General features: G+C 69.5%; 55 protein-coding genes and 1 riboswitch (2 of these 56 cut by a window edge). Of the genes, 32 read left to right on the top strand and 23 right to left on the bottom strand.

Annotation, left to right across the window (positions count from 1 at the left end; all coding sequences use genetic code 11):
* Positions 1-403, top strand: the 3' portion of a protein-coding gene (locus tag EGT67_RS03495; protein ID WP_127914609.1) for a helix-turn-helix domain-containing protein. Its footprint begins 8 nt before the window's first position; 403 of the gene's 411 nt are visible here — the last part of the coding sequence; its start codon lies beyond the left edge, outside the window; it ends in the stop codon at positions 401-403.
* A 2-nt stretch (positions 404-405) separates the two neighbouring features.
* Here the strand turns inward: EGT67_RS03495 and EGT67_RS03490 are convergent, their stop codons facing one another.
* The 4 genes from EGT67_RS03490 to EGT67_RS03475 all read right to left on the bottom strand — a co-directional run bounded on the left by EGT67_RS03490 (position 406) and on the right by EGT67_RS03475 (position 4,238).
* The gene (locus EGT67_RS03490) at positions 406-1,494 is read right to left on the bottom strand and encodes an alpha/beta fold hydrolase (RefSeq protein WP_127914608.1); all 1,089 of its coding nucleotides are present in this window, start codon (positions 1,492-1,494) and stop codon (positions 406-408) included.
* Positions 1,495-1,598: 104 nt separating this feature from the next.
* Complete coding sequence (locus EGT67_RS03485) at positions 1,599-1,952, bottom strand: hypothetical protein (RefSeq protein ID WP_127914607.1); 354 nt, start codon at positions 1,950-1,952, stop codon at positions 1,599-1,601.
* An 80-nt stretch (positions 1,953-2,032) separates the two neighbouring features.
* Positions 2,033-3,715, bottom strand: a complete 1,683-nt coding sequence (locus tag EGT67_RS03480) for a PHA/PHB synthase family protein (protein WP_127914606.1) — start codon at positions 3,713-3,715, stop codon at positions 2,033-2,035.
* Positions 3,705-4,238 carry a MaoC family dehydratase gene (locus EGT67_RS03475; protein WP_127914605.1) on the bottom strand — a complete coding sequence of 178 codons (534 nt, stop codon included), beginning with the start codon at positions 4,236-4,238 and terminating at the stop codon, positions 3,705-3,707. The genes EGT67_RS03480 and EGT67_RS03475 overlap by 11 nt, the downstream gene beginning before the upstream one ends.
* A 555-nt stretch (positions 4,239-4,793) precedes the next feature.
* On the opposite strand from EGT67_RS03475, the gene EGT67_RS03470 reads away from it, so the two are divergent.
* The 8 genes from EGT67_RS03470 (at position 4,794) to EGT67_RS03435 (ending at position 15,733) form a co-directional block, all read left to right on the top strand.
* Positions 4,794-5,786: an AraC family transcriptional regulator gene (locus EGT67_RS03470; RefSeq protein WP_127914604.1), complete on the top strand. Its 993-nt coding sequence runs from the start codon at positions 4,794-4,796 to the stop codon at positions 5,784-5,786.
* Positions 5,787-5,905: 119 nt separating this feature from the next.
* Positions 5,906-7,087, top strand: coding sequence for a methyl acetate hydrolase AcmB (gene acmB / locus EGT67_RS03465; protein ID WP_127914603.1), 1,182 nt, complete (start codon positions 5,906-5,908; stop codon positions 7,085-7,087).
* A 152-nt stretch (positions 7,088-7,239) separates the two neighbouring features.
* Complete coding sequence (locus tag EGT67_RS03460; RefSeq protein WP_127914769.1) at positions 7,240-10,521, top strand: error-prone DNA polymerase; 3,282 nt, start codon at positions 7,240-7,242, stop codon at positions 10,519-10,521.
* Between the two features lie 64 nt (positions 10,522-10,585).
* The gene (locus EGT67_RS03455) at positions 10,586-12,229 is read left to right on the top strand and encodes an FAD-dependent oxidoreductase (RefSeq protein ID WP_206612280.1); all 1,644 of its coding nucleotides are present in this window, start codon (positions 10,586-10,588) and stop codon (positions 12,227-12,229) included.
* Positions 12,230-12,258: 29 nt separating this feature from the next.
* Positions 12,259-12,567: a rhodanese-like domain-containing protein gene (locus EGT67_RS03450; RefSeq protein ID WP_127914601.1), complete on the top strand. Its 309-nt coding sequence runs from the start codon at positions 12,259-12,261 to the stop codon at positions 12,565-12,567.
* Between the two features lie 202 nt (positions 12,568-12,769).
* Positions 12,770-14,935, top strand: a complete 2,166-nt coding sequence (locus tag EGT67_RS03445) for an MMPL family transporter (protein ID WP_127914600.1) — start codon at positions 12,770-12,772, stop codon at positions 14,933-14,935.
* Between the two features lie 92 nt (positions 14,936-15,027).
* Complete coding sequence (locus EGT67_RS03440) at positions 15,028-15,294, top strand: metal-sensitive transcriptional regulator (RefSeq protein ID WP_114724237.1); 267 nt, start codon at positions 15,028-15,030, stop codon at positions 15,292-15,294.
* A 52-nt stretch (positions 15,295-15,346) separates the two neighbouring features.
* Positions 15,347-15,733, top strand: coding sequence for a DUF302 domain-containing protein (locus EGT67_RS03435; RefSeq protein WP_164877470.1), 387 nt, complete (start codon positions 15,347-15,349; stop codon positions 15,731-15,733).
* A gap of 18 nt (positions 15,734-15,751) precedes the next feature.
* Here EGT67_RS03435 and EGT67_RS03430 read toward each other — a convergent pair whose 3' ends face one another.
* On the bottom strand, positions 15,752-16,816 hold the full coding sequence (locus tag EGT67_RS03430) for a TDT family transporter (RefSeq protein WP_127914598.1): 1,065 nt from the start codon (positions 16,814-16,816) through the stop codon (positions 15,752-15,754).
* A gap of 91 nt (positions 16,817-16,907) precedes the next feature.
* Here EGT67_RS03430 and EGT67_RS03425 point away from each other — a divergent pair, with 91 nt between their 5' ends.
* Positions 16,908-17,801: a LysR family transcriptional regulator gene (locus EGT67_RS03425; RefSeq protein WP_127914597.1), complete on the top strand. Its 894-nt coding sequence runs from the start codon at positions 16,908-16,910 to the stop codon at positions 17,799-17,801.
* Between the two features lie 46 nt (positions 17,802-17,847).
* Here EGT67_RS03425 and EGT67_RS03420 read toward each other — a convergent pair whose 3' ends face one another.
* Positions 17,848-18,312 carry a tRNA (cytidine(34)-2'-O)-methyltransferase gene (locus tag EGT67_RS03420; RefSeq protein ID WP_127914596.1) on the bottom strand — a complete coding sequence of 155 codons (465 nt, stop codon included), beginning with the start codon at positions 18,310-18,312 and terminating at the stop codon, positions 17,848-17,850.
* A gap of 81 nt (positions 18,313-18,393) precedes the next feature.
* Between EGT67_RS03420 and EGT67_RS03415 the strand changes: the two genes are divergently transcribed.
* Positions 18,394-18,846, top strand: coding sequence for a hypothetical protein (locus tag EGT67_RS03415; RefSeq protein WP_127914595.1), 453 nt, complete (start codon positions 18,394-18,396; stop codon positions 18,844-18,846).
* Positions 18,847-18,917: 71 nt separating this feature from the next.
* Positions 18,918-19,535, top strand: coding sequence for a pentapeptide repeat-containing protein (locus EGT67_RS03410; RefSeq protein ID WP_127914594.1), 618 nt, complete (start codon positions 18,918-18,920; stop codon positions 19,533-19,535).
* Positions 19,536-19,557: 22 nt separating this feature from the next.
* Here the strand turns inward: EGT67_RS03410 and EGT67_RS03405 are convergent, their stop codons facing one another.
* Complete coding sequence (locus tag EGT67_RS03405; protein WP_127914593.1) at positions 19,558-20,064, bottom strand: GNAT family N-acetyltransferase; 507 nt, start codon at positions 20,062-20,064, stop codon at positions 19,558-19,560.
* Between the two features lie 31 nt (positions 20,065-20,095).
* On the opposite strand from EGT67_RS03405, the gene EGT67_RS03400 reads away from it, so the two are divergent.
* Entirely contained in the window at positions 20,096-20,965 is an 870-nt protein-coding gene (locus EGT67_RS03400; protein ID WP_206612269.1) for a bifunctional methylenetetrahydrofolate dehydrogenase/methenyltetrahydrofolate cyclohydrolase, read from the top strand.
* A 9-nt stretch (positions 20,966-20,974) separates the two neighbouring features.
* Positions 20,975-21,250 carry a DUF3017 domain-containing protein gene (locus EGT67_RS03395; protein WP_127914591.1) on the top strand — a complete coding sequence of 92 codons (276 nt, stop codon included), beginning with the start codon at positions 20,975-20,977 and terminating at the stop codon, positions 21,248-21,250.
* Positions 21,251-21,302: 52 nt separating this feature from the next.
* Here the strand turns inward: EGT67_RS03395 and metX are convergent, their stop codons facing one another.
* Positions 21,303-22,448, bottom strand: coding sequence for a homoserine O-acetyltransferase MetX (metX, locus tag EGT67_RS03390; RefSeq protein ID WP_164877469.1), 1,146 nt, complete (start codon positions 22,446-22,448; stop codon positions 21,303-21,305).
* Entirely contained in the window at positions 22,445-23,746 is a 1,302-nt protein-coding gene (locus EGT67_RS03385; protein WP_127914590.1) for a bifunctional o-acetylhomoserine/o-acetylserine sulfhydrylase, read from the bottom strand. Before EGT67_RS03385 ends, metX begins: the two co-directional genes overlap by 4 nt.
* A 149-nt stretch (positions 23,747-23,895) precedes the next feature.
* A riboswitch (SAM riboswitch) is annotated at positions 23,896-24,011 on the bottom strand.
* A 216-nt stretch (positions 24,012-24,227) separates the two neighbouring features.
* Here EGT67_RS03385 and EGT67_RS03380 point away from each other — a divergent pair.
* From EGT67_RS03380 to yhjD, 9 genes are all read left to right on the top strand, one after another.
* Positions 24,228-25,622, top strand: a complete 1,395-nt coding sequence (locus tag EGT67_RS03380) for an amino acid permease (protein WP_241565860.1) — start codon at positions 24,228-24,230, stop codon at positions 25,620-25,622.
* A gap of 76 nt (positions 25,623-25,698) precedes the next feature.
* The gene (gene hutH, locus EGT67_RS03375) at positions 25,699-27,285 is read left to right on the top strand and encodes a histidine ammonia-lyase (protein WP_127914589.1); all 1,587 of its coding nucleotides are present in this window, start codon (positions 25,699-25,701) and stop codon (positions 27,283-27,285) included.
* Between the two features lie 273 nt (positions 27,286-27,558).
* The gene (locus tag EGT67_RS03370; protein WP_127914588.1) at positions 27,559-28,776 is read left to right on the top strand and encodes an NADP-dependent isocitrate dehydrogenase; all 1,218 of its coding nucleotides are present in this window, start codon (positions 27,559-27,561) and stop codon (positions 28,774-28,776) included.
* A gap of 180 nt (positions 28,777-28,956) precedes the next feature.
* Positions 28,957-30,087: an MFS transporter gene (locus EGT67_RS03365; RefSeq protein WP_164877479.1), complete on the top strand. Its 1,131-nt coding sequence runs from the start codon at positions 28,957-28,959 to the stop codon at positions 30,085-30,087.
* 42 nt (positions 30,088-30,129) lie between these two features.
* The gene (locus EGT67_RS03360) at positions 30,130-30,933 is read left to right on the top strand and encodes an exodeoxyribonuclease III (protein ID WP_127914586.1); all 804 of its coding nucleotides are present in this window, start codon (positions 30,130-30,132) and stop codon (positions 30,931-30,933) included.
* Positions 30,933-31,451: a guanyl-specific ribonuclease gene (locus EGT67_RS03355; protein WP_127914585.1), complete on the top strand. Its 519-nt coding sequence runs from the start codon at positions 30,933-30,935 to the stop codon at positions 31,449-31,451. The genes EGT67_RS03360 and EGT67_RS03355 overlap by 1 nt, the downstream gene beginning before the upstream one ends.
* Positions 31,451-31,891, top strand: a complete 441-nt coding sequence (locus tag EGT67_RS03350) for a barstar family protein (RefSeq protein WP_127914584.1) — start codon at positions 31,451-31,453, stop codon at positions 31,889-31,891. The genes EGT67_RS03355 and EGT67_RS03350 overlap by 1 nt, the downstream gene beginning before the upstream one ends.
* A 14-nt stretch (positions 31,892-31,905) precedes the next feature.
* On the top strand, positions 31,906-32,949 hold the full coding sequence (gene trpS / locus EGT67_RS03345) for a tryptophan--tRNA ligase (RefSeq protein WP_127914583.1): 1,044 nt from the start codon (positions 31,906-31,908) through the stop codon (positions 32,947-32,949).
* A 7-nt stretch (positions 32,950-32,956) separates the two neighbouring features.
* Positions 32,957-33,982, top strand: a complete 1,026-nt coding sequence (gene yhjD / locus EGT67_RS03340; protein WP_127914582.1) for an inner membrane protein YhjD — start codon at positions 32,957-32,959, stop codon at positions 33,980-33,982.
* A 13-nt stretch (positions 33,983-33,995) separates the two neighbouring features.
* Here yhjD and EGT67_RS03335 read toward each other — a convergent pair whose 3' ends face one another.
* The 5 genes from EGT67_RS03335 to sdhC all read right to left on the bottom strand — a co-directional run bounded on the left by EGT67_RS03335 (position 33,996) and on the right by sdhC (position 38,917).
* Positions 33,996-35,330 (bottom strand): D-alanyl-D-alanine carboxypeptidase family protein, encoded by a 1,335-nt coding sequence (locus tag EGT67_RS03335; protein WP_127914581.1) that lies wholly within the window; start codon positions 35,328-35,330, stop codon positions 33,996-33,998.
* Between the two features lie 194 nt (positions 35,331-35,524).
* A complete protein-coding gene (locus tag EGT67_RS03330; RefSeq protein WP_127914580.1) occupies positions 35,525-36,301 on the bottom strand; it encodes a succinate dehydrogenase iron-sulfur subunit in 777 nt (258 codons plus the stop codon).
* The gene (sdhA, locus tag EGT67_RS03325; protein ID WP_127914579.1) at positions 36,301-38,052 is read right to left on the bottom strand and encodes a succinate dehydrogenase flavoprotein subunit; all 1,752 of its coding nucleotides are present in this window, start codon (positions 38,050-38,052) and stop codon (positions 36,301-36,303) included. The genes EGT67_RS03330 and sdhA overlap by 1 nt, the downstream gene beginning before the upstream one ends.
* Before the next feature lie 15 nt (positions 38,053-38,067).
* Positions 38,068-38,511 (bottom strand): succinate dehydrogenase hydrophobic membrane anchor subunit, encoded by a 444-nt coding sequence (locus EGT67_RS03320; RefSeq protein ID WP_127914578.1) that lies wholly within the window; start codon positions 38,509-38,511, stop codon positions 38,068-38,070.
* 1 nt (position 38,512) lies between these two features.
* Entirely contained in the window at positions 38,513-38,917 is a 405-nt protein-coding gene (gene sdhC, locus EGT67_RS03315) for a succinate dehydrogenase, cytochrome b556 subunit (RefSeq protein ID WP_127914577.1), read from the bottom strand.
* A 253-nt stretch (positions 38,918-39,170) separates the two neighbouring features.
* Between sdhC and EGT67_RS03310 the strand changes: the two genes are divergently transcribed.
* Positions 39,171-39,539 carry a cytidine deaminase gene (locus EGT67_RS03310; protein ID WP_127914576.1) on the top strand — a complete coding sequence of 123 codons (369 nt, stop codon included), beginning with the start codon at positions 39,171-39,173 and terminating at the stop codon, positions 39,537-39,539.
* 36 nt (positions 39,540-39,575) lie between these two features.
* Positions 39,576-40,664 carry an adenosine deaminase gene (locus EGT67_RS03305; RefSeq protein WP_127914575.1) on the top strand — a complete coding sequence of 363 codons (1,089 nt, stop codon included), beginning with the start codon at positions 39,576-39,578 and terminating at the stop codon, positions 40,662-40,664.
* 1 nt (position 40,665) lies between these two features.
* Here EGT67_RS03305 and EGT67_RS03300 read toward each other — a convergent pair whose 3' ends face one another.
* Genes EGT67_RS03300 through EGT67_RS03280 form a run of 5 tightly spaced genes read right to left on the bottom strand, consistent with a single transcriptional unit; the run spans position 40,666 to position 44,087 of the window.
* Complete coding sequence (locus EGT67_RS03300; RefSeq protein ID WP_127914574.1) at positions 40,666-41,901, bottom strand: primosomal protein; 1,236 nt, start codon at positions 41,899-41,901, stop codon at positions 40,666-40,668.
* A 48-nt stretch (positions 41,902-41,949) separates the two neighbouring features.
* Entirely contained in the window at positions 41,950-42,255 is a 306-nt protein-coding gene (locus EGT67_RS03295) for a YbaB/EbfC family nucleoid-associated protein (protein ID WP_127914573.1), read from the bottom strand.
* Positions 42,252-42,596 carry a hypothetical protein gene (locus tag EGT67_RS03290; RefSeq protein WP_127914572.1) on the bottom strand — a complete coding sequence of 115 codons (345 nt, stop codon included), beginning with the start codon at positions 42,594-42,596 and terminating at the stop codon, positions 42,252-42,254. The genes EGT67_RS03295 and EGT67_RS03290 overlap by 4 nt, the downstream gene beginning before the upstream one ends.
* A gap of 10 nt (positions 42,597-42,606) precedes the next feature.
* Entirely contained in the window at positions 42,607-43,773 is a 1,167-nt protein-coding gene (locus tag EGT67_RS03285) for a C40 family peptidase (protein ID WP_127914571.1), read from the bottom strand.
* Positions 43,770-44,087, bottom strand: coding sequence for a type VII secretion target (locus EGT67_RS03280; protein ID WP_127914570.1), 318 nt, complete (start codon positions 44,085-44,087; stop codon positions 43,770-43,772). Before EGT67_RS03280 ends, EGT67_RS03285 begins: the two co-directional genes overlap by 4 nt.
* A gap of 116 nt (positions 44,088-44,203) precedes the next feature.
* Between EGT67_RS03280 and upp the strand changes: the two genes are divergently transcribed.
* A complete protein-coding gene (gene upp / locus EGT67_RS03275; protein ID WP_127914569.1) occupies positions 44,204-44,827 on the top strand; it encodes a uracil phosphoribosyltransferase in 624 nt (207 codons plus the stop codon).
* Here the strand turns inward: upp and EGT67_RS03270 are convergent.
* Both EGT67_RS03270 and EGT67_RS03265 read right to left on the bottom strand, forming a co-directional pair.
* Complete coding sequence (locus EGT67_RS03270; protein WP_127914568.1) at positions 44,824-46,302, bottom strand: phospho-sugar mutase; 1,479 nt, start codon at positions 46,300-46,302, stop codon at positions 44,824-44,826. The two genes, upp and EGT67_RS03270, sit on opposite strands and share 4 nt — an antisense overlap.
* The gene (locus tag EGT67_RS03265; protein WP_127914567.1) at positions 46,299-47,084 is read right to left on the bottom strand and encodes a purine-nucleoside phosphorylase; all 786 of its coding nucleotides are present in this window, start codon (positions 47,082-47,084) and stop codon (positions 46,299-46,301) included. The genes EGT67_RS03270 and EGT67_RS03265 overlap by 4 nt, the downstream gene beginning before the upstream one ends.
* A gap of 54 nt (positions 47,085-47,138) precedes the next feature.
* On the opposite strand from EGT67_RS03265, the gene EGT67_RS03260 reads away from it, so the two are divergent.
* The 3 genes from EGT67_RS03260 (at position 47,139) to EGT67_RS03250 (ending at position 50,210) form a co-directional block, all read left to right on the top strand.
* The gene (locus EGT67_RS03260) at positions 47,139-47,837 is read left to right on the top strand and encodes an enoyl-CoA hydratase/isomerase family protein (protein ID WP_127914566.1); all 699 of its coding nucleotides are present in this window, start codon (positions 47,139-47,141) and stop codon (positions 47,835-47,837) included.
* Between the two features lie 88 nt (positions 47,838-47,925).
* A complete protein-coding gene (locus EGT67_RS03255; RefSeq protein WP_127914565.1) occupies positions 47,926-49,062 on the top strand; it encodes a M20 family metallopeptidase in 1,137 nt (378 codons plus the stop codon).
* Positions 49,059-50,210 carry a M20 family metallopeptidase gene (locus EGT67_RS03250; RefSeq protein WP_127914564.1) on the top strand — a complete coding sequence of 384 codons (1,152 nt, stop codon included), beginning with the start codon at positions 49,059-49,061 and terminating at the stop codon, positions 50,208-50,210. The genes EGT67_RS03255 and EGT67_RS03250 overlap by 4 nt, the downstream gene beginning before the upstream one ends.
* A 32-nt stretch (positions 50,211-50,242) precedes the next feature.
* Here the strand turns inward: EGT67_RS03250 and EGT67_RS03245 are convergent, their stop codons facing one another.
* A complete protein-coding gene (locus tag EGT67_RS03245; RefSeq protein ID WP_127914563.1) occupies positions 50,243-50,716 on the bottom strand; it encodes a gamma-glutamylcyclotransferase family protein in 474 nt (157 codons plus the stop codon).
* A gap of 187 nt (positions 50,717-50,903) precedes the next feature.
* On the opposite strand from EGT67_RS03245, the gene EGT67_RS03240 reads away from it, so the two are divergent.
* Complete coding sequence (locus tag EGT67_RS03240; protein WP_127914562.1) at positions 50,904-52,307, top strand: NAD(P)H-quinone dehydrogenase; 1,404 nt, start codon at positions 50,904-50,906, stop codon at positions 52,305-52,307.
* A gap of 188 nt (positions 52,308-52,495) precedes the next feature.
* Positions 52,496-53,722, top strand: coding sequence for an aminotransferase-like domain-containing protein (locus EGT67_RS03235; protein ID WP_127914561.1), 1,227 nt, complete (start codon positions 52,496-52,498; stop codon positions 53,720-53,722).
* 70 nt (positions 53,723-53,792) lie between these two features.
* Here the strand turns inward: EGT67_RS03235 and glpK are convergent, their stop codons facing one another.
* On the bottom strand, positions 53,793-55,298 hold the full coding sequence (gene glpK / locus EGT67_RS03230) for a glycerol kinase GlpK (RefSeq protein ID WP_127914560.1): 1,506 nt from the start codon (positions 55,296-55,298) through the stop codon (positions 53,793-53,795).
* An 81-nt stretch (positions 55,299-55,379) separates the two neighbouring features.
* Between glpK and EGT67_RS03225 the strand changes: the two genes are divergently transcribed.
* Positions 55,380-56,440, top strand: the 5' portion of a protein-coding gene (locus tag EGT67_RS03225) for a glycerol-3-phosphate dehydrogenase/oxidase (RefSeq protein WP_127914559.1). Its footprint extends 694 nt past the window's final position; 1,061 of the gene's 1,755 nt are visible here — the first part of the coding sequence; its start codon is at positions 55,380-55,382; its stop codon lies beyond the right edge, outside the window.

Raw genomic sequence — 56,440 nt, 5'->3', positions numbered from 1 at the left:
CGACGTCCGGCCCCCGACCCTCGGCGAGATCATCCGGCAGCAGCGCGAACTCGCGGCAGTCCCCATGCGGAAGTTCGCCGAGATGGTCGGGATCTCGAATCCTTATCTGTCACAGATCGAGCGGGACCTGCGAGCACCGAGTGAGCAGGTGCTGGAGGCGATCGCCGAGCACCTGCACATGTCGGCGGACATGTTGACCGCGCAGGCCCGACGGGCCGACGCCGAGGACGTGCCCGAGGTGGTGGCCGCGATCCGGCGTGACACGGATCTGACCAAGGCCCAGCGGTCCGCGCTCGAGGAGATGTACGAGACGTTCCGCGACGTCACGATCGCGAAGCGGAGGCGGGGCCGGTCGTCGTCGGAGGACCGGACGGCGTCGGGCGGGAAGGGCGCGCACGGCTGAGGTCAGCGGCGGGACTTGGCCGCCACGTCGCGCAGGAGCGGAAGCCATGCCCGCTCGAGGACGGCGGGATCGAGGACCATGTCGAGGTGGCCCGCATCGACCGTCCGGCGGGTGACGAGGTCCGGCGCGGTCGACACGTGGTCCGCCAGCGGCCACACCTGCCGGGCGGGAACGATTCGGTCGCGGGTGCCGGCGAGCAGGTACAGCGGACACGTGATGGCGCCGAGGTCGACCACGACGCCGTCGACCCGCAGCTCGCCGCGGACGAGTTCGTTGCGCTCGTACAGGTGTCGTGCGACCCATCGGTAGAGATCCGCGGGGACCACTTGCGGCGAGTCCAGCCAGCTCTCGGCCGCGACGTACGCGTCGACTCGGCGTCGGTCGTGGATGTGCGCCCACAGGTCGGACAGGCGGGCCCACTCGTCGGGCCACTCGACGAATCGGAGTGCCGCGCCCCGAACGGCGGCGGGTGGGCGGAACCGGGGCCCGCGATACGACGGGACGAGCCAGGACGCGGGTGCCCCCAGCGTGAAGTCGATCGGTGCCGCGGCGACAGTGAGCGTGTCGACGCGGTGCGGGTGCAGCGCCGCGTACACGGTGGCCAGCCAGCCGCTCTGCGAGTAGGCGACCAGGTTCGCGGTGCCGCCGAGTTCCGTGATCGCGTCCGTGATCACCTCGGTCAGGTCGGCGATGCCGACGCTCGGTGGCTGCGGCCCGGTCGGCGTCCACTCCAGGCAGTGGGCCGCGCCCAACCCGGCCCGGTCGACGGTCCGCATCAGGCTGCATCCGGGGGCGAGATCGACGACGGTCGAGGCATGCCCCGACAGCGGGGGCAGCACCAGGGTCGGGGTCGTCGACCCGGTGGGGGAGAACTGACGCAACCGGGCCAGCGGCCAGGTCCGCCGGACGGCGTTCGGATGGGCGAACGTGGTGGGGCGGCGACGGGTCGCGGCCCGGCAGAAGGCGACGCCGTCGAGGGCGACGTCGAGCGGGGTGGCGTCGCGCCGAGCCGCCGATCGCAGGTACCCCGCCCAGCCGGTGGAGACCGAGGACAGGAGTCGTACGGGGATTTCCGCTGCGGCCCTGAACATGTCGCGGTTCGTGTACACGATGGCCCTTCTCTGCCGCGCAGGTGCGAAGCGTCGGGCCCCGGCCGGGTCGGGGTGGCCGGCCGGGGCCCGACATGTGTCGCGATCTACTGGAGGACCTCTCGTGCGGCCGTGGTGGCGGCCGTGCTGATGCCCCGCACGAGGGAGGTCTGCGCGTCCACGACGGCGGAGACCCAGTCGAGCTTGGCGGTCGTCGCGATCGACTTGTTGAAGTCGAGGACCGAGGACAGGGCCTTCTCGTAGGCGTCGAGGGTGAGGGTGCCGCTCAGCTTCGCGGCGTCGACGAACTTCTCGTTGAGGCTCTGCACACGATCGAGGTTCTCGTCGAAGGACTTGGTGACGGACTCGATGCCGTCCGTGAGGGTGTTCTTCGCGGTGGTGCGCGCGGTGGCGGCGGTGTTCGCGGTGGTGTTCGCGGCGGTGGTGGATTGTGCGGCCATGGGTGGCTCCTCAGGGGTGACGGGATTGCTGTTAGCAAGTTAGCATTGTGATTGCTAACACGCTAGGCGTGAGGCGTGGATCAGTTGAAAACGTATGTGCCGGGCGCGGTTCCGATGACAGGATGCATCTTGCTGCCCATCGGCGGCGGTGCCTGCAGTTCGCCGGACCGCTGCTGCGACCAGGCCGCCCAGTCCTCCCACCACGAGCCGGATCGGCGCTGCGCCGCCTCCTTCCACGTGGACGGGTCCGCCGGCAGTCCGCTCGTCGTCGAGCCCTGGGGTTCCCCGCAGGCCTCGATCCAGGTCTTCTTTCCCGGTGGGTTGACGATGCCGGCGATGTGCCCGCCGTTCGACAGGACGAATCGCACGTCGCCGCCGAACAGCACGGCGCCCGCGTACGACGACTGCCACGGCACGATGTGGTCGTCCAGCGCGCCGACGATGTACACGTCGCTGTCGACGTCCTTCAGCGAGATCGTCTGTCCGGCGATCGTGAAACGCCCCAGGGCCAACTGGTTTTCGCCGTAGAGCGAGTGCAAGTAGGTGCTGTGCATCGCCGCGGGCATGCGGGTCGAGTCCTCGTTCCATGCGAGCAGGTCGAACGACTGCGGTTCCTCGCCCAGCATCCAGCGGCTCACCCAGTACCGGAAGATGAGGTCGTTCGCCCGCAGCAGGTCGAAGGTCTGGGCCATGTCCGTACCGGACAGGTACCCGGCCCGTCGCATCACGATGTCGATCTTCGCGAGGGTCTCGGGATCGGTCAGCAGGCCGAGGTCGCCCGGGCTGCTGTAGTCGAGCAGGGTGTTCGCCAGCGTGAGCGTGCCCAGACGGTGGTCACCGGCCGCGGCCAGGTAGCCGGCCGCGATCGACGCCATCGCGCCGCCGAGGCACAGCCCGACCAGGTCGATCTTCGACGCCCCGGTGATCTCCTCGACGACGTCCATCGCCGCCGTGACACCGTCGGTGAGGTAGTCGTCGAAGCCCACCCCGCTCATCGACTCGTCCGGGTTGCGGTAGGAGATGAGAAAGACGGTGCGGCCGTGCCGGACGGCCCACTCGACGAAGCTGCGTCCCGGGCCGATGTCCATGATGTAGAACTTGTTGATCCACGGCGGGCACGCCAGGAGCGGCGTCGCGTGCACCTGCTCGGTCTGCGGTGCGTACTGAATGAGCTCGATCAGGTCGTTCCGGAAGACCACCTGACCCGGTGTGGCGGCCATGTTCTCGCCCAGCGTGAATGCGGTGTCGTCGGTTCGCTTCGGGCGGCCGCCGCGCTTGACCACGTCCTCGACCAGGTACGACGTGCCGCGGGCCAGGCTCTTTCCGCCCGTCGCGATCGCACGGGTGAGCACCTCGGGGTTGGTGACGGGGTTGTTCGTGGGGGCGGCGACGTCGAGCAGCAGATGCGCCAACTGGCGTGCCTTGGCGGCCGTGAAGGCGTCCGCGGCGCCCGCATCCACCAGGCTGTCGACGTAGGAGCGCGCGCAGAGGTAGGAACGGAGCACCGCGAAGTACGCGGGGTTGTCCTGCCAGGCGCGGTCCCGGAACCGGGCGTCCCCCGGTGCGGGCGGCGCGGTGCTCGCACCGACCGCCACCCGGACCGCGTCGGGCGGGATCTGTGCCAACCCGACGGCCAGCCTGCCGGTGGCGGCGGCGACGGCCGCCGGGTTGCAGGCCGCGTTCTTGGCGACCGACGCGCCTGCGGCGAACCAGCCGGTGGGGTCGACCCTGGCGGAGAGCTGGCGGATCGCGTTATCGAACACGGTCGCCTCCGGCAGCGTTCGAGGTGGCCTCGGTGGAGTCCTTGGTGCCCAGGTAGCGCAGGATCATCTGCGCGACACAGACCGGGCGTTCGACGCCCACCGCGTCGAAGGTGAGGGTCACGGCGAGCTGGTAGCCGCCCGGGCACGGTTCGACCGATGTCACGTCGGCGACCGCACCCACCGACGAGTCGACCGGAACCGGGGCGGGGAAACGGACCTTGTCGAGCCCGTAATTGATCACCTGGGCGCAGTCGGTCACGTCGAGCAGGTGGAAGAAGAGCTCGACGGCGAGGGACAGGGTCAGATAGCCGTGCGCGATCGTCGAGCCGAACGGGCCGGTCGCGGCCCGCTCCGGGTCGACGTGGATCCACTGGTGGTCGTGGGTGGCGTCGGCGAACAACGAGATCTGCTCCTGCGTGATCAGGACGCGATGCGATGTGCCGAGGCTCTTGCCGGCGAGGGCGGGGAGTTCGGCCATGGTGATGCTGCGCGCAGACTGGCTGCTGGTCGTATTGGTGGTCATCTCGTCCCTGTGGTCCGATTCGGTCGCGTGCCCGAATTGTTGAGCATCTGCCATATGTGCATCGATCGCACCCGAAGCCGATTCGCATTCGAATCGGGCGCCGCCTACCGGCCTCGTGCGAATTGGGGAAATTGGATGCGATCGGGCGCAGCCTATATCGCAGATCCATTTCGTGCATCACATCTTCGAAGCGCCTACTGTTTGACGTTTGTCCAGGTGAGGTGCGGATTGTCCGATTCTCGCGCATTTCGGCTCGTCGGACGTCGCCGCCTGGGCGTTATGTCCAAATCCCCTCGATTTTGCATTCGAGCGAGTTTGCGTTCTCCCTACTTTCGGGTAAGGAAATTCGGTCGCGCGACCGAATTTATTGCCTACCGGAAGGTAAGAATCGACGTCACATGAATTCGATTCCTTTTCGTGGATCGTAATTACGTAAACGGGTCGCGCGATCGGGGCGGCCGACATGGAACCGGTGGATTGCGGAGTCTGATCCGCCGTCTGTGCGTCGAGGTCGAGGTCTTCCCGGCTGAGGGCCCAGCTGCCTATGCTCCCGGTGTGCCACTGACCTTCGACCCCCGGACCTGTCGTGAGCGGGCCGCCGGACCCGTCACCGATTGGGACGAGATCAAGCACTGGTCGGACGCGGTGTACATGCCGTACGAGGTCCGGCCGGTCGGCCGCTCGCTCGTACCGTCCTCGAGCATGTTCTCGACGCAGATCGGCGAGATGACGCTCACCCGGTTCAGCTACGGGATTCCGGTCGCGCTGGACGAATTCGAGCCTGAAGCCGGCAACGTCCTGGTGCTCACCACCTTGAACGGACGGACGCGGCACGAGGTGACCCCGAAATCCAGGATCGACCTGACGACCGGACAGACGTTCGTCGTCGACTGCAGTCGGGTCGACTACAGGTTCGATGCCGACGCCGACCACCTCCAGCTCAACCTCACGATCCCGCACCGGCTGTTGGCCGATCTGGCGCTGCGGTGGTGGGGGCGGGCTCCCGACGACCGACTGTGGCGGCACAAGTGTGTCGTCGGCGGTCCGGGTAGCCCGTGGCTGGCTTTGTTGGACTACGTTTCTCGGACCTTGGCGACGGACCGAAATGCGATCGCCCACGGTCGCATCGGGGTGAACCTGCAGGAACTCATCGCGGCGCAGGTGCTCGAGGAATGGGCGTCGAGTGCCGGCGTCGACCCGGCGTCGGCCACCGCGGTGCCCGCGCCGGGCTACGTCAGGCGGGCAGTGCGCTACATCGAGGACAACGCGCGCGACCTTCCGACGGTCGCGGAGGTGGCCCAGGAAGTCGGAGTCAGCGTCCGGGCGTTGTCCGGCGCATTCCGCGAGTATCTCGGGATCACTCCGCGGGACTGTCTCCGCGAGTACCGGCTGGAGGGAGTGCGGCGAGAGCTGTCGTCCCACACGACGACCACGGTCGCCGCCGCCGCAGGTGCGTGGGGGTACGTCAACATGGGTGTCTTCGCTGCGGCGTATCGGCAACGGTTCGCGGAGAACCCGTCCGACACCCTGCGTCGCGGGCGAGGGTGACGCCGATCACGGATACCTGCCGGTTCGAGACGGTCATTGCCGATCGAGGACGTGGGCGCCGCGGAAATGTCCATAGGTTGCTCTCCTGTACGAGGCCATCACTTGGTGGGAGAGATACTGTGGAACAACGTGATTCGAAGCTGAACTCCGTGCTCGACGGCGTGACCGGCGCCGGGGCCGGACAGGTGCCCGGTGTGGTCGCGATGCTGACCGACCGGAACGGGACCGTGTACGAGGGCTCGGCCGGAGTGCGGTCGGTAGGCGATGCACAGCCGATGACGCCCGACACCGTCTTCGCGATGTTCTCGACGACGAAGGCGATCACCGGCACCGCAGTGCTGCAGTGCGTGGAGGAAGGGCTCGTCGACCTCGATGCCCCGGCGTCGAACTACCTTCCGGAGATCGGGAAGCTCGAGGTGATCGACGGTTTCGACACGAATGGGGCGCCGGTGCTGCGGGCGCCCGAACGCGCGATCACGACGCGCATGCTGCTGCTGCACACCGCCGGACTCGGATACTCGTTCTTCGACGAGACCTATCACCGGTTGACGGTCGAGCACGGCCAGCCGAGCGTCATCACCGGCACCAAGGCCGCGCTGACGACGCCGCTGCTGTTCGATCCGGGTGAGCGCTGGCAGTACGGTTCGAACATCGACTGGGCAGGGCTGGTCGTCGAGGCTGTGCGGGGCGAGCGTCTGGGTGACGTGATGTCCGAGCGCATCTTCGCCCCGCTGGGGATGTCGGACACGGCTTTCACGCTCGACGATGCGATGGAGCAGCGGCGGGCGACGATCCATCAGCGGCGGCCCGACGGCGTGCTCGAGCCGCTCGACCTGGTATTGCCGCAGGATCCCGAGGTTCACATGGGTGGTCACGGCCTGTACTCCACGGTGGGCGACTACACCAAGTTCCTCCGCATGTGGCTGAACGACGGTGCAGGCGAACACGGTCGCGTCCTCGCGCCCGAAACGGTGGAGCAGGCCGTCGTGAGCGGATTGGACGGCCAGCGCGTGACGATGCTGCCCGGAGTCGAACCGGAGCTGTCGAACAACGCCGAGTTCTTCCCCGGGCAGCCCAAATCCTGGGCGTACACGTTCATGGTCAACGACGAGCCGGCGCCGACCGGGCGGCCGGCCGGCTCGCTCGCCTGGGCCGGGCTCGCGAACCTCTACTACTGGATCGACCGGCGCAGCGGTCTCGCGGGTATGTGGGCCGCACAGGTTCTGCCCTTCGCCGACCCCGCATCGCTCGGGGGCTACCTCGAGTTCGAAGCGACTGCCTATCGCACTTCGGGGCAGTAAGGCCGCCGCCCGGCAGGGGCACGTTCGTTGACCCTGCCGGGCGCGCGTGACACACTCGAACGTGAGTTCGAAAGATGCGTCTTCCCCTCCGCGTCTTCCCGTGCACGCAGGCCCAGACGCCGATCCGGGTCCTGCGGGAAGGTGGCAGCTGGATGGGTTGGGGAAACGGTCCGCCGACGTGGGCGGAGATGGAACGGGTGCTGTCGGGGCGCCCGCGGCACGAGGGTCGGTTCCCCGGTGACGGCAGTGACAGCCCGGCGTGGTCCCGCAAACGCGGCGCGTACCTGACCGAAGGTGCTGTGCGTCCGGTCGGCGCCACCGTGCCGTACGCGGAACTGCACACCCACTCGGCCTTCAGTTTCCTCGACGGCGCCAGCCCGCCCGAGGAACTCGTCGAGGAGGCGGTGCGCCTCGGGTTGGACGCCATCGCGCTCACCGACCACGACGGGATGTACGGCGTGGTCCGCTTCGCCGAGGCGGCGAAGGAACTGGGCATGCGGACGGTGTTCGGTGCCGAACTGTCCCTGGGCGCCGCGCCGCGCACCGGTATCCCGGACCCCGACGGCACGCACCTGCTGGTGCTGGCCCGCGGGCAGGAGGGCTACCGGCGGCTGTCCCGGCAGATCGCGGCCGCGCACCTCGCCGGTGGGGAGAAGGGCAAGCCGCGTTACGACTACGACGCGCTCGCCGAGGCGGCCGGCGGGTACTGGCAGATCCTCACCGGGTGCCGCAAGGGGCACGTGCGCAGCGCGCTCACCGCGGGCGGGCCCGACGCCGCCGAGGCGGCGCTGCGCGACCTCGTCGACCGGTTCGGGGCCGACCGGGTCACCGTCGAACTCACCCACCGCGGCCTACCCGAGGACGACGAGATCAATGCGGTGCTCGCGGAAATCGCCGCACGCCAAGGTCTTCCCGTCATCGCGTCCACCGCGGCGCACTTCGCCGGGCCGCCCCGGCGGCGGCTCGCGATGGCGATGGCCGCGGTGCGGGCCCGGCAGAGCCTCGACGAGGCCGCGGGCTGGCTCGCGCCCACCGGGGGTGCGCACCTGCGGTCCGGGGCCGAGATGGCACGGCTGTTCGCGCGCTACCCGCAGGCCGTCTCGGGGGCCGCCGAGTTGGGGCTCGAGTGCGCGTTCGACCTGCGGCTCATCGCGCCGAAACTGCCGCCGTTCGACGTCCCGGACGGGCACACCGAGGCGAGTTGGCTGCGCGAGCTGACCATGCAGGGCGCACGCCGTCGGTATGGTCCGCCGTCGTCCAACCCGGCGGCGTACGCGCAGATCGAACACGAACTCGGGATCATCGAACGCCTGACCTTCCCCGGCTACTTCCTCGTGGTCCACGACATCGTCTCGTTCTGCAAGGACAACGACATCCTCTGCCAGGGAAGGGGATCGGCCGCCAACTCGGCCGTCTGCTACGCGATCGGGATCACCAACGTCGACCCGGTGCGCAACCAGTTGCTGTTCGAGCGATTCCTCTCGCCCGAACGCGACGGCCCACCCGACATCGACGTCGACATCGAATCCGACCGTCGCGAGGAGGCGATCCAGCACGTCTACGCCAAGTATGGCCGCGAGTACGCCGCGCAGGTCGCCAACGTCATCACCTACCGCGGCAAGTCGTCGGTGCGGGACATGGCGCGGGCGCTCGGCTTCTCGCAGGGGCAGCAGGACGCGTGGAGCAAACAGGTCAGCCGCTGGACCGGCGTGGGCGGCGAGACGGGGACGGACATCCCGCCGGCGGTGCTGGAGCTGGCCGCGCAGATCGAGGGCTTTCCCCGGCACCTCGGCATCCACTCCGGCGGCATGGTGATCTGCGACCGGCCCATCGCCGACGTGTGCCCGGTGGAGTGGGCGCGCATGGAGAACCGCAGCGTCCTGCAGTGGGACAAGGACGACTGTGCCGCAGTGGGATTGGTGAAGTTCGACCTGCTGGGCCTCGGCATGCTCTCGGCCCTGCATTACATGATCGACCTGGTGGCCGAGCACAAGGGCATCGAGGTGGACCTGGCGAGGCTCGACCTGTCCGAGCGGGCGGTCTACGAGATGCTGCAGCGTGCCGACTCGGTGGGCGTGTTCCAGGTGGAATCGCGGGCCCAGATGGCGACGCTGCCGCGCCTGAAGCCTCGCAACTTCTACGACCTCGTCGTCGAGGTCGCGCTCATCCGGCCCGGGCCGATCCAGGGCGGCTCGGTGCACCCCTACATCCGTCGTCGCAACGGCCGCGAACCCGTCACCTACGACCACCCCTGCCTCGAGAAGGCACTGAAGCGCACGCTGGGGGTGCCGCTGTTCCAGGAACAGCTCATGCAGATGGCCGTCGACGCCGCCGGATTCACCGCCGCCGAGGCCGACCAGTTGCGGCGGGCGATGGGCTCCAAGCGGTCGCCCGAGAAGATGGAGCGCCTGCGCGGACGGCTCTACGACGGCATGCGGGAGTTGCACGGCATCACCGGCGACGTCGCCGACCGGATCTACGACAAGCTGTACGCGTTCGCGAACTTCGGCTTCCCCGAAAGCCATTCGCAGTCCTTCGCGTCGCTGGTCTTCTACTCGTCGTGGTTCAAGCTGCATCACCCGGCGGCCTTCTGCGCGGGACTGCTGCGCGCCCAGCCGATGGGTTTCTACTCGCCTCAGTCCCTCGTCGCCGACGCCCGGCGGCACGGGGTGCGGGTGCACGGGGCCGACGTCAACGCCAGCCTCGCGCACGCCACCCTCGAGGCGCACGGCACCGAGGTGCGGCTGGGGCTGGGTGAGGTGCGGGGCATCGGCGCCGATCTCGCCGAACGCATCGCCCGGGCCCGCGCCGAGGGCGGGCCGTTCCGGTCGATCCTGGATCTGACCGGCCGGATCGAACTGACCACCGCGCAGGTCGAGTCCCTCGCGACGGCCGGGGCTCTGGGCTGCTTCGGTCTGTCCCGGCGCGAGGCCCTGTGGGCGGCCGGCGCGGCATCGGGGGAGCGCCCGGACCGGTTGCCGGGCACGGGGGCATCCACCCGCGCGCCCGCCCTCCCGGGCATGAGCGACCTCGAACTCGCCGCGGCCGATGTGTGGGCCACGGGGGTCTCGCCGGACAGCTACCCGACGGAGTTCCTGCGCCCCCAACTCGACACGCTGGGCGTGCTCCCGGCGTCGCGGCTGCTGGACGTGCCGGACGGGGACCGGGTGCTGGTCGGGGGTGCGGTGACGCACCGGCAGCGGCCCGCGACCGCCGCCGGTGTGACCTTCCTCAACCTCGAGGACGAGACCGGAATGGTCAACGTCGTGTGCTCGGTTGGACTGTGGGCGAAGTACCGCAAGCTCGCCACCAGCGCCCCGGCGTTGCTGGTGCGCGGGCGGGTGCAGAACGCGGAAGGCGCGGTGACCGTCGTCGCCGATCATCTCCAGCTCATGGACCTGCGGATGTCGACCAGGTCTCGGGACTTCCGCTGAGAGCGGCTTCACACCCTGTCGGATACCCCCTGGGGTATAGTCGTCCGCAACATCGAGGAGGTAGATCGTGAAGGTTGTCATCGTCGGAGGTGTCGCCGGCGGAATGTCCGCGGCCACCCGCATGCGTCGTCTGGACGAGTCGGCGGAGATCATCGTGTTCGAGCGCGGCGCGCACGTGTCGTTCGCGAACTGCGGTCTGCCGTACTACGCCGGTGGCGTCATCGAGGACCGCGACGAACTGCTGCTGCAGACGCCCGAGAGCCTCGGGGCGCGCTTCCGGCTCGACGTCCGCGTCCGCAGCGAGGTCGCCGCGATCGACCCCGACGCCCGCACCGTCACCGTCCACGACCTCGCGTCGGGCGACACCTACGTCGAGAGCTACGACGAACTGGTCCTGAGCACCGGCGCAAGCCCAATCGTGCCGCCGCTGCCCGGCGTCGAACGCGCGCTGATCCTGCGCGACGTCGAGGACGTCGACCGTCTCGTCGAGCAGATGTCGTCGGCCCGCAGCGCCGTCATCGTCGGCGCCGGGTTCATCGGCGTCGAACTGGCCGAGAACCTGCGCCACCGCGACCTCGACGTCACCGTTGTCGAACTCGCCGACCAGGTGCTCGCCCCGCTCGATCCCGAGATGGCGGCCCCGGTCGCCGACCGGATGCGCGAGAACGGCGTCCGCCTCGAACTCGGCACCCAGCTGACCGCGATCGGTGACGCCACCGCCGACCTGGCGGACGGGCGCACGCTCCCGGCCGACGTCGTCGTCATGGCGATCGGCGTCCGGCCCGAGAACGCGCTCGCGAAGATGGTCGGCGCCGACCTGGGGGAGCGGGGCGGCGTCGTGGTCGACGACCAGATGCGTACCTCGGTCCCGCACATCTTCGCCGTCGGCGACGCCGTCGAGAAGCGTGACGCGGTCGGCGGCGGCGCCGCGATGATCCCGCTCGCCAACCCGGCCAACCGGCAGGGTCGGCTGGTGGCCGACGTCATCGCGGGCCGTCCGGTGCGGGCCAAGTCGTCGTCGGGCACGGCCGTCGTCGGGGTGTTCGGTCTGATCGTCACCGCGACCGGCTGGAACGAGAAGCGGCTGCGCGCGTCGGGTCGCCCCTACCGGGCCATTCATACGCACCCGCAGTCGCACGCCGGCTATTACCCGGGCGCGCAGCAGATGGCGATCAAGCTGCTCGTCGACCCGGAGACCGACGCCATCCTCGGCGCCCAGGCCGTGGGCGGCGAGGGCGTGGACAAGCGCATCGACGTCGTCGCCACCGCGATGGCCGGTGGGCTGACCGCGTCCGACCTGGCCGATCTCGAGCTGGCCTACGCGCCGCAGTTCGGCTCGGCCAAGGATCCGGTGAACATGCTCGGCTACATCGCCGACAACCTGCGCACCGACTCCACCCGCACGGTCCAGTGGCACGAACTCGATACCCTGGTCGCCGGTGGCGCGTCGCTCGTCGACGTCCGCACCGCCGACGAGTTCGCGGCCGGCGCCGTCCCGGGCGCCGTCAACGTCCCGCTCGACGAGCTCAGGGACCGGGTCGGCGAACTGCCGGCCGGTGACCTGATCGTGCACTGCCAGGTGGGCCAGCGCGGCCACACCGCGGTGCGCCTGCTCGCCGGGCTCGGCCGACCCGCGGCCAACCTCGACGGCGGATACAAGACGTGGGATGCAGGGCAGCGCGCCAAGGCGCCGGCCGGCGTCTCGTGACCCCCCTGAACATTCGGAAGGAACCCCCTATGCGCGAAATTGACGTGACTGAACTCGAAGCGGTGCTGGCCACCGGCGCCCCGCTCGTCGACGTCCGTGAGGCGGACGAGTTCGCCGAGGCGCGGGTGCCCGGCGCCGTCCTGATCCCGCTGAGCGAGTTCGTCGCGCGCGTCGACGAGGTTCCGGCCGACGGCACCGTGTACGTCATCTGCGCGGCCGGTGGCCGCAGCGCCCAGGCCGCGCAGTACCTCGAGGCCCGGGGCGTCGACGCGGTCAACGTCGCCGGCGGCACCATGGCCTGGCTGCAGTCCGGTCGCGCCGTGGAGTCCGGCAACTAGTCCCACCCGAACCCGGTCGAAACCGAGTGGTTCTCGACCGGGTTCTCTTTAACTCTCCCATATACCCCCACCCGTATTTTCATCCCCGCCCCCTTCGCGTTTTGCGCACTTATGGCGCGAATCTCAGCCCGGGAACCGCGACAAGTGCGCAAAACGCGGGACGACCGGAACCCAACATTCACCACACCGAAAGGCATCTCCCATGACCACCACCGGACAGCGGCAGGATTCCCCGCCGCCATCCACCGAGTCCGTCGGCGGCCCACTCGCCCGGCTCGGCGCCGCGATGGCCGACAACTTCAAATGGGTGATCACCGCGTGGCTCGTGCTGGTCGTCGCCCTCGGCGCCGCGGCGCCGTCGGTGTTCAGCTCGCTGGCCGGTGCCGGCTGGCAGGCCAACGGTTCCGAGTCGGTGCAGGTGCGCGAGCTCGCGCAGGAGCACTTCGGCGGCAACGCGTCGTCGGCGATCCAGGTCGTCGTCCACTCGGACGACAAGCCGCTCGACGACCCCGCCGTGCAGCAGGTGCTCGGCGAGGCGACGTCGGTGCTCACCGCCGACGCCCGCATCGGCGAGGTGATCCCGCCGCAGCCCGGCATGACGATCAGCCCCGACGGGCACACCGGGATCCTGGTCGCCGGCGCGAACGCGAACACCGACGACATGGTGCGCGCCGTCGACGACCTCGGCGGTGACCTGAAGGCGCTCTCCGGCGACGGCATCGACGTCTACCCGACCGGTGCGTCGGCGCTGTGGAGCGACTTCAACAAGGCCAACCACGACGCCATGATCAAGGCGGAGATGTTCTCGTGGCCGGTCACGCTCGGCATCATGGTGCTCGCATTCGGCTCCCTCGTCGCCGCCGGACTGCCGCTGCTGCTGACGATGGCCGGTCTGGTCGCGTCCGCCGGTGCGCTGGTGCTGCTCAACGAGATCACGCCGATCTCGGTGTGGGCCATGAACTTCGCGATGATGTTCGCGCTCGCGCTCGGCATCGACTACGCGCTGTTCCTCGTCGTCCGCTTCCGGGACGCGCTGCGCAAGAACGCGAACGCGCGCCTCGCGGTCGCCGAGACCATGGACACCGCCGGCAAGGCCGTGCTGCTGTCCGGGCTGACGGTGCTGGTGAGCCTGTCGGCGGTGCTGCTGGTGCCCGCACCCGCGGTGCGGACGATGGCGGTCGGCATCATGCTCGCGGTCGTGTTCGTGCTCGCCGCGACGCTGACGCTGCTGCCCGCGGTCCTCGGCAAGCTGGGCCGCAAGGTCAACGCCGGTTCGCTGCCGTACGCCAAGAAGCAGCAGGCCGAGACCGACGGCTCGCCGCTGTTCACCAAGTGGGGCAAGCTGCTGGACCGGCACCCGTGGCCGTTCGCGGTCGCGTCCGTCGCGATCCTCGTCGGACTGGCGATCCCGGTGCTCGGCCTGAAGGTCGCGATGCCGTCGATCCAGGTGGTCCCCGAGGACGCGGCCGTGCGTCAGGGCTACGAACTGGTGCAGGAGCAGATGGGCATCGGTGCGCCGGGCGCACTGCAGATCGTGGTTCCGTCCGCGGACGCGCAGGCCGCCGCCGAGACCGCGGCGTCCGTCGACGGCGTGGCCGCGGTGACGCCCGCGATGCCGGCGATGGACGGCTCCGACCTGGTGATGATGCAGGCCCTGCCGACCGTCGACCCGTCGGACCCGGCGCTGGGCGGCACGCTCGACACGCTGCGGGCGGAACTGCCCGACAGCGCCCTGGTCGGTGGCGCGCCGGCGGAGAACCTGGACCTGCAGCAGGCGCTCAACGACTACCTGCCGCTGGTGATCGGCGTGATCCTGGTGCTGGGCTTCCTGCTGCTGCTCGTGGCGCTGCAGGCCCCGCTGGTCTCGCTGATCGGCACCGTCGTGAGCCTGCTCTCGACCGGTGCGGCGTTCGGTGCGTCGAAGCTGATCTTCCAGGACGGGCACCTGTCCGACCTGCTCGGCTTCACCCCGCAGGGCTTTCTCGACGGCTGGGGTCCGGTGTTCTTCTTCGCGATGATCTTCGCGATCGCGATGGACTACACGGTGTTCCTGCTGTCGACGGTCAAGGAGCAGTACGAGACGACCGGCAATGCGCGCGGCGCCCAGATCTCGGGCATGGCGCACTCCGGGCGGGTCATCTTCGCGGCCGCGGCCGTCATGGTGGGCGTGTTCTTCAGCTTCGCGCTGGCCGAACCGCTGCCGCCGAAGGAGATGGGCATCCTGCTGGGCATCGCGGTCCTGCTCGACGCCGTCCTGATCCGCCTGGTGCTGCTGCCGGTGCTGCTGCGGCTGACCGGGAACGCGGCCTGGTGGTCGCCGAACTGGCTGCGCAAGGCCCTGCCGAACATCAAGTTCTCCCACGGCTGATCCCGGGTGGGCTGTGACCGGTAGACCTCGGTCACAGCCCACCGAGGATCGATACCCCTGTGGGTAATCTGGAAGGGAACCGAGGAGGTCTCATGACCGGAGACGAAGAGAGCATCGCCCTGGTGCTCAACCGCCTGCGCCGCGCGCAGGGACAGCTGGCCGGGGTCATTTCGATGATCGAGAACGGCCGCGAGTGCAAGGACGTCGTCACGCAGTTGGCGGCGGTGTCCCGGGCACTCGACCGGGCCGGATTCAAGATCGTCGCAACCGGGCTGCGCGAATGCCTGGCCGGCGACGGCAAGGCCTCCGAGCCGCTCACCGAGGCCGAGCTGGAGAAGCTGTTTCTGGCCCTGGCCTGACACCCGGCGCTCGACCGCCCGGCCACCGAACCCACGACGTGAGGAGTCAGTGATGGATCTGGGAATCTCGACCCGCTTGGACACCGAGTTCGACGACGCGATCGCCAAGACCCGGGCCGCGTTGCAGGAGCAGGGTTTCGGTGTGCTCACCGAGATCGACATGCAGGCGACGCTGAAGACGAAGATCGGCGCCGAGATGGAGCAGTACGTTATCCTCGGTGCCTGCAATCCTCAGCTCGCGCACCGCGCGGTCGGCGTGGATCGGCAGATCGGTCTGCTACTGCCGTGCAACGTCGTCGTCCGCGCCGACGGTGACGGCGTGATCGTCGAGGCCATGAACCCGGCGCTCATGGTGGAGGTGACCGAGGAGCCCGGGCTCGAGTCCGTGGCCGCCGAGGCGACTACCCGGCTGCAGGCCGCGATCGACGCCCTGGCCTGATCGGTCGTCCGACCCGGCTCAGGCCGGAGCCGGGAGCGCCCTGGTCCGAACCCGGTGTGCGGTGTGCACGGCCACCACGCACCAGGCGACGACCAGGGCGCACAGCAGTCCGGCCGAGAGCAGTCGCGGAATCTCGAAGTCGCCCGCGACACCGAAGGCTCCCATGCCGACGGCGCACGCGCCGACCGGGAAGATGAAGCTCCACCAGCTCATGGTGAACGTCAGGCCCTGCCGGAAGGCGCGCACCGTCAGGACGCAGACCGCGGCGATGGTGACGATCATGACGGTCCCCATGAACAGCCCGTAGCTCAGTCCGAACAGGTGCAGTGCATTTGCGGCGTCGTGCCCGACGGCGTGTTCGGCCGCGGTGCCCAGGTTGTTGGCGGCCGCGATCGACTGGCCGACGATGCCGAGCGGAATCCACATGGTCGGCAGCGCCTGCAGCGGCGGCAACCCGCCCTCGCGGAACTGGCGTGCGACCATCGCGACGATGCACAGGGCGAAGACCAGGGCCAGCGTGAACAACGCGTAGCAGCCCGCCAGCATCGCGACCCGGGGCCAGCCCTCGGGCAGATGATTCACCAGCGCGGCACCCGTCGCGGCCGAGACCATCGGCGGCACCACCGGCATCAGCCAGGCCGGCACCGGGGTCCCGCGCTCGCCGACCACCCGCAACCGCATCGCCATCACCGCGCTCGTCACGAGTCCGCCGATGGTGCCGATCGCCCACAGGGCGCCCGCGATACCGAAGGCGGCATCGGCGGGGATCACGGTCGATCCGACCGCTGCGGTGCCGGCGCCGACGGTGAGCACGGCCATCGGCAGCGCGCCGTAGAACGGGAACATCGTGGCGCTGCGGGCGTAGTCCCGGGCATGCTCGGTGTGCCGGACCCAGTGGATGACGAACGCCGTGACCAGCACCGCCAGCAGGACCGTGGCCAGCAGCCAGAACGAGAGCGCGATTCCGCGTCGCCCGGGGAGGTTCACCGGCAGTGAGGATGTGGCGACGGCGATGATTCCCGTGCCCATCACCATGGCGAACCAGTTGGGGGTCAGGTGTGCCAGACGCGGAGCAGTAAGCATGAAACCAACATTGCCGTCCCGGTGTTGTTCCCGGTAGAAGGCTCGGGGTGGACGGGATACAAACGCCGTTTGTGGGGCTAGCCTTGGAGGTATGCCGCTTTCGAACCGTGTTCCCGAACTCGCCGCACTGGACGTGCTGGTCGCGGTGGGTCGGCTCGGGAGCATGGGCGCAGCCGGACGCGAACACGGCCTCAGTCAGCAGGCGGTGAGCGCGCGCGTGCGCTCTGCGGAGCGTCTGCTCGGGCTGCGGGTGTTCGACCGCGGCGCGGGCGGTGTCCAGCCCACCGCCGAGGGCGCGCTGGTCCTCGAATGGGCGTCCGCGATTCTCGACTCCGCCGAGGAACTCGCGTCCGGTGTCGCAGCCCTGCGCGGCGAACGGGACGCCAACCTGACCGTGGCCGCGAGCATGACCATCGCCGAGTACCTCGTCCCCGGATGGACCGTGGCGATGCGGCGCAAATACCCGAACGTCGTGACGTCGGTGCGACTGTTGAACTCCACCGAGGTCGCCGCCCAGGTGCGCGCGGGGGAGGCCGACCTCGGATTCGTCGAGGGGCCCGTCGCCCCCGACGGCCTGCGCGCGGTCGAGGTCGCCCGCGACGAACTCGTCGTCATCGTGCCGCCCGGACACCAGTGGATCGTGCGGGCACCGATCGCAGTGAACGAACTCGCGGCGACACCGCTCATCCAGCGCGAATCCGGATCCGGCACCCGCACGACCCTCGAGCACGCGGTGCCCGGATGCGTCGAACCGCTCCTCGAACTGACCTCGTGCACCGCGGTGAAGGCGGCCGTCGTCGCCGGCAACGCGCCCGCGGTGGTGTCGTCGCTCGCGGTCGAGGCCGACCTGGGCGACGGCCGACTCGCGTCCGTCGAGGTCGACGGGCTGACCATGCCCCGCCGACTGCTCGCGGTGTGGGACGAGACGCGCGGACTGCGCGGCGCCGCCCGGGACTTCCTCGACATCGCCCGCGCGGGCGGCTAGACGCCCCCTTCGCGGGGGCTGTTATTCGCCTCCGGCGCTGGGGCTGTTATTCGCCTCCGGCGAAGCCGTGCTGGCGCCACGCTTCGTACGTGACGACGGCCGCGGCATTCGACAGGTTCAGCGACCGACGGCCCGGGACCATCGGGATCCGCACGTGCGCGGTCACGTGCGGATCCTCCAACACCTCCTGGGACAGCCCGGTCGGTTCGGGCCCGAACAGCAGGACGTCCCCCGGCTGGTAGGCGATGTCCGCGTACGACGTGGACGCGTGCGCCGTGAACGCGAACACCCGGTCCGGTTGCAGCGCGGCCCAGGCCGCGTCGAGGTTCTCGTGCACCGTCACCGACGCCAGGTCGTGGTAGTCGAGTCCCGCCCGGCGGAGCTTGGGTTCGGACAGATCGAATCCGAGCGGTCCGACGAGGTGCAGTTCGCACCCGGTGCCGGCGACCATGCGGATCGCGTTGCCGGTGTTGGGTGGGATGCGGGGCTCGTGGAACATCACTCGGAACACCACGGGAATGTACCAATCCGGGTATGCGGGATCCGTTCGCGAACTCGAGTTGATCTTGAATCTCGAGTACGGTCACGATCCGTGCGTTACCTGCTTGCGACGACGGCCATTGCCGCGACCGCCGTTCTCACCGCCTGCTCGGCCTCCGGCGACGTCTCGGCGGGTGCCGACGACTCGGCGCAGGCGCCGACCATGGTTCAACCGGCCGCCGCCGTCGAGGCGTCGCCGGAGGAGCAGCTCCTGGGGGCGGCCAAGGAACTCGAACTCGGCGTCATCGGCGGCGACGCGGCCACGGCGTGGAAGCACTACTCCCAGCGGTGCCGGAACATCATCGGGGATCTCGACGCGTACGAGAGTCTGATGGAGATCTACTACCAGGGCAGGGATCCGAAGCCGACCGACTGGATCGTCAAGGTCGTCGGGTCCAGCGGTCAGGTGGTCACCGTGGACTCCGACCCCAACGCCCCGGCGAGCGCGCTGAACCCGCGCACCTGGACGTACATCGACGGTCGCTGGCAGTTCGACAACTGCTGACGAACGCGATCGCGGCGCGACGGGAGAACGAGGCGCCCGGGCGGTCGTAATTGTCGGTGTTCGGGGGCAGCATGGGTCACATGACGGGAGAACTCGTGGAGATCGTCGGAGAGGACTTCTCCGACGCGCGCCTGCCGCAACAGACCTGGAGTCGGCAGCACTACACGCGGTGCTCGTTCCGGGACGCCGATCTGAGCGAGCTCCGCACCGAGTTCTCGGTGTTCACCGAGTGCGATTTCACGGGCGCCGACCTCACCGACTCGCACCACTTCTCGAGCGCCTTCCGGTCCTGCACGTTCACCCGGACCACGCTGTGGCACAGCAGCTTCCGTGGTTCCAGCCTGCTCGGGTCGGTGTTCGTCGACTGTCAGATGCGGCCACTGCTGATCGACGAGGTGGACTTCACCCTGGTCTCCATGGGCGGCGCCGACCTGCGCGGCATCGACTTCACCGACTCCGGGTTCCGGGAGGCCAACCTCGTGCGGGCCGACATGCGCGGCGCGATCCTGCGATCGGTCGACCTGCTCGGCGCCCGCGTCGAGGGCCTCCGGCTGGAGGGGGCCGACCTGCGCGGCGCCCACCTCGACCCCGGGCTGTGGACCGCCGCGAAACTCGACCGCACCCAGGTGGAACTCACCCAGGCGGTGGCGTACGCGACCGCGATGGGGCTGGTCGTCGAACCATGGTGACCGCGTCGGGGAATCGGCGGGCTCAGCGGATCAGCTCGCGTGCCAGCAGATCCATCGACAGCCCGTCCCGCCACACCCCGTCGGCGCCTCGGCTGTACTCGCGCATGATCCCGACATCGCGGAACCCCACCTTCCGGTAGCACGCGATCGCGGCCGCATTCGTCGCCTCGGGGTCGATGACGATGCGATGGAAGCCGTGGTCGTCCACGAGGTGGGCGCAGACCACCCGGACCACCTCGGTGCCCAGGCCACGGCCGTGGACCGACGGGTCGAGGAACAGATCGAGCCCCGCGTGCCGGTAATCGGGGTCCGACTCCTGGTACCACTGCACGAAGCCCACCACGCGACCGCGCTCGAGCACCGCGTACGCAACGGTTTCCGGTTCGGGGGAGGGCCAGTCGTCGTCCGGTTCCTTCCACCACCGAGCGACTTCGGGGAGCCGATGGATCTGGCGCAGTCGCCCGTGATGTGCAGGCCGGATGGGAGTCAGCAGGACGCGTGGACCGCGAAGATCCGGAGCCGGTGTCACGCAGCGACCCTAGCCTGGAACAATGGTCGCCGTGACTGCAACGATCCTGGATGGCAAAGCAACCCGCGACGAGATTTTCGAGGACCTCGAGGCCAGGGTGGCAGCCCTGAAGGAGAAGGGCATCACGCCCGGTCTGGGCACCATCCTCGTCGGCGACGACCCGGGCTCGGCCGCGTACGTGCGCGGCAAGCACAACGACTGCGCCAAGGTGGGGATCACCTCGATCCGCCGCGACCTGCCCGCCGACATCACCCAGGAACAGCTCGAGGCCACGATCGACGAGCTCAACGCCAACCCCGAGTGCACCGGCTACATCGTGCAGCTCCCGCTGCCCAAGCACCTCGACGAGAACGCTGCGCTCGAGCGGATCGACCCCGACAAGGACGCCGACGGCCTGCACCCGGTGAACCTGGGCCGCCTCGTCCTCGGAAAGGAAGCTCCGCTGCCGTGCACCCCGCGCGGCATCGTCCACCTGCTGCGCCGCTACGAGGTCCCGATCGCGGGCGCACACGTCGCGGTCGTCGGCCGCGGTGTCACCGTCGGACGCCCGATCGGCCTGCTGCTCACCCGTCGCTCCGAGAACGCGACGGTCACGCTGTGCCACACCGGAACCCGTGATCTGGCCGCGCAGGTGCGCCAGGCCGACATCGTGATCGCCGCGGCCGGCGTCCCCGGACTGATCACCGCCGACATGGTCAAGCCGGGCGCCGCGGTGCTCGACGTGGGTGTCAGCCGCACCGCGGACGGCCTCAGGGGTGACGTCGCCGACGACGTCCGCGAGGTCGCCGGATTCATCTCGCCGAACCCGGGCGGCGTCGGACCGCTCACTCGTGCGTTCCTGCTCACCAACGTCGTCGAGCGGGCCGAGCAGCTCGCCGGTCTCGCCGAGAGCCACAGCTAGACTGCGCCCGTGACGCAGTTCGTACGCCGAAACCTGCCGATACTGGCCGTCCTCCTCGTGGTGGCGGCCGCCTTCGTGCTGGTTCTGGCCGACCGCTGGCGGCGTGGCGCCCTCGTCCTCGGGGGTGCCATGCTGCTCGCGGCGGTGCTGCGCGCCGTGGTGTCACCCGAACGGGTGGGACTGCTCGCCGTGCGCGGCAAGGGATTCGACGTCGCCGCCATGACGGTGGTCGGCGCCGCGATCATCGCGTTGGCAGTATCGATCGATCCGCTCGGCACCGACTGACCCGCATCGCGCGGGCGGCCGAGCGGCCGGGCGCGCGATGCGCGGGGGAGGACTAGGCGCGACGGGCGTCGCGCGCCAGTTCCATCGTCTCCTTCAACATCTCGGCCACCGCGTCGGCCTCGGTGAGGAAGCCGTCGTGGCCGTCCTTCGACTCGAGCACGCGCAACCAGTCGCAGCCGGGCAGGCCGTCCGCGAGTTCCTGCTGAAGGCGCAGCGGGTACAGCCGATCCGAGTCGACACCGCCGACGATCACCGGAACGTTCGTCGACCCGAGGGCCGCCTCGACTCCGCCGCGTCCGCGGCCCACGTCGTGCCGGTTCATGGCCTCGGTCAGGAGCACGTAGGTGCTCGGGTCGAACCGGGCAACCAGCTTCTCGGCCTGATGATCGAGGTAGCTCTGGACCGCGTAACGCCCACCGGCCCAGGGGTTCTCGCCGGCCTGACTGTCGTTCGCGAAGCGCGAGTCCAGTTCGTTCTCGGTGCGGTACGTCAGGTGCGCGATCCGACGGGCGAGGCCCAGCCCGTTCCGCGGGACCCGCCCCGTGCCGTGGTAGTCGCCGCCCAGCCAGTCGGGGTCGCTCGTGACGATCTGGATCTGCGTGGTCTGGGTGCCGATCTGGTCGGCGGTGGCCCGCGCACCGACCGCGAGGATCAGCGCGGCATCGACCCGGTCGGGATGACCGACGATCCACTCCAGCGTCCGCATCCCGCCCATCGACCCTCCGACGACGGCCGAGAAGCGTTCGATGCCCAGCACATCCGCGAGCGCGACCTCGGCGGTCACCTGGTCGCGGATCGAGATCTCGGGGAACCGCGATCCCCACGGCGCGCCGTCGGCCGCGAGTGAGCCCGGCCCCGTCGTGCCGCGGCAGCCGCCGAGCACGTTCGCCGCCAGCACGCACCACTCGTCGGTGTCGATCGGTGCGCCGGGGCCGACCATGCCGTCCCACCATCCGGGGGAGGGATGCTCGTCGTCGGCCGGGCCGGTCACGTGCGAGTCGCCGGTGAGGGCGTGCTCGACGAGAACCACGTTGTCCTTGTTGGGGGAGAGCTCACCCCAGCGCTGGATCGCGATGGTGACATCGGGCAGCACCACACCGGTCTCGAGTTCGATCGAGCCGATGTGCACAAAGCCCAACTGCCCGTCCGGCGGGGGGAATCCCGCCGGACGGGCGTTGCGAACCGAGCTGACTGTCAAGACGCCGCCGCCGCAAACCCGGCTTCGAGGTCGGCGATGATGTCGTCGATGCCCTCGATACCGACGGCGAGGCGCACCAGACCGGGCGTGACACCCGACGCGAGCTGCTCCTCGGGAGTCAGCTGCGAGTGCGTGGTCGAGGCCGGGTGGATCACCAGCGAACGCACGTCGCCGATGTTGGCGACGTGGCTGTGCAGCGTCAGCGCGTTGACGAACTTCTTGCCGGCGTCGATGCCGCCGGCCAGCTCGAACGCGACGATCGCGCCGGTGCCGCGCGGCGCCAGCGTCTTGCCGCGCTCGTGCCACGGCGAGGACTCCAGGCCCGCGTACGACACGGACTTCACGTCGGCGCGCGCCTCCAGGTACTCCGCGACGGCCTTCGCGTTCGCGACGTGGCGCTCCATGCGCAGGCTCAGCGTCTCGATGCCCTGCGAGATGAGGAACGCGTTGAACGGCGAGATCGCGGCGCCGAGGTCGCGCAGCAGCTGCACGCGGGCCTTCAGCGCGAACGCCGGGGCGCCCAGGTCGGCGTACACGACGCCGTGGTAGCTCGGATCGGCCGTCGTGAAGTTGGTGTGCCGGCCCTGCGTCCAGTCGAACTTGCCGCCGTCGACGATCACACCGGCGACCGCGGTGCCGTGGCCGCCGAGGTACTTGGTGGCCGAGTGGACGACGATGTCGGCGCCGTGCTCGAGCGGGCGGATCAGGTACGGCGTCGCGACCGTGTTGTCGACGATCAGCGGGATGCCGTTCTCGTGCGCGACCTTCGAGATGCCCGGGATGTCGAGCACGTCGTTGCGCGGGTTCGAGATCGACTCGCCGTAGAACGCCTTGGTGTTCGGACGGATCGCGGCACGCCACTGCTCGATGTCGTCGGGATCCTCGACGAACGAGACCTCGATGCCGAGCTTGCGCAGCGAGTAGTGGAACAGGTTGTACGTGCCGCCGTACAGGCGCGGGCTCGACACGATGTGGTCGCCGGCCTCGGCGAGGTTGAGGATCGCGAACGTCTCGGCGGCCTGACCGGACGCGAGGAGCAGCGCCGCGACGCCACCCTCGAGCGCGGCGATCCGCTGCTCGACGGCGTCCTGCGTCGGGTTCATGATCCGGGTGTAGATGTTGCCCGGCTCGGCCAGACCGAACAGCGCGGCCGCATGGTCGGTGCTGTTGAACGTGTACGACGTGGTCTGGTAGATCGGCAGCGCGCGCGCATTGGTGGTGCCGTCCGGCAACTGTCCGGCGTGGATCTGCTTGGTCTCGAAGCTCCAGGTCGCCGAGGGATCCGTGATTTCGGTCATGGGTCGTTCTACTCCAGGTTCGGGAGAGGGTCGTCAGCAGGGGGAATGTGCGCAGCATGGAATGCGCGCGTGGGGACCGGCTACTCGAGACAACAACACATGGTGAACCTCCGGTGGGGCATGGCCCGGTCAGTGGGTCCGTCCCAGCGGACCCGCGCTTGTTTCCCGACTCGCGCCGGAAAACCTGGTCATCACCCGGGGCACCCCACCGCGGTTGGAGGGTTGCCGGCCAGCGAGCCGGGGCTTGGCGCTGGCACTCATGACCTTCCGCCGATAGTAGCGGTATCGACCGCACGGTTGGAAGGAGGGCGGGCAGGTCCGTCGAATCGGATGTGGCGTATCTCCACTTGACGAACATGTATAGACAGGACTAGACATGTCGCCGCAGGTTGTGATGCAGAGCACAAAAGTCGCACAAAACCCGGGGTGTCGAGCCGACGCCGCACCTGCCGACAAACGCCACCGTCCAGGGAGTTCGATTGTGAAAAACACCGCCTCGGCGCTGACCCGAGGTCTCACAGCGCGCCACATCCGCTTCATCGCCCTAGGGTCCGCTATCGGTACCGGGCTCTTCTACGGCTCGGCGGAGGCGATCAACAAGGCCGGGCCGTCCGTTCTGCTGGCGTATCTGATCGGCGGAGCGGTGATCTACATCGTGCTCCGTGCGCTCGGCGAAATGGCGGTGAGCAACCCGGTGTCGGGTTCGTTCGGCGAGTACGCGAGCAAGCACTTGGGCCCACTCGCCGGCTTCGCGACCGGGTGGACCTACACGTTCGAGATGATCGTGGTCTGCCTCGCCGACGTCACCGCCTTCGGCGTCTACATGGGGTTCTGGTTCCCGGACGTCCCGCGGTGGATCTGGGTGTTGGCGATCATCTTCTTCATCGGCGCGATCAACATGCTCAGCGTCAAGGTCTTCGGTGAGGTGGAGTTCTGGTTCACGATCGTCAAGATCGTGGCGATCGTGGCGATGATCGCCGGCGGTATCGCGATCCTGGTGTTCGGGTTCGGTCTCCACGACACCAGCGAGGGCGTGTCGAACCTGTGGAGCGAGGGCGGGTTCTTCGCCACCGGGATCGGCGGATTCCTCGGCTGCTTCGCGATCGTGATGTTCGCGTTCGGCGGTACGGAGATCATCGGCATCACGGCCGGCGAGGCCGAGGACCCGGAGCGCACCATCCCCCGGGCGATCAACACGGTGCCCATCCGGATCATCGTCTTCTACGTGCTCACGCTGGCCGTGATCATGGCGATCACCCCGTGGCAGAGCATCGGGGCCGAGGGCAGCCCCTTCGTGCAGATCTTCCAGAGCCTCGGCATCGGCCCGGCCGCGACGGTGCTGAACATCGTGGTGATCACCGCCGCACTGTCGGCGATCAACAGCGACATCTTCGGCGCCGGCCGCATGATGTACGGGATGGCGCAGCGCGGCCAGGCCCCCGCGGTGATGCGTCGGGTCTCCCGCAACGGGGTCCCGTGGATGACGGTGCTCATCATGGTCGCCGCGCTGCTGGTCGGGGTGCTCCTGAACTACGCGATGCCGGACCGGGTCTTCCTCGTCATCGCGTCGATCGCGACCTTCGCGACGATCTTCGTCTGGCTGATGATCCTGCTGGCCCAGTACCGCTCGCGGAAGAAGATGAGCGCGGACGAGGCCGCCGCCCTGAAGTTCCCGGTGCCGTTCTGGCCGTACGGGCAGCTGATCGCGATCGGCTTCCTGGTCTTCGTGATCGCGCTGCTCGCCTTCGACGCCGACACCCGGGTGGCCCTCGTCGTCGGAGCGGTGTGGCTGGTGCTGCTCGCCCTGGCCTTCCGCCGGTGGGTCGAACCGGAGGAGCGCGCACCCGAGGAGGAGATCCTCGTCGATCCCGTCTGACCCCCACGACGACCTCGAGCACGACACTTCTCGCCTTTCACTTCTCGCCTTCCAATTTCGAAACGGAGCACAAGCAATGAGCACGAACACCCTCCCGAGCACCACCGGCCGGGCCGCAGCAGAGATCGCACCGGTGGTCGTCGGTGTCGGCGCGGTGACACCGGAGGAAGTCGTGCGCGTCGCACGGTTCGGTGCGCCCGTGCAGCTGTCCGAGGACGCCCTGTCGGCGATCGGTGAGAGCCGGGCCCGCATCCGCGCACTCGCCGAGGACCCCAAGCCGGTCTACGGGGTGTCCACCGGCTTCGGCGCGCTGGCCACCCGGCACATCCCGCTGGAGTTGCGGGCGCAGTTGCAGCGCAGCCTGGTCCGCTCGCACGCCGCCGGGTCCGGTCCCGAGGTGGAGCGCGAAGTGGTGCGGGCGCTGATGCTGCTGCGCCTGTCTACGCTCGCGACCGGCCGCACCGGCGTTCGCCCGGAGGTGGCGCAGGTGTACGCCGCACTGCTGTCGGCCGGGATCACCCCGGTGGTCCACGAGTACGGCAGCCTCGGCTGCTCCGGTGACCTCGCGCCGCTGGCGCACGTCGCGCTCGCCGTCATCGGGGAGGGCACCGTGCGGGACGCGAACGGCGAGCTGATGCCCGCGGCGGAGGCGCTGGCCGCCGCCGGGATCGAGCCGGCCCAGCTGGAGGAGAAGGAGGGCCTGGCCCTCATCAACGGCACCGACGGCATGCTCGGCCAGCTCGTGCTCGCCTGCCACGACCTGCACCAGCTGCTCTCGCTGGCCGACATCACCGCGGCGATGAGCGTCGAGGGCCTGATGGGCACGGACAAGGTGTTCGCCGCCGACCTCCAGGCGCTGCGGCCCCAGCCCGGACAGGCGGTGGCCGCCTCGAACATGACCCGTCTGCTCGCCGGCTCGGAGATCGTCGCCAGCCACGCCACCCCGGACTGCACCGTCGTCCAGGACGCCTACTCGCTGCGCTGCGCACCGCAGGTCGCCGGCGGTGCCCGCGACACCCTCGCCCACGCCGAGCGGGTGGCGTCGTACGAGCTGGCGAGCGCGGTCGACAACCCGGTCGTCACCCTCGACGGCCGGGTCGAGTCGAACGGCAACTTCCACGGCGCGCCCGTGGCGTACGTGCTGGACTTCCTGGCGATCGTCGTCGCCGACGTGGCGAGCATGAGCGAGCGCCGCACGGACCGGTTCCTCGACAAGGCCCGCAACCACGGACTGCCGCCGTTCCTCGCCGACGACCCGGGTGTCGACAGTGGGCACATGATCGCCCAGTACACGCAGGCTGCGATCGTCTCCGAGCTCAAGCGCCTGGCAGCGCCGTCGAGCGTCGATTCGATTCCGTCGTCGGCGATGCAGGAGGACCACGTCTCGATGGGCTGGTCGGCGGCGCGCAAGCTGCGCCGCGCGATCGACGGGCTCACCCGGGTGCTGGCCATCGAGGCGCTCACCGCGGCGCGCGGTCTCGACCTGCGGGCGCCGCTGCGGCCGTCCCCGGCGACCGGTGCCGTGCGCGACACCCTCCGCGAGCACGTCGAGGGTCCCGGCACGGACCGCTATCTGGCCCCGGAGATCGAGGCGGCGGTGCAGCTGGCCGCGTCCGGCGCGCTGCTCGGCAGCGCCGAGGCCGTCGTCGGCGAACTCGGCTGATCTCCTGACGGAGGGTCGCCGCGCGTGGTCGCGGCGACCCTCCGCGGAAGCCTGGTTACCGGACGGTAGGGTGTGCGGTTTTCGGCCCAGTGGTTGCCTTCCCGGCGGATAGCAGTACGCTCGTCATGTTTGGGTCGGCCCTGACACGGGAGATCCGGACCGGATACGTTTGATAACTGAACCGTTGGCGGGCTCACTCACAAAGTGGTCCGCGCACCCCCGATACCCAGGGAACGGAACCAGGGAAACTTCCTAGGAGGACGCGAAGCCCCCATGTCCAAGATCAAGGTCGAAGGCAAGGTCGTCGAACTCGACGGCGACGAGATGACCCGCATCATCTGGCAGTTCATCAAAGACAAGCTGATCCATCCCTACCTGGATGTCGATCTCGAGTACTACGACCTGGGGATCGAGCATCGCGATGCCACCGACGACCAGGTCACCATCGACGCGGCGAACGCGATCAAGAAGCACGGCGTCGGCGTCAAGTGCGCGACGATCACCCCGGACGAGGCCCGCGTCGAGGAGTTCGGCCTCAAGAAGATGTGGCGTTCCCCGAACGGCACCATCCGTAACATCCTGGGCGGCACCATCTTCCGTGCCCCGATCCTGATCTCCAACGTCCCGCGTCTGGTCCCGGGTTGGACCAAGCCGGTGATCGTCGGCCGTCACGCGTTCGGTGACCAGTACCGCGCCACCGATTTCAAGGCGCCCGGTGCCGGCACCGTCACCATCACCTACACCCCGGACGACGGCTCCGAGCCGATCCAGCACGAGGTGTGCCGCCTGCCCGAGGACGGCGGCGTGGTCATGGGTATGTACAACTACAAGAAGTCCATCCAGGACTTCGCCCGCGCCTCGCTCGCGTACGGCCTGCAGCAGAACTACCCGGTGTACCTCTCCACGAAGAACACCATCCTCAAGGCCTACGACGGCATGTTCAAGGACGAGTTCCAGAACATCTACGAGACCGAGTTCAAGGCCGAGTTCGACGCCGCGGGCCTGCACTATGAGCACCGCCTCATCGACGACATGGTCGCCTCCTCGCTCAAGTGGGAGGGTGGCTACGTCTGGGCCTGCAAGAACTACGACGGTGACGTCCAGTCCGACACCGTTGCGCAGGGCTACGGCTCGCTGGGCCTGATGACCTCCGTGCTGATGACGCCGGACGGCAAGACCGTCGAGGCGGAGGCCGCGCACGGCACCGTCACACGCCACTACCGCCAGCACCAGCAGGGCAAGCCGACGTCGACCAACCCGATCGCGTCGATCTTCGCCTGGACCCGGGGCCTCGAGCACCGCGGCAAGCTGGACAACACCCCGGAGCTGATCGACTTCGCTCAGCAGCTCGAGGACGTCGTCATCAAGACCGTCGAGAACGGCCAGATGACCAAGGACCTCGCACTGCTGGTCGGCCCGGACCAGGCCTGGCAGACCACCGAGGAGTTCCTCGCGACCCTCGACGAGAACCTGCAGAAGGCACGCGCGTAATCGCGTAACCCTCACCGAAACGGGACGTTCCCTTCATGGGAACGTCCCGTTTCCTTTTGATCCCTACCGTTGGACCCCTCTGCTCGCACCGTGCCCGGAAGGCATAGCTTCTTGACCGTCTCCGCCACCGCCCCGGCGCCCACCGACGCATCCCTCTCGCCTGCCGGGCGCCGGCGAGCGATGCTCGCGCTCGCGATGGGCGGGTTCGGCATCGGCACCACCGAGTTCGTCGCGATGGGCCTGCTGCCCCAGATCGCGGGCGGGCTGGGCATCTCCGAGCCCACCGCAGGCCACATCATCACGGCGTACGCGCTGGGCGTGGTGGTGGGTGCCCCGCTGATCGCGGCACTGACCGCCCGGATGCCCCGCAAGGCGCTGCTGCTCGCGCTGATGGTGGCGTTCACCGTCGGGAACGCGGCGGCGATCCTCGCCCCGAACTACGGCGGGCTGCTGGTGGCGCGATTCCTCGCGGGACTGCCGCACGGCGCCTACTTCGGCGTGGCGTCGCTCGTCGCGGCGTACCTGGCCGGGCCGGGGCACCGCGCGAAGGCCGTGGCGATGGTCATGAGCGGACTCGCGGTCGCCAACGTCGTGGGGGTGCCCGCGGCTACGTGGATCGGACAGGGCCTGGGCTGGCGGAGCGCGTTCGCGCTGGTCGCGCTCATCGGGGCGCTGACGGTCGCGGCCATCGCCGTGTGGGTGCCGCCGCTCCACGGTGTGCGCACCACCGACCCGCGGACCGAACTCGCCGCGCTGCGCCGGGGACAGGTGTGGCTCACGCTCGTGGTCGCCACCGTCGGCTTCGGCGGCATGTTCGCCGTCTACACGTACGTCGGCTGGACCATGACCGACGTCGCCGGGCTACCGGTGGCGCTGGTGCCGGTCGCGCTCATGATCTACGGGCTGGGAATGGTCGCCGGCAACGTGTTGGGCGGCCGCCTCGCGGACCGGGCGCTGACCCGCGGGCTGTTCGCGATGCTCGGCGCCCTCGTGGCGCTCCTCGCCCTCTTCGCGGTTGCCGCACACAACCCGTACACCGCGCTGATCGTGCTGTTCCTCGTCGCCGCGGCCGGATCGGCGCTCGTGCCGGGCCTGCAGACCCGGCTCATGGACGTCGCCGCCGACGCGCAGACCCTGGCGGCCGCCCTCAACCACTCCGCGCTCAACATCGCGAACGCGTTCGGCGCGTGGATCGGCGGCGTCGTGATCGCGGCCGGCTTCGGGTACACCGCCCCCGCGCTGGTGGGTGCGGCGCTGGCGCTCGCCGGTGTCGGAGTGCTCGCCGTCGCGGTGGTGACGGCGCGGCGCTGACGGCCGGTCCGGGGCGTCCCCGGGGTCGGCTACGGTTCAGTCGTGCCCCACATCATCACCACGGTCAATGTCAACGGCGTCCGCGCGGCGGCCAAGAAGGGTCTGCTCGAGTGGCTCACGGGATCGCAGGCGGACGTCGTGTGCCTGCAGGAGACGCGCGCGTCGGACGAGCAGTTGCGTGACACCCTCACCCCTGCTCTGGACGCCGGATGGCACCTCGCCTCGGCGGAGCCGTCCGCGAAGGGCCGCAACGGCGTCGCCGTGCTCTCGCGCCGTCCGGCGGACGCCGTGCGCATCGGGTTCGGCGACGACGAGTTCGCCGACGCCGGCCGCTACATCGAGGCCGACTTCGACGCGCTGACCGTCGGCAGCCTCTACCTGCCGACCGGTGAGGCCGAGACCCCCAAGCAGGAGCAGAAGGAACGCTTCATGGCGTCGTTCGCCGCGCACCTGACGCGCAGCGCCGAAGCGGCGGCCGCGGCGGGACGTGAGGTTCTCGTGTGCGGCGACTGGAACATCGCGCACACCGAGCGGGACATCAAGAACTGGAAGGGCAACGTCAAGAAGTCCGGCTTCCTCCCCGGCGAGCGCGCCTGGGTCGACGGCCTGCTGACCGAGGGCGCCTGGGTGGACGTCGTGCGCCGGCTGCATCCCGAGGTCGACGGCCCGTACTCGTGGTGGTCGTACCGCGGCAAGGCGTTCGACACCGACGCGGGATGGCGTATCGACTACCACCTGACCACGCCGGGCCTGGCGGAGCGGGCCAAGGAGGCCCGTGTCGAGCGGGCCGCGACGTACGCCGAGCGCTGGTCGGACCATGCGCCCGTCACGGTGCAGTTCCGCTGATGGCCGCACGATCGAAGAATCCGATCATCGCGCTGCTGGTGGCCCTCGTGGGTCTCGCGGTGGCGGTGTTCGTCGGGACGCAGAGCGGCGGCGACGACACGGCTCCCGCAGCGACGTCCGCCTCGACCTCCGTCTCGGCCACCGGCAGTGCACCCGCCACGACCACCGCGGCGAAGACCACCACAGCGAAGGCCACCACTACGAGGGCTTCGGCCACGACCACCGCCGCGCAGCAGTCGAGCGCGATACCGCAGGCTGCGTGGGCCACCCTCGCCGCGATCGATGCCGGCCGGTGGCCACCCGCCGACGCCCCTGGCACCGAGGGCGGCCGGACGTTCGGAAACCACGAGGGCCGACTGCCCGCGACGAACGGCGGTCAGCGGGTGCGCTACCAGGAGTGGGACGTCAACCGGAAGCAGAGCGGCCGCGGCCGCGACGCCGAACGCATCGTCACCGGCAGCGACGGCTCCGCGTGGTACACCGACGACCACTACGACACGTTCGCGAGGATGCGCTGATGACGACGCCGACGTTCCCGCGCGGCCCGTCGCTGCTGGTCGCCGGTGCGGGCCGGGCCGCGGGCATCGAGGAGGACCTGCGCGGTGTCCGTCCGGTGCGGCACGTGCGCGGCCGGCGCATGCCGACCGTCGCGGCGCTGTTCGACGAGTTCGCGGCCGCCCTGCAGTTCCCGTACTACTTCGGGCGCAACAAGGACGCCTTCGACGAGTGCTTCGGCGAGATCGCCGACACCGTCGGGGACGACGCGGTGGTCCTGGTACTCGACGCGGACGTCCTGTTGGACGAGCAGCCGGCCCAGCTGCCGTGGTTCGCGGCGGCCGTCGGTCACACCGAGGCCTCGATCGTGTTGCAGGTCCGGCCCGGACACGCGGCCGCCGTCGTCGACCGGTTCGCGGCCGTCGGCGTCCACCTCCCTCGCATCGCCGATCCCGGCGCGTGAAAGTATCGGGGATTATGTCGAGCACTGCAGAGAACCCCACGACCGCACCGACGGCGAAGCCTCGCGTCCTGTCCGGTATCCAGCCCACCGCCGACTCGTTCCACCTCGGCAACTTCCTCGGTGCGCTGCAGCAGTGGGTGCCCCTGCAGGACGACTTCGACGCCTTCTACTTCATCCCCGACCTGCACGCCATCACGGTGCCGCAGGACCCCAAGGAGCTGCGCCAGCGCACCCTGCGGGCCGTCGCGCAGCTGCTGGCCCTCGGTATCGACCCCGAGCGGTCGACGCTGTTCGTGCAGAGCCAGGTGCCCGAGCACGCCGAACTGGCGTGGGTGCTCAACTGCATCACCGGCTTCGGCGAGGCCAGCCGCATGACGCAGTTCAAGGACAAGGCCGCGCGTCAGGGCAGCGAGCACGCCAGCGTCGGCCTGTTCACCTACCCGGTGCTGATGGCCGCCGACATCCTGCTCTACCGCCCGCAGCGCGTGCCGGTGGGCGAGGACCAGCGTCAGCACCTCGAGCTGGCCCGCGACCTCGCCGGCCGGTTCAACACCCGTTTCGGCAAGACGTTCGTGGTCCCCGAGCCGCAGATCATCAAGGGCACCGCCAAGATCTACGACCTGCAGGACCCGACGTCGAAGATGAGCAAGTCCGGCCCGACGCCGGCCGGCCTCATCAACCTGCTCGACGACCCCAAGGTCTCCGCCAAGAAGATCAAGTCGGCCGTCACCGACAACGAGCGCGAGATCCGGTTCGACCCGCAGAACAAGCCCGGTGTCAGCAACCTGCTCACCATCCAGTCGGCGCTGTCCGGCAAGAGCGTCGACGACCTCGTCGCGGGCTACCACGGCAAGGGCTACGGCGACCTCAAGTCCGACACCGCCGAGGTGCTCGCCGAGTTCGTCACGCCGCTGCGGGAGAAGGTCGACGGCTACCTGTCCGACCGCGCCGAACTCGACCGCATCCTCGCGTCCGGCGCCGACCGGGCCCGCGAGGTCGCCGGCCGGACACTCGGCCAGGTCTATGAGAAGGTGGGATTCCTGACCACCAGGGGGTAATCCGGACATGACCGACGCCGCACCCAGCTTCCTCGACAAGCAGCGTGCGGCGCGGCCGTGGCTCGATCACCTCGTCCGTGCGGGCGGCCGCTACCAGCACCAGAAGGGCGACCACTACGCCGCGGGCATCACGTACTTCACGATCCTCGCGATCGTGCCCATCCTGATGGTGGCGTTCGCGATCGCCGGCTTCGTCCTCGCCGGTCGCCCCGAGTGGATCACCGAGATCCAGGACCAGGTCAGCAAGAACATGCCCGGCGGCCTCGGCGACACCGTCAACAGCTTGATCGACTCGGCCATCGCGTCCCGCGCCGGGGTCGGTGTGCTCGGTCTGCTGTTCGCCGCGTACGCCGGGCTCGGCTGGATGGCGAACCTGCGCGACGCGCTGACCGCGATGTGGGAGCACAAGCACGAGCCCGACGGTTTCGTGGCCACGAAGCTGCGGGATCTCGTCGCGTTGATCGGGCTCGGCCTGGCGATGCTCGTGACGTTCAGCCTGTCGGCGCTCAGCAACGGCCCGATCGCGAAATGGGTCGTCGAGTGGCTCGGTCTCGAGGACGTCACGGGGATCGGGGTGGTGCTGCGGATCGCCTCGGTGACCGTCAGCGTGCTCGCGACCTGGGCTCTGCTCGCGTGGGTGATCGCGCGACTGCCCCGGGAACCGGTGACGTTGCGCAGCGCCGTGCGTGCTGCCTTCGGCGCCGCCCTCGTGTTCGAACTCTTCAGGCAGGTCGGTGCGATCTATCTGGGCGCCATCAGCCAGGGGCCGGCCGGTGTCGCGTTCGGCCCCATCCTCGGTCTGCTCGTGTTCAGCAACCTGACGGCCCGTCTCATCCTGTTCGCGACCGCGTGGGCCGCGACGGCCCGCGAGAATCTCGAGAACGCGTACGTGCCGCCGCCCGACTCGGCCGTCATCCGGCCGCGGGTGCAACTGCGCGAGGGCCCGACGGTCCGCGAAGCGCTCGCGTTCACCGGGGCCGGCGCCCTCGCCGCGATCGGCCTCGCCGGGCTGTGGCGACGCCGCGGCGACTGAGCCGCCGCCGCGGTCAGCGACGTCGGCGGATCAGCGCACGCGCCCAACCGAGCAGCCCCACGACCACGCCGGATCCGACGATCGCGATCGCGACACGGCCCGCGATGTCCTTGTTGGGCAGGTCCGAACCGGACGCCAGATCCATCCCGCCGGGACCGTGCGTGTCCGGTCCGGCGACCTCCACGGCGGGCTCGTCCGACGAGGGCTCCGGATCCACGAGAACGCCCACCGAGACGGCCGGGTCGATCGCCCAGCCGTAGTCGAGCAGGCGCGCGACCTGCTCCCACGGACGGATCGGCAGGACGTCCGCGGCCGTCAGCGTCACCGCGAGCCGCCGGCCGTCGCGCTCGGCGCCGCCGACGAAGGTCTGCCGGGCGTCGTCGGTGTAGCCGGTCTTGCCGCCGAGGGCGCCGGGGTAGTTCGCGAGCAACTGGTTGTCGTTGTAGATCGGGTGCGGCTCGACGGGCTTGTCGTCGGGCTTCGTCGGGTCGGCGGGATGTCCGGGGAACATCACAGTGTCCGTCGTGATCAGCTGCGCGAACGTCGGGTTCTGCATCGCCGCCCGGAAGAACAACGCGAGGTCGTACGCCGAGGTCGACATGCCGGGGCCGTCGAGGCCGGAGACGGACGCCGTTCGGGTGTCCGACGCGCCCAGGGACGCGGCTTTGGCGTTCATCTTGGCCACCGTGGCCTGCTCGCCGCCGAGTTGCTGTGCGAGGGCCTGAGCGGCGTCGTTGCCGGACCGCATGACGAGACCCTGCATCAGTTGCAGGTTGCTGTACGTGCCGCCGACACCGAGGCCCACCGAGCTGCCCTCCATCGACGCTGCCTCGGCGTTCGCGACGATCGTGGTGTCCAGGTCGAGTTCGTCGAGGGCCACGAGCGAGAGCAGCACCTTGATGGTGCTGGCGGGCCGGTAGCGGCCGTGCGGGTCCTTCGCGGCGAGGATCCGGCCGGAGTCGAGGTCGGAGAGCACCCATCCGGTGGCGGAGATGTCGGCCGGCAGCGGCGGGGTACCGGGAGCGGTGATGACGCCGCAACTGCCGAGGGCCTCGCCGCCGACCGGCCTGTCGGGCACCGGGACCGGCGTCGGCGCGGCCTGACCCGGTTGCGGCACCTCCGACGCGTCGATCGCCGGCGGCGGTGACTCTCGATGCGGGCACGCGTCGGTGTTGGGCGTGCTGAACGGGGGAGCGGTCGTGGGCTCGACACCCATGTCCGCGGTCAACGGGGACTGCGCTGCCATGGGGGCGGCCGCCGCGGGAGCGATGCCGGCGCCGAGCGCGAGTGTGGACGCCGTGGCGGTCAACAGGATTCGCCGCCGCGCGGAATTTGCAAGTGCAGTCATAACGACAATCCAGGGTAGGGAAGCGGATCCGGCGTGTCGTTGTGAGGCCGGTCATGAGCGTGTCGAGGCACCCTTCACATGATCCACCCCCGACCTGCCCCGAAACGCGTTTTGCGCACTTGCCGCTGTCCCGACCAGGTCGGGATCAGCGCCAAGTGCGCAAAACGGTGGTGCTGTGGGTGCTTACGAGAGCATCACTTGCGGGCGAACAGCAGCGCGCGCTTGACTTCCTGGATCGCCTTCGTCACCTGGATGCCACGGGGGCACGCGTCGGTGCAGTTGAAGGTCGTGCGGCAGCGCCACACGCCGTCCTTGTCGTTCAGGATGTCGAGACGCTCGGCTGCGCCCTCGTCACGGCTGTCGAAGATGAAGCGGTGAGCGTTCACGATCGCGGCCGGGCCGAAGTAGCTGCCGTCGCTCCAGTACACCGGGCACGACGTGGTGCAGCACGCGCACAGGATGCACTTGGTGGTGTCGTCGAACCGGGCACGGTCGGCCTGCGACTGGATGCGCTCGCGGGTCGGCTCGTTGCCGGTCGTGATGAGGAACGGCTTCACGGCGCGGAACGCGTCGAAGAAGGGCTCCATGTTGACCAGCAGATCCTTCTCGACCGGCAGGCCCTTGATGGGCTCGACGGTGATGGTGATCGGCTTGCCGTCCTTGGGCAGCATGTCGCGCATCAGGACCTTGCAGGCCAGACGGTTGACGCCGTTGATGCGCATCGCGTCCGAACCGCACACGCCGTGCGCGCAGGAGCGACGGAACGTCAGCGTGCCGTCCAGGTAGCCCTTCACGTACAGCAGCAGGTTCAGCAGACGGTCGGTCGGCAGGGTGGGAACCTGGAAGCTCTCCCAGCGCTGACCCTCGCCGTCCTCCGGGTTGAACCGGGCGATCTTGAGGGTGACCATGACGGCGCCCTCGGGAACGGGCGGCAGCGCGGGTGCGTCCTTGTCCATGACAGGTGCGGACATCAGTACTTACGCTCCATCGGCTCGTAGCGGGTCTGGACAACCGGCTTGTAGTCCAGACGGATCGGGGAGATGAGCTCCGATCCCTCCTTGTACGCCATCGTGTGCTGCATGTACTCGGCATCGTTGCGATCCGGGTAGTCCTCGCGGGCGTGGCCGCCGCGCGATTCCTTGCGGTTGAGCGCACCGACGACCGTGACCTCGGCCATCTCGAGCAGGAAGCCCAGCTCGACGGCCTCGAGCAGGTCGCTGTTGTAGCGCTTGCCCTTGTCCTGGACCGTGATGTGGTTGTAGCGCTCCTTGAGGGCGTGGATGTCCTTGAGCGCCTGCGACAGCGTCTGCTCGGTGCGGAACACCGACGCGTTGTTGTCCATCGACTGCTGCAGCTCGGTGCGGATGTCCGCGACGCGCTCGTGGCCGTGGTCGGACAGGATGACCTCGAGCCACTTCTCGACCTTCTCGGCCGGGTTCTCGGGCAGCTCGACGAACTCGGAGTTCTCGGCGTGCGCGGCGGCGGCGATGCCGGCGCGGCGACCGAAGACGTTGATGTCGAGCAGCGAGTTGGTGCCGAGGCGGTTGGCGCCGTGCACCGAGACGCACGCGCACTCGCCGGCGGCGTACAGGCCGGGAACGTGGTCCTCGTTGTTGCGCAGCACCTCACCGTTGATCTTGGTGGGGATGCCGCCCATGACGTAGTGGCAGGTCGGGTAGACCGGCACCAGCTCGGTGACCGGGTCCACGCCCAGGTAGGTGCGGGCGAACTCGGTGATGTCGGGGAGCTTCTCCTCGAGCACGTCCTCGCCGAGGTGCGTGACGTCGATGTAGACGTAGTCCTTGTTCGGACCGGCACCGCGACCCTCGAGCACCTCGAGCACCATCGAGCGGGCGACGATGTCGCGCGGCGCGAGGTCCTTGATGGTGGGGGCGTAGCGCTCCATGAAGCGCTCGCCGTCGGCGTTGCGGAGGATGCCGCCCTCGCCGCGGACCGCCTCGGAGATGAGGATGCCGAGCCCGGCCAGTCCCGTCGGATGGAACTGGTGGAACTCCATGTCCTCGAGCGGCAGGCCCTTGCGGAAGATGATGCCCATGCCGTCACCGGTGAGGGTGTGCGCGTTGGACGTCGTCTTGTACATGCGGCCCGAGCCGCCCGTGGCGAACACGATCGACTTCGCGTGGAAGACGTGGATCTCGCCGGTCGCGAGCTCGTAGGCGATGACGCCGGTGGCGACGGGGCCCTCGGGGGTCTCGGTCAGCGCGATGTCGAGCGCGTAGAACTCGTTGAAGAACTCGACGTCGTGCTTGACACAGTTCTGGTAGAGCGTCTGCAGGATCATGTGGCCGGTGCGGTCGGCGGCGTAGCAGGCGCGGCGAACCGGGGCCTTACCGTGATCGCGGGTGTGACCACCGAAACGACGCTGGTCGATCTTGCCCTCGGGGGTGCGGTTGAAGGGGAGACCCATCTTCTCGAGGTCCAGCACCGCATCGATGGCTTCCTTGGCCATGATCTCGACGGCGTCCTGGTCGGCGAGGTAGTCGCCGCCCTTGACGGTGTCGAAGGTGTGCCACTCCCAGTTGTCTTCCTCGACGTTCGCCAGAGCGGCGCACATGCCGCCCTGGGCGGCACCGGTGTGGCTACGAGTGGGGTACAGCTTGGTCAGGACCGCGGTGCGGGCGCGGGGCCCGGCCTCGATGGCTGCGCGCATGCCTGCGCCGCCGGCGCCGACAATGACGACGTCATAACGATGTTCCTGCATGAAGGTTCTGCTCCCCTAGCTCGCCGAGATGTTGGGGTCGAAGGTGAAGATGACGTAGGTGCCCAGGCCCATGATCAGGATCATCGACACGACGAGGATCGTGTTGAGCCAGAACCGGGTGGAGTCCTTACGCGAGTAGTCCGCAATGACCGTGCGCAGGCCGTTACCGCCGTGCAGCTGGGCGAGCCAGAGCATGGTCAGGTCCCAGAACTGCCAGAACGGGCTGGACCAGCGACCCGCGACGAACGCGAAGTTGATGCGGTGCACACCGTTGTCGAGCATCAGCATGATGAACAGGTGACCCAGGACCAGGATGATCAGCGCCAGGCCCGAGAAACGCATGAACAGCCACGCGTAGAGCTCGAAGTTGTTCTTCGCCGGCTTGCGCGGCGAGCGGGGGTTGTCCAGGCTGGCGGGGCGGTCGTACGCCTTGCCGAGAGTCTTGGCTTCTGTCGTCATGTCAGTGCCCCGCAAACATGTTGTAGAAGATGCGACCGGCGCCCGGGATCATGACCACGAACCAGATCGCAATGATGATCCAGAGCATGAGGCGCTGGTACTGCGGGCCCTTCGACCAGAAGTCGACCAGCATCACGCGCAGGCCGTTGAGTGCGTGGTACAGCACCATGGCCACGAGCGCGAGTTCCATGAGACCGACGACCGGGTTCTTGTAGGTCTCGATGACCCGGTCGTAGGTGTCCGGGTTGACGCGCACGAGCGCGGTGTCCAGGACATGGACGAATAGGAAGAAGAATGTTGCGACGCCGGTGATCCGGTGTAGAACCCAGGACCACATGCCGGGGTCGCCCCGGTAAAGCGACCGGGTGCGCTCCTTCGCGGGAGCGGCTTCAGTCGTGCTGCTCATCGAGTGCTGTGCCTCCAACGTCTTTGGTGGGCGCGTCGAGCCTGCACAGCTTTTCGGATATACCGCAGCTCGGGCTCGACGAGAACCTAAACCGACTTCTGTGAACTCTAAACCCAACCGAATCCGGGAACTAATTCCCTCCGTGGTTCGTACGGGACCGAAAATGCTTGTTAGGTTTGCCTTCCCATACGGTAAACGGGTCGGGAAGTCGATCCTCTGCATCAATTCAGGGCGCGTGGTCGGATCGGGACCTATGACTCTGGTTGGCTGGAAGTTGTTGCGCGACAATGCTCGTCGAGCGTCGCTGCGGTCCTGTGCCCCCTACTTCGGGTACCCCGTGGGGGCTGGGTCGCTCACAGGTGATGGTCATATCGTGGCCGGATGCAATGTGGAAAATGTCTCATACGGTCTCGGTTTGTGCGCGGAGTGCGTACTCGCCGGTAACTTCGTCGCCGGTGGTGGTGGCCGGTTGACGGCGCTCACCTGCTGTGACGGGAGTGGCGAGATCCTGATGCCGTGCGGATGTTGCCGGCAGCTGCTACTCGGCGGGGCCCGGGCGGGCGTGACGTCGGCCGGTACACCCGATCGTCGTCCGGGATTCCGACACCCGGAACCCGCGTGACACGCTTTCGACGGATTCCGCGGCTACCGTCGACCCATGACAGCGCCGTTGGATCTCGAGTACCTCCGCCGGGCACCGAAGGTTCTGCTGCACGACCACCTCGACGGGGGACTGCGCCCGGCCACCGTCGCCGAGCTGGCCGCCGAGTGCGGGTACACGGGACTGCCCGTCGACGAACCCGACGAACTTGCCCGGTGGTTCCGTGACGCCGCCGACAGCGGATCCCTCGAGCGTTACCTGGAGACATTCGCGCACACCGTCGCGGTGATGCAGACCCCGGCCGGTCTGCGGCGGGTGGCCCGCGAGTGCGCCGAGGACCTCGCCGCTGACGGTGTCGTCTACGCCGAGGTGCGCTTCGCCCCCGAGCAGCATCTCGAGGAGGGCCTCGACCTCGACGAGGTGGTCGATCACGTGCTCGCAGGGTTCCGCGAAGGCGAGGCCGCGGCACGCGAGTCCGGCTACAAGATCCGCATCGGCTGCCTGCTCACCGCGATGCGCCACGCCGCGCGGTCCCGGGAGATCGCCGAACTCGCCGTCAGATTCCGCTACCGCGGGGTCGTCGGGTTCGACATCGCCGGCGCCGAGGCCGGGTACCCGCCGAGTCGTCACCTCGACGCGTTCGAGTACATGCGGAACTGCAACGCGCATTTCACCATCCACGCCGGCGAGGCGTTCGGACTGCCGTCGATCCACGAGGCCATCGCGTTCTGCGGTACCGACCGGCTGGGGCACGGGGTGCGCATCACCGACGACATCACCGTCGGCCCCGACGGCGACGTCACCCTGGGCCTGCTCGCGAACTACGTGCGGGACAAGCGGATTCCGCTCGAGCTGTGCCCCAGCTCGAACGTGCAGACCGGCGCGGTCGCGAACCTCGCGCAGCATCCGTTCGACCTGCTCGCCCGCCAGCGGTTCCGGGTCACCGTCAACACCGACAACCGCCTGATGAGCGACACCTCGATGAGCCGCGAGATGCTGGCGCTCGTCGACACCTTCGGGTACGGCTGGAGCGACCTCGAACGCTTCACCATCAACGCGATGAAGTCGGCGTTCATCCCGTTCGATCAGCGCCTCGCCCTGATCGACGACGTCATCAAGCCCGGCTACGCGGTCCTCATCGGCTGACCTATTCGGGTCGCAGCCGGGCCTCGAACTCGGCCTCGAGCGCCCGCCACGTCTCGGCCTCCGCCTGGAACGGCGGGTTCGGCGTCATCCGGCCGGGGGTGGGCTCGAGGATGTACGAGACGTACCAGCCCAGCGGGGTCGACGACGCGAGCGCGGCGTCGGTGGCGTCGTCCCTCGCGAAGTCCGCTGCATCGGTGAACAACTCGACGGCCAACTCCAACTGGTCGGCGTCGACGGCGTCGGGCCCCTCCGCGAGATCGTCGGCCAGTCCGGGCAGGACGTAGACGTTCTCGTCGGTGACCTCGATGTGGAGCGAGCCGTCGACGGCCGCGTTCTGCACGTTCTCGTACGTGCTGACCCGGGCCAGGTCGTGGTCGTGGTTGTCGGCGAGGTAGCGCGCGAGTGCGCGCTCGGAGCCGAAGACCGAGATCCTGCCGCCGCGCCCGAGGAACACCGCGTGCTCGTCGAGGTAGCAGCGCAGCGAGTAGTAGGTGGTCACCGGCGTGATGATCTTGATCGGGTCGATCCCGACGCCGGTCCAGAAGGTCTCCTCCTGCTCCTCGTCCTGATCCTCGGCGTCGAACTCCTCGTAGTCCTCGGCGTCCTCGGCGTCGTCGTCGGCGTCGACGACGTTCTCCTCGGCCGCGAGGATCTCCGCCTCGGCGACGGAGAGGGCGTCCGCGTCGACGTCGGGCGTCGCGACGATGGAGTCGATGGCGTCGATGACGGCGTCCCAGTCCTCGGCGACGGCGGTGCCGATGCGGTCCCACAGGGCCTCGCCGTCGCGGCCGACGAACTGCTCCACGCCGCCGCGCAGGTACGCCGTCTCGGGGTGGTTCTCGAAGAACTTCACCACCGGTTCGAGGTCGCAGACCTCACCGATGTTGCGGACCATGTCGAAGGTGCTCTCGAGCTCCGTGAGGGTGAGCGCTTCCGGGTCGCCGGCGGCGAGTTCGGGGACACCCACCAGATCGAAGGTGTGACTCTCTTCCGGCTCGAGCTCCGGGGCGGCCAGCTTGGAGACGACGGGCCAGGCCGGATGCTCCACTAGGTCGTTGTCGTCGTCGGTGCGGATGAACGCGGCGAGCGCAGCGACCGAGCCGAACCCGTAGAGATCCTCCTCGTGGCCGAGGAACGCCTCCCACTCGTCGTCGCCTTCGCGCCACCGCGGGGCCCACAACGTGACGAGGTCGCCTCGGGTCAGACCGAGTTCGATCGGGACGATGTCTCCAGCCATGGCCGGAAGCCTAGCCACGTCGGGGCCAAAGTTATAGCCGGACACCGATCAGCTCGCGCCGTATGTGTCGAACAACGCGCTCGTGATCCGGTTGCGTTCCGCGGCTGCGGCGGCCGCGGCCCGGTGCGCGGTGTCGGTGATCGTGCCGGCCAGTGCCCGGGCGTCGAGATCGTGGAGCGAATCGCTGAGCCACAGTCCGATCGGGCTGCCGTTGCCGTCGACCTCCACGCGCACGCGCCCGTCCGCGCTCACCGCCTCCGCGCGGATGGCCTGCAGCGACCCCAACGCGTCGTCGAGCAGGTTCAGCTGTGCCGTCGCGCGCCGCACGATCGCGTCCATCTCGTTCGCGCTCATACGCCGTGCATCCAGCTCGTCGGTGCCTCGAGGTACTCGTCCTCGGCCTGTTCGGCGGTCGCGACCTCGGCGCGGGTCGGCAGTCCGAGACGGTCGAGCACGTCGCGGGGCATGCCCTCGCGGGCGAGGTCGTCGCGCCGGCGGGCCCCGGCTTCCCGACCCGCCTCGCGGCACAGCCGCAGGATTTCCTGAGCGAGGTGCTCGCCGCCGTAACGCAGCTCGCCGCGGTCGATGCGGATCTCGACCGGCAGCCCGGTCTCGGTGGCGCGGACCGCGACGGTGCGGGCCCGGTTGATCGCCGCCGCCACGGTGGCGGGCGGCGGGGACGGTTCGGTCGTCATGATTCTCCGATCATTCGGTGGGGCGGTAGAAGCCGTAGAAGCCCATGCCGCTGTTGGTGGTTCGGATCGAGCTGACACTCACGGGATCCCCGGCCTCGACCATCTGCCCGTTGCCGATCACCATCGCGACGTGTCCGTCCCAGACCGCGAGGTCGCCCGGCATGAGGCTCGCCTGGTCGACCGGTATGCCGATGTTCTGCTCCTGGGCCAGGCGCGGCAGTTGCACGCCGGCCTCGCCGTACGCCCACTGGGTCAACCCGCTGCAGTCCAGGCCCTGACCCGGGGTGGTGCCGCCCCACTGGTAGGGCACACCCTGCTGGGTGAGCGCGTTGCGAACGGCGTCGGCGGCCTCCTTGTTGGGCGCGACGGCGGTGCTGCCGTCGGGCAGCACGACCTCGACGCCGCTGCCGCCGAACCGGGGGTCGTACGAGCTGGACCCGGCGGCGCTCCCGGTCTCGACCGAGCCACGGCCGGAACTGGAGTCGTACGACGCGGTCCGCGCGGACGATCCGCCGTCGAACGACGACGTCGACGACCCGCTGGACGAGCCGGCGAACGCCGACACGAAGCGACTCGCGGCGTCGGTCTGCGGCGTGACCGGACCCGGCACGGCGGCGGCCGCGGTGGTGGGAGCGGGTGCGCTCACCGACGCGGCGACGGTACTGGCGTCGGTGGGGACGGGATCCGGCGCGGTGAGTTCGACCATCTTCGCGGTGTGGACGGCGAGCTCGCCGCGCACCTTCTCGACGACGGCGAGGGCCCGGCCGAGGTGCTCGACCGCCGCGCCGATCAGCATCGTCAGGCCTGCGGGGGTCGCCAACAGGGGGAGCGCCGACGACGCGATCGACAGGAAGGAGTCGAGGATCGCCTGGAGTTCGGCCGTCCCGGCCCGCACGGTCTCCGACGCGGCCTCGACGACGACCGCGATCTCCCGGCCGCGGTCGGACAGCTGCACCGACGCGGACTGGGTGGCCTCCGCCTTGTCGACTGCGGCGTCGGCGGCGACGCCGGTCCACACCCCGCCCAGGTCGCTGATCCCGATCCGGCCGAGCGCGTGCACGGCGTCGACCGCGTCGGACGCCGCCCGCATGGCGTCCGCGGGCGATCCGCCGGGCAGCGTGCCGGTGCCGAAGGCCCCGAGCAGGTCGACGACGGGGCGGGCGAGCGCGTCGATCACGACGCCACCCCCGTCGCGCTCAGCGTCGCGGCAGTGGCGTCGTCGGTGGTGTCGTAGGTCGCCGCCGTGGTGATTGCGGCCTCGCTCATCGACGCCCACGCCGACGCGAGCCGCTCGAGCTGCGCCGCGTGGGCCGTCTGAGCGCCGCCGAAGGCCGCGACGAACTCGCCGCCGATCAGTCCGAAGACCGGGCCGAGCAGCGCAGGGCCGGCCACGGCGGCCGCGGCACCGGCGGCTTCCGCCTGCGTGGCCAACGTGGCGGCGGTGGCCCCGAACGCGGCGATTCCCGCCGTGGTCGCCGAGAATTCAGTCATCGCATCCCCCATCGAAACTGTTCGTCGCAGTGTTCGACGCAGCAGGCGGCGATTCGGTTCCATTCGGGTTCGGGCCGTTTCCGGGGAGGGGTGCCCTCCAACTATCCTGTGCAGTCATGGAAACGCAGGTGGTCGACCATCCTCTGGCAGCAGCACTCCTGACGAGGATGCGGGACGAGCGCAGCGACAATGCCACGTTCCGATCCGCGCTGCGGCAGCTCACCCAGATGCTGATCTACGAGGCCATCCGCGACGCGCCTACCGCAGAGTTCGAGGTCAAGACGCCGGTCGCCGTCACGACGGGTGTCCGTCTGGCGCAGCCGCCGCTGCTGGTCCCCGTCCTGCGGGCCGGGCTCGGCATGATCGAGCAGGCCAGCTCGCTCATCCCGCAGTCGCAGGTCGGCTTCGTCGGCATGGCCCGCGACGAGGAGACCCACCAGCCGGTGCCGTACCTCGAGTCGCTGCCGGCCGACCTGTCCGGCATCCCGGTGTACGTGCTGGACCCGATGCTCGCGACCGGCGGTTCGATGGTCCACACGATCGACCTGCTCGTCGCCCGCGGCGCCACCGACATCACCGCCGTGTGTGTCGTCGCCGCCCCGCAGGGCGTCGAGGCGCTCGCGAACTCGGGTCACCCCGTGCGCCTGATCACCGCGACGGTCGACGAGGGTCTCGACGAGAACGCTTTCATCGTGCCGGGTCTGGGCGACGCCGGCGATCGCCAGTTCGGACCGCGCTAGAGGTTCTGCGCGAACTTCCGCACGTCGTCCAGGCGCACCCGCGCCGCGGCCTGTGCACTCGGCAGCGCGGCGCGGCCGGTGACGGGTTCGACCACCTCGAAATAGCACTTGAGCTTCGGTTCGGTGCCCGACGGCCGGACCGTCACGTGCAGTCCCGGTCCGGCGACCACGACCGCGTCCGTGCGCATCGGCCCGCGCACCGATGCGAGGTCGGTCGCCTCGACGGCGATTCCGGCGATCTCGGTCGGCGGGTGGGCGCGCAGTCGGCCCATCGCGCGCCCGATCTCGTCCAGGTCGGCGAAGCGGCGCGACACCTGGCCGGTGACGTGGACCCCGAACCGCGTCGCGAGGTCGTCGAGTGCGTCGGGCAGGGTGCGTCCGACGGCCGCCAGATCGGCGACGAGGTCGGCGATCAGCACGGCCGCGGAGATGCCGTCCTTGTCGCGCACGACATCCGGGTCGACGCAGTGTCCGACCGCTTCCTCGTACGCGTACACCAGACCCTCGCCGGCACGCACCAACCATTTGAATCCGGTGAGCGTGCGGGCGGACCGCTGACCGCGCGCGGCGGCGATCTTCCCGAGCAGTGTCGACGACACGATCGTCGTCGCGACCAGTGCGCTCTCGGGGGCGTGCGCGAGGATCCGCTGGCCGAGCAGCGCGCCGGTCTCGTCGCCGGTGAGCATTCGCCAGCCGTCCGGCCCGGGGACGCCGACGGCGCAGCGGTCGGCGTCGGGGTCGAGCGCGATCGCGACGTCGGCGCCGACGGCGTCGGCCAGTGCGAGCACCTCGTCCGTGGCCCCGGGCTCCTCCGGGTTCGGGAAGGCGACGGTCGGGAAGTCCGGATCCGGCGCGAATTGTGTTGCCACGGTGTGGACGTCGGCGAAACCTGCGGCGCGCAGGGCGGCCACCGCGATCTCGCCGCCGACGCCGTGCAGGGGAGTGAGCGCGATCCGGACGGCCCGTCGGGTGCCGAACGGCAGCGTCGCGACCCGGTCGAGGTACGCCGAGACGAGCGCGTCGTCGACCGGCGTCACCGGCGCGCGCCGGATCCGTGCGACCTTCGCGATCGCCTCCTCGATCTCCCGGTCGGCCGGCGCCGCGAGCGGGGCGCCGCCGTGCACGTAGACCTTGTAGCCGTTGTCGGCGGGCGGGTTGTGCGACGCGGTGATCTGGACCCCGGCAACCGCGCCGAGTCGGCGCACCGCGAACGCGACCAGCGGGGTGGGCAGCGGGCGCGGCAGCAGCACGACGTCGAAGCCCTCGGCCGCCAGGACCTCGGCCGCCGCGGTCGCGAACTCCTCCGAGCCGTGCCGGGCGTCGCGGCCCACGACGACGATGCCCCCGCCGAGGCACTTGTCCCGCAGCCACTGCGCCAGTCCGGCCGTCGTGCGCTCGACGACACCGACGTTCATGCAGTCGGGTCCGTCGCCGACCGGTCCGCGCAGTCCGGCGGTGCCGAAGCGGAGGGTCACAACCGGGCCAGCAGGTCGCGCAGCAACCCGCCCATCCGGGCGGCGGAGGCCTGTCCCGCGGCGAGGACCTCGGCGTGATCGAGGTGCTCGCCGGTGATGCCGGCCGCGAGGTTCGTCACGAGCGAGACGCCGAGGACCTCGGCGCCGAGCGCACGGGCCGCGATGGTCTCGTGCACGGTGGACATCCCGACGAGGTCGGCGCCGAGGGTGCGCAGCATGCGGATCTCGGCGGGCGTCTCGTAGTGCGGGCCGGGCAGTCCCGCGTACACCCCGTCGGTGAGCGACGGGTCGATCGCCCGGGCCAGGTCGCGCAGGCGCGGGCTGTAGGCGTCGACCAGGTCGACGAATTGCGCGCCGACGAGCGGGGAGCGCGCGGTGAGATTGAGGTGGTCGCTGATGAGGACCGGTTGACCGACGCTCATGCCCTCCCGGATGCCGCCCGCCGCGTTGGTGAGGATCACCGTCTCGGCGCCGGCCGCGATCGCGGTCCGCACCGGGTGCACCACCCGGGCCAGGTCGTGGCCCTCGTACGCGTGCGCCCGCCCGAGCAGCACCAGCACCGGAGTGTCGCCCACCCGCACCGAGCGCACGGTCCCGGCGTGGCCGACCGCGGACGGGGTCGCGAAGCCGGGCAGATCGGCCATCGGCACGACCGCGGTCGGTTCGCCGAGCGCGTCGGCCGCGGCCTGCCAGCCCGACCCGAGGACGACCGCCGCGGCGTGCTTCGGGATTCCGGTGCGGTCGGCGAGGACGTCGGCGGCCTGCTGCTCGAGTGTGCCCATGAACGGACACAGTAGTGCCGCCACCCGATGTTACTCACGGGTAGTATCGCGGCCATGCCATACCTGAATCGTCAAGGCGACGTCTTCGTCCTGTACCTCGGCAACGAGGGTGAGACGGACAACGAGAATCGGTTCCACCCCGACTGGATCGACGCGACGCACGCGTTGCTCGACGAGGTCGAAGCGCACGAGGGGCCCGCCGCGCTGGTCACGACCGCGACCGGGAAGTTCTACACCAACGGCCTCGACACCGACTGGATCTTCGGCAACCTGGACAAGCTTCCCGGTTACCTGGACCGGGTGCACACGGTCTTCTCGCGTCTGCTGACCTTCCCGATGGCGACGATCGCGGCCGTGCAGGGACACGCGTTCGGCGCCGGCGCGATGCTGGCGATCTCCCAGGACTTCCGGGTCATGCGCAGCGACCGCGGCTACTACTGCCTGCCCGAGGTCAACCTGAACATGCCGTTCACGGTGGGTATGTCGTCGCTGCTCACCTCCCGGCTGCCGCGACAGACCGCGGTCGAGGCGATGACGACGGGCCGCCGCTACGGCGGCGGCGACGCGCTCGCCTCCGGGATCGTCGACGACGCCGTCGAAGGCGATCTGGTGCTCGATGCGGCCGTCGCCCGGGCGTCGGCGCTGGTCTCGACCCGCGGCGCGAACCTGTCGGGCATCAAGCGGGGCATCCATCGCGACACGCTCGAGGCCCTGGACGCCAAGACCGACGAGAGCAACTTCAAGTTCGGATAGCCGGGACCGGGCCCGCAGGAGTGAGAGACTGGGGACTGTGAGATCAGGATCCCCGGCGGCTTCTCCGTCGGCTTCGGTGTCGGATGTCGTGTCGACGGCGCGATCCGATCTGATCGCGCTGTCGCACGCCATCCACGCACACGCGGAACTCGCGTTCGACGAGCATCGCAGCGCAGCCGAGTTGGTGGAGTTCCTGCGCGGACACGGTTTCGAGGTGCGCACCGGTGTCGCGGATCTCCCCACCGCGTTCGACGCCCGCTTCGGCAGCGGCGACCTCGTCGTCGGGATCCTCGCCGAGTACGACGCGTTGCCCGAGATCGGGCATGCCTGCGGGCACAACATCATTGCCGCGTCCGCGGTCGGTGCGGGGCTCGCGCTCGCCCCGTTGGCGGACGCCTTGGGGATCACCGTCCGCGTCATCGGCACCCCGGCGGAGGAGACCGGTGGCGGCAAGGCTTTGATGCTCGAGCGCGGCGTCTTCGACGACGTGGCGACCGCGTTGATGGTGCATCCGGGGCCGTTCGACATCGTGGGGGCGACGTCGCTCGCGCTCTCGGACATCGCGGTCACGTTCACCGGTCGGGAGGCGCACGCCTCGGCGGCACCGGAGTTCGGGCGCAATGCCGCCGACGCGGTCACCGTTGCGCAGGTGGCACTGGGACTGCTGCGTCAGCATCTCGCGCCCGGACAGCAGTTGCACGGCATCGTCAGCGACGGCGGGACGGCGCCGAACATCATCCCGGCCCACGCCGAGATGCTGTACTACCTGCGCGCGCAGACCGCCGAATCGCTCGACGAACTGGCGGCACGCGCCGAGGCGTGCTTCGCGGCGGGCGCGCTGGCGACCGGGTGCACGCACGCCGTGCGCACGGTCTCGCCCACCTACACCGAGTTGCGGCCGGATCCGTGGCTCGTCGACGTGTTCCGGGAGGAGGTCGTCGACCTCGGCCGCACGCCGCTGCCGGTGGAACTGGAATCGTCTCGCCCGCTGGGCAGTACGGACATGGGCAACGTGACGCACCTCGTCCCCGGCATCCACCCGGTGGTCGGCCTCGATTCCGGCGGTGCGGTGACCCATCAGCCGGAGTTCGCCGCGGCGGCGGTCACGGAGTCCGCGGACCAGGCCGTGATCGACGGCGCGACGGCGTTGGCGCGTACCGCGATTCGCGCCGCCCTCGATCCGGACCAGAGGGCGCGGTTGCTCGAGGGGGTGGTGCGCCGGTGAACGAGGACATCGAGAAGTGGCTCGCCGAGCACGCGATCGACCTGTCGCGGTGGCGCCGGCACTTCCACGCGAACCCGGAACTGGCCCGGCACGAGTTCTCGACCACGGCGTTCGTCGCCAGTCACCTGTCGGCGGCGGGGATGTCGCCGCTGCTGCTGCCCGGTGGGACGGGCGTCGTGTGCGACATCGGTCCCGGTGGCATGCGGATCGGTCTGCGCGGCGACATGGACGCACTGCCGATGCAGGAGGCGACCGGTGCGCCCTACGCGTCGACGGTGCCGGGCGTCGCACACGCCTGCGGGCACGACGCGCACACCGCGATCCTGCTCGGCACCGCACTCGCGCTGAACTCGTTGCCGCAGTTGCCGATCGGTGTGCGGTTCATCTTCCAGCCCGCCGAGGAGGTGATGCCGGGCGGCGCCATCGACGTCGTCTCCGCCGGCGGGATGCAGGGAGTGTCGCGGATCTTCGCGCTGCACTGCGACCCGCGCCTCGAGGCGGGACGGGTCGGGGTGCGCGTCGGCGCGATCACCTCGGCGGCGGACACCGTCGAACTCGTCCTGGACTCGCCGGGTGGGCACACGTCGAGGCCGCACCTGACGACCGATCTGGTGTACGCGATCGGAACCGTCATCACCGGGCTACCCGGGATGCTCAGCCGGCGCATCGACCCGCGCAGCGGCACGGTGATGGTGTGGGGCGCGGTGAGCGCGGGGCAGGCGCCCAACGCGATCCCGCGCAGCGGCATCCTCACCGGCACCGTCCGCACCGGCGACCACGACACCTGGGCGCTGCTCGAGCCGACCGTCCGGGAGATCGTGCACGGACTGCTCGCGCCGACGGGGGTGCGCTACGAACTCAACTACCGTCGCGGTGTGCCGCCCGTCGTCAACGACGAGGTGTCGGCACGGATGCTCGAGGACGCGGTCCGCGCGATCGGCCCCGACGCGCTCGCGGACACCCCGCAGTCCGGCGGCGGCGAGGACTTCTCGTGGTACCTCGAGGAGGCGCCGGGCGCGATGGCGCGGCTGGGAGTCTGGTCCGGGCACGGCCCGCAACTGGACATCCACCAGCCGACGTTCGACCTGGACGAGCGGGCCCTCGCGACGGGCGTGCGGGTCCTGACCAACCTGGTGCTGCAGTCCTGAATCCCCGAACCACGGAATGGCGGGTGGGCCGGCTACTGCGTGCCCGGGCCCACGTTGCGGCTGTTGCGGGTGCGCAGGCTGCGGACGTAGTCGGCGGGTGCTCCTGCGATCTCGGCGGCATCGGCGATCACCCCGAGGTAGCGGGCGGACGGCAGTCCGCCCTCGTACGCGTCGAGCACGTACAGCCAGGCGAGGACCGCGTCGCCGTCCGCGGTGTCGACGCGCAGCCGGATCTTGCGGTGCAGGCCCAGTTCGGAGCCCTCCCAGCGGTCCAGGCGCTCCTCGTCCTCGGCGGGGACGTCGTACAGCACGACGAACACCTTGGCGTCCGGATCGTCCTGATCCTCGACCACGGTGGCCAGCGCGCCCTCCCAGCCGATGTCGTCGCCGCTGAACGTCAGCCGCCAGCCCGGGAGCCAGCCCGTGCCGGACATGGGCGAGTGCGGGCAGCGTTCGAGCATCTGTTCCGGGTGCATGTTGGACCCGTACGCGGCGTAGATCGGCACGCGAAAAGCCTAATCGGTGTCGCGCGTGCTCGGGTAACGACCGGACCGTCCGGCGCAGCGACATGCGCGTTCGGCGCGGCGGTGGCCCGCCGACAGGGGTCACTGCCAGCGTGTTCCCGGTCACTGGAATAGCGTTGTACCCGGGCCTGCCGGAGATCCCGGTCGGCGCGGCGAGCTTGGAGGACGAATGACCCGGATCGTGATCATCGGCGGTGGACCTGCCGGATACGAGGCAGCGCTGGTGGCGGCCCAGCACGGCGCCTCGGTTTCCTTGATCGATTCGGACGGTATCGGTGGCGCGTGCGTGCTGTTCGACTGTGTGCCGTCGAAGACCTTCATCGCCTCCACCGGCATCCGTACCGACATGCGCCGCGCCACCGACCTGGGTATCTCGCTCGATCCGTCCAGCGCCACCATCTCGCTGCCGCAGATCAACTCCCGCGTCAAGAACCTTGCGCAGGCCCAGTCCTCCGACATCCGCGCCCGCCTCCAGAGCGTCGGAGTGACGCTGCTCTCGGGCCGGGCCGAGCTGATCGACCCGCAGATCGGCATGGCGTCCCACCAGGTGCGCGCGACCCTCAGCACCGGTGAGGAGAAGACGCTCGAGGCCGACGTCGTCCTCATCGCCACCGGTGCCAGCCCGCGCGTGCTGCCGGGCGCCGTCCCGGACGGCGAGCGGATCCTCACCTGGCGTCACCTGTACGACCTCGAGGAGCTGCCGTCGCACCTGGTGGTGGTCGGTTCGGGTGTCACCGGCGCCGAGTTCGTCTCCGCGTACACCGAGATGGGTGTCAAGGTCACGCTCGTGTCGAGCCGTGACCGCGTCATGCCGCACGAGGACGCCGACGCGGCCCTCGTCCTCGAGGACGTGCTCGCCGAGCGCGGCGTGACCCTCGTCAAGCACGCACGGGCCGATGCGGTCGAGCGCACCGAGGACGGCGTCGTCGTCAAGCTCGCGGACGGTCGCACCGTGCACGGCAGCCACGCGCTGATGGCCGTCGGTTCCACGCCGAACACCGACGGCCTCGGCCTCGAGAAGGCCGGCATCGAGCTCGACAAGGGCGGTTACCTGCGCGTGGACCGCGTCTCGCGCACCGCGGTCGCCGGCATCTACGCCGCCGGTGACTGCACCGGCCTGCTGCCGCTGGCCTCGGTCGCCGCGATGCAGGGCCGGATCGCGATGTACCACGCGCTCGGCGAGGGTGTCAGCCCGATCAAGCTCAAGACGGTCGCGTCGGCGGTGTTCACGCGCCCGGAGATCGCCAACGTCGGCGTGAGCCAGGCCGCGATCGACAACGGCGAGGTGCCCGCCCGCACGGTCATGCTGCCGCTCAACACCAACCCGCGCGCCAAGATGTCGGGTCTGCGGCGCGGCTTCGTGAAGATCTTCTGCCGCCCCGCGACCGGTGTGGTCATCGGCGGTGTGGTGGTCGCGGCCACGGCGTCGGAGCTGATCCTGCCGATCGCGATCGCGGTGCAGAACAACCTCACCGTGAACGATCTGGCGCAGACCTTCTCGGTGTACCCGTCGCTGTCGGGGTCGATCACCGAGGCATCGCGTCAGCTGATGCGCCACGACGACCTCGACTGATCTCGACATGTGAGACGACGATTTCACATCGTGGTGGACTCTGTGGGATGATGCGATAAGTCGGTCGAGAACCATCGACCCACAGCATCGCTCTCCGCCCCGTGGATCCGGGACGACCTGGGTGTTTCTGCCTTCGTCCTTCGCCGTCGTGCGCGACGGCAGTCCCTCCACCACACGGAGTCGCCTCCATGTCACTCGATTCGTCGTCGCTCGATTCGTCCTTCCGGCTGTCGTCGCGGATGGCCGGCCTGCGTAGTTCGGCCATCCGCGATCTGCTCACCCTCACCGCCCGCCCCGACGTCATCAGCCTGGCCGGTGGACTCCCGGCCACGGAACTCGTTCCGCGGGAACGCATCACACATGCCGCGCAGCGGGCGCTCGCCGATCCGCGTTCGGTGCAGTACGGCGAGACGTCGGGTTGGGCGCCGCTCCGGGAGACCATCGCGGCCCGCGAGAGCGAGAAGGTGGGCCGGCGGATCGCCCCGGCCGAAGTGGTCGTCACCCACGGGTCGCAGCAGGCGCTGAGCCTGCTCGCGCAGGTCCTGCTCGACCCGGGCGACACCGTCGTCGTGGAGGAACCCGGATACACCGGCGCGCTGCAGGTGTTCCGGACCGCGCAGGCCGTGCTGGTGCCCGTCGCGCTCGACGCGGACGGCATGGACGTCGAGGCCCTCGAGCGGTCGCTGCGAGAGGGTCTGCGGCCCAAGGTGGTCCACACGGTCAGCAACTTCCACAACCCGCGTGGCGTCGTGCTGTCCGCGGAGCGCCGCGTCCACCTCGCCGCTCTCGCCGACCGGTACGGCTTCTGGATCATCGAGGACGATCCGTACGGCGAACTCTGGTTCGACGCCCCGGCGCCCGCGCCCGTCGCGGCGCACTCCGATCGGGTGCTGCGGCTGTCGAGCGGATCCAAGACGCTCGCGCCCGCGCTGCGGATCGGCTGGCTGCACGGTGACCGCAGGGTGTGCGAGGCGGTCGAACTTCTCAAACAGGGCGCCGACCTGTGCGGGTCCTCGCTCACGCAGCAGATCGCGACGGAACTGCTCGACGACAGCGCGTGGCTGGCCGCGCACCTGACCACCGTCCGCGGTGCCTACGCGGCACGGGCCGGCGCCCTGGTCGACGCGCTCGAAACCGCTTTCGGGGAGCGCATCTCGCACGCCACGGTGCACGGCGGCATGTTCTGCTGGATCGAGTTCGCCGACGGTGTCGACACGACCGCCCTGCTCCAGACGGCCGTCGAACACGACGTCGCGTACGTGCCCGGCGGCGCTTTCGGGGTCACGAGCACCCACCCGCACGCGGCGCGCCTGTGCTTCGCGACCTACGACGGCGCGGTGCTGGCCGAGGGCGTCGACCGACTCCGCAGGGCATACGACGCGTTCTCGGGTACGGCGGCGCCGCGCGCGAATTGACGTCCCGCGCCCGCGATTGCGCGCGCGGGAGGCGAATCTGCGCGCGGGACGCTGTCGGGCCGCGGCCGGGTCAGGACCGGGCGTCCTCGTCGACCCAGTCGTAGGTGCGCTCCACCGCGCGGTTCCACCCGGCGTAGAGGCGCTCGCGCTCGGCCTCGTCCATCTTCGGCTCCCAGGTCTTGTCCTCGGCCCAGTTGTCGCGAATGTCGTTCTCGCTCTCCCAGAATCCGACGGCGAGGCCCGCCGCGTAGGCGGCGCCGAGGGCGGTGGTCTCGTTCACGACCGGACGCGTGACCGGGACGTCGAGGATGTCCGACTGGAACTGCATGAGGGTCTCGTTGACGACCATGCCGCCGTCCACCTTGAGGGAACTCAGTTCGACGCCGGAATCGGCGCGCATGGCCTCGATCACCTCGCGGGTCTGGTAGGCGGTGGCCTCGAGGGCGGCCCGGGCGAGGTGACCCTTGTTCACGAACCGGGTCAGGCCGGCGATGACGCCGCGCGCGTCGGGCCGCCACCGGGGCGCGAACAGCCCCGAGAACGCGGGCACGAAGTACGCTCCGCCGTTGTCCTCGACCGTCTTCGCCAGGGGTTCGATGTCCTTGGCCGACTGGATGATTCCGAGGTTGTCGCGGAGCCACTGCACGAGCGATCCGGTGACCGCGACCGAGCCCTCGAGGGCATACACGGCGGGCTTGTCGCCGAGCTTGTAACAGACCGTGGTGAGCAGTCCGTGTTCGCTGTGGACCGGTGTCGTTCCGGTGTTGAGCAGCAGGAAGTTTCCGGTGCCGTAGGTGTTCTTGGCCTCGCCCTCGGACAGGCAGGCCTGCCCGAACGTCGCGGCCTGCTGGTCGCCCAGGATCCCGGCGACGGGGATCCCGGCGGAGATCCCGGGCAGGGCCAGATCGCCGTAGACCTCGGAGGAACTGCGGATCTCCGGCAGCATGGACACCGGGACGCCGATCGCCTCGCAGATGTCGTGATCCCACTCGAGCGTCTCGATGTTCATCAGCAGCGTGCGCGACGCGTTGGTGACATCGGTGACGTGCAGGCCGCCGGTGAGATTCCAGATGGTCCACGAGTCGATGGTCCCGAAGCAGAGTTCTCCGGCTTCCGCCCGCTCCCGTGCGCCGTCGACGTTGTCGAGGATCCAGCGAATCTTGGGGCCCGAGAAGTACGTCGACAACGGCAGTCCGGTGACACCACGGAACCGCTCGGGACCCTCGGCGCCGCCGATCTCGGTGCAGAGGCGGTCGGTGCGGGTGTCCTGCCACACGATCGCGTTGTAGACGGGCTTGCCGGTCTCGCGGTCCCACACCACCGTCGTCTCGCGCTGGTTCGTGATGCCGATCGCGGCGATGTCCTGCGCCGTGAGATTCGTCTTGGCGAGGACGCTGCCGACCATCTCTCGGGTGTTGTTCCACAGCTGCTCCGGATCGTGCTCCACCCAGCCCGGCTTCGGGAAGATCTGGTCGTGCTCCTTCTGCGCAACGCCGACGACTCGACCTCCGTGGTCGAAGATCATGCACCGGCTCGAGGTGGTTCCCTGGTCGATGGCGGCGATGTACTTGGTCACGGTCGTCCTCGTCTCTCGGGCAGTCTGCGCACGAAGCTACTAGCCTGAGAGCAGATTCGCCCACAACCACGGGAGACCGAGTTGGACAAGCAGCCTGGAGTGCAATTCCTGGGCCCGCGACAGCGGGAGCAGGCCTGGGAGAAGTTGGGATCGGAGCAATTCGACGTAGTGGTGGTCGGCGGTGGCGTCGTCGGTGCGGGGGCCGCGCTCGACGCAGCGACCCGCGGGCTGAAGGTGGCGCTCGTCGAAGCCCGGGATTTCGCGTCGGGCACGTCGTCGCGGTCGTCGAAGATGTTCCACGGTGGGCTGCGTTACCTCGAACAACTCGAGTTCGGTCTGGTCGCGGAGGCGCTGCACGAGCGTGAGCTGTCGATGTCGACGCTCGCGCCGCACCTCGTCAAGCCGTTGAAGTTCCTCTTCCCGTTGACTCACCGGATGTGGGAGCGACCGTACATGGCCGCGGGATTCCTCCTCTACGACCGGATGGGCGGCGCGAAGTCCGTTCCGGCGCAGAAGCATCTGACCCGAGCGGGTGCGCTGCGGATGGCGCCCGGCCTCAAGCGCAATGCGCTGATCGGCGGAATCCGCTACTTCGACACCGTCGTCGACGACGCCCGCCACACGATGACCGTGGCGCGCACGGCCGCCCACTACGGCGCGGTGGTGCGCACCTCCACGCAGGTGGTGGGATTCCTGCGCGAGGCCGACCGGGTGTCGGGCGTGCGCGTGCGTGATTCGGAGACCGGGGCCACGACGGAGGTCGAGGGCCACGTCGTCATCAACGCGACGGGGGTGTGGACCGACGAGATCCAGGCCCTGTCCCGGCAGCGCGGCCGGTTCCGGGTGCGGGCGTCCAAGGGCGTCCACATCGTGATCCCGCGCGATCGGATCGTGAGCGACTCCGCGATCATCCTCCGTACCGAGAAGTCCGTCCTGTTCGTCATCCCGTGGGGCAACCACTGGATCATCGGGACCACCGACACCGACTGGAACCTCGACCTCGCCCATCCGGCGGCGACCAAGGCCGACATCGACTACATCCTCGGTCACGTCAACAAGGTGCTGGTCACCCCGCTCACCCACGACGACATCGACGGCGTCTACGCGGGCCTGCGTCCGTTGCTGGCGGGGGAGAGCGACGA

Origin of the sequence: Prescottella agglutinans, from assembly GCF_004011865.1 — a bacterium.
GTDB classification, from domain to species: Bacteria; Actinomycetota; Actinomycetes; order Mycobacteriales; family Mycobacteriaceae; genus Prescottella; species Prescottella agglutinans.
This window is presented reverse-complemented; position numbering and strand designations above follow the sequence as displayed.

What these genes read in the sequence shown, in the direction of transcription:
- upp (WP_127914569.1), top strand. Translation starts at nt 44,204, where the DNA reads ATGGAAACGCAGGTGGTCGACCATCCTCTGGCAGCAGCACTCCTGACG.
- EGT67_RS03350 (WP_127914584.1), top strand. Translation starts at nt 31,451, where the DNA reads ATGACGACGCCGACGTTCCCGCGCGGCCCGTCGCTGCTGGTCGCCGGT.
- EGT67_RS03310 (WP_127914576.1), top strand. Translation starts at nt 39,171, where the DNA reads ATGACTCTGGTTGGCTGGAAGTTGTTGCGCGACAATGCTCGTCGAGCG.
- EGT67_RS03355 (WP_127914585.1), top strand. Translation starts at nt 30,933, where the DNA reads ATGGCCGCACGATCGAAGAATCCGATCATCGCGCTGCTGGTGGCCCTC.
- EGT67_RS03430 (WP_127914598.1), bottom strand. Translation starts at nt 16,816, where the DNA reads ATGCTTACTGCTCCGCGTCTGGCACACCTGACCCCCAACTGGTTCGCC.
- EGT67_RS03330 (WP_127914580.1), bottom strand. Translation starts at nt 36,301, where the DNA reads ATGTCCGCACCTGTCATGGACAAGGACGCACCCGCGCTGCCGCCCGTT.
- EGT67_RS03235 (WP_127914561.1), top strand. Translation starts at nt 52,496, where the DNA reads ATGTCACTCGATTCGTCGTCGCTCGATTCGTCCTTCCGGCTGTCGTCG.
- EGT67_RS03265 (WP_127914567.1), bottom strand. Translation starts at nt 47,084, where the DNA reads ATGGGCACACTCGAGCAGCAGGCCGCCGACGTCCTCGCCGACCGCACC.
- EGT67_RS03260 (WP_127914566.1), top strand. Translation starts at nt 47,139, where the DNA reads ATGCCATACCTGAATCGTCAAGGCGACGTCTTCGTCCTGTACCTCGGC.
- EGT67_RS03485 (WP_127914607.1), bottom strand. Translation starts at nt 1,952, where the DNA reads ATGGCCGCACAATCCACCACCGCCGCGAACACCACCGCGAACACCGCC.
- EGT67_RS03450 (WP_127914601.1), top strand. Translation starts at nt 12,259, where the DNA reads ATGCGCGAAATTGACGTGACTGAACTCGAAGCGGTGCTGGCCACCGGC.
- EGT67_RS03490 (WP_127914608.1), bottom strand. Translation starts at nt 1,494, where the DNA reads ATGTTCAGGGCCGCAGCGGAAATCCCCGTACGACTCCTGTCCTCGGTC.
- EGT67_RS03385 (WP_127914590.1), bottom strand. Translation starts at nt 23,746, where the DNA reads ATGACCGAAATCACGGATCCCTCGGCGACCTGGAGCTTCGAGACCAAG.
- EGT67_RS03295 (WP_127914573.1), bottom strand. Translation starts at nt 42,255, where the DNA reads ATGAGCGCGAACGAGATGGACGCGATCGTGCGGCGCGCGACGGCACAG.
- EGT67_RS03300 (WP_127914574.1), bottom strand. Translation starts at nt 41,901, where the DNA reads ATGGCTGGAGACATCGTCCCGATCGAACTCGGTCTGACCCGAGGCGAC.
- EGT67_RS03320 (WP_127914578.1), bottom strand. Translation starts at nt 38,511, where the DNA reads ATGACGACAGAAGCCAAGACTCTCGGCAAGGCGTACGACCGCCCCGCC.
- EGT67_RS03335 (WP_127914581.1), bottom strand. Translation starts at nt 35,330, where the DNA reads ATGACTGCACTTGCAAATTCCGCGCGGCGGCGAATCCTGTTGACCGCC.
- EGT67_RS03240 (WP_127914562.1), top strand. Translation starts at nt 50,904, where the DNA reads ATGACCCGGATCGTGATCATCGGCGGTGGACCTGCCGGATACGAGGCA.
- EGT67_RS03425 (WP_127914597.1), top strand. Translation starts at nt 16,908, where the DNA reads ATGCCGCTTTCGAACCGTGTTCCCGAACTCGCCGCACTGGACGTGCTG.
- EGT67_RS03290 (WP_127914572.1), bottom strand. Translation starts at nt 42,596, where the DNA reads ATGACGACCGAACCGTCCCCGCCGCCCGCCACCGTGGCGGCGGCGATC.
- yhjD (WP_127914582.1), top strand. Translation starts at nt 32,957, where the DNA reads ATGACCGACGCCGCACCCAGCTTCCTCGACAAGCAGCGTGCGGCGCGG.
- EGT67_RS03305 (WP_127914575.1), top strand. Translation starts at nt 39,576, where the DNA reads ATGACAGCGCCGTTGGATCTCGAGTACCTCCGCCGGGCACCGAAGGTT.
- EGT67_RS03370 (WP_127914588.1), top strand. Translation starts at nt 27,559, where the DNA reads ATGTCCAAGATCAAGGTCGAAGGCAAGGTCGTCGAACTCGACGGCGAC.
- EGT67_RS03365 (WP_164877479.1), top strand. Translation starts at nt 28,957, where the DNA reads ATGCTCGCGCTCGCGATGGGCGGGTTCGGCATCGGCACCACCGAGTTC.
- trpS (WP_127914583.1), top strand. Translation starts at nt 31,906, where the DNA reads ATGTCGAGCACTGCAGAGAACCCCACGACCGCACCGACGGCGAAGCCT.
- EGT67_RS03410 (WP_127914594.1), top strand. Translation starts at nt 18,918, where the DNA reads ATGGGTCACATGACGGGAGAACTCGTGGAGATCGTCGGAGAGGACTTC.
- EGT67_RS03435 (WP_164877470.1), top strand. Translation starts at nt 15,347, where the DNA reads ATGGATCTGGGAATCTCGACCCGCTTGGACACCGAGTTCGACGACGCG.
- EGT67_RS03475 (WP_127914605.1), bottom strand. Translation starts at nt 4,238, where the DNA reads ATGACCACCAATACGACCAGCAGCCAGTCTGCGCGCAGCATCACCATG.
- EGT67_RS03280 (WP_127914570.1), bottom strand. Translation starts at nt 44,087, where the DNA reads ATGACTGAATTCTCGGCGACCACGGCGGGAATCGCCGCGTTCGGGGCC.
- sdhC (WP_127914577.1), bottom strand. Translation starts at nt 38,917, where the DNA reads ATGAGCAGCACGACTGAAGCCGCTCCCGCGAAGGAGCGCACCCGGTCG.
- hutH (WP_127914589.1), top strand. Translation starts at nt 25,699, where the DNA reads ATGAGCACGAACACCCTCCCGAGCACCACCGGCCGGGCCGCAGCAGAG.
- EGT67_RS03460 (WP_127914769.1), top strand. Translation starts at nt 7,240, where the DNA reads ATGGGTTGGGGAAACGGTCCGCCGACGTGGGCGGAGATGGAACGGGTG.
- EGT67_RS03440 (WP_114724237.1), top strand. Translation starts at nt 15,028, where the DNA reads ATGACCGGAGACGAAGAGAGCATCGCCCTGGTGCTCAACCGCCTGCGC.
- sdhA (WP_127914579.1), bottom strand. Translation starts at nt 38,052, where the DNA reads ATGCAGGAACATCGTTATGACGTCGTCATTGTCGGCGCCGGCGGCGCA.
- EGT67_RS03445 (WP_127914600.1), top strand. Translation starts at nt 12,770, where the DNA reads ATGACCACCACCGGACAGCGGCAGGATTCCCCGCCGCCATCCACCGAG.